The following is a 57671-nucleotide window of genomic DNA, read 5'->3' as shown; positions in this document are numbered from 1 at the left end:
CGACGCAGGATGTCCGCCACGGAGCAGGCGCACTGGAAATATTGCTGCATCAGACGCAGTTTTTTACCCGCCAGGTGGTTGTCGTTCGGGTAAAGCACCTTGGTCAGCTTCTCGGCGTCGATACCCTGCTGCTCGGCACGCAGGAAATCGCCGTCGTTGAATTTGGTCAGGTTGAATGGATGAGCATGCTTGGCCTGCCACAAGCGCAGCGGCTGCGCTACGCCGTTACGGTAGCCCAGCACCGGCAGATCCCAGGCTTCACCGGTGATAGTGAAAGCCGGCTCCCAGAGCCCCTGTTTAGTGACTTTTCCGCCAATGCCCACCTGCACATCGAGCTGCGCATTGTGGCGGAACCACGGATAGGTATTACGGTGCCAGTCATCCGGCGCTTCCATCTGTTGACCATCAGCAAACGACTGGCGGAACAGACCGTACTGATAGTTCAGGCCATAGCCGATAGCCGACTGACCCACGGTGGCCATTGAATCCAGGAAACAGGCTGCCAGACGGCCCAGACCACCGTTCCCCAGCGCCGGATCGGTCTCTTCTTCGAGCAGGTCGGTGAGCGTAACGTCATGCTCTTTCAACACCTCCCCTACGTCCTCATACCAGCCAAGGTTCAGCAGGTTATTGCCGGTCAGACGGCCAATCAGGAACTCCATCGAAATGTAGTTAACGTGACGTTGACCTTTGACAGGCTTCGCCACCGGTTGAGCATCCAGTTGCTCTGCGAGCGCCCCGCTCACCGCTTGCCACCACTGGTGAGGCGTCATTTCTTTTGCAGCATGAAGGCCAAAACGCTGCCACTGACGCGTCAGGGCAGCCTGAAATTGATCTTTGTTGAAGGTCGGCTGTGACATAGGGAATCGGCATCCTGTAGAGAGTAAAAACATGTTGATGCTAGTGTGCCTGGCTCATTCCTCCTCTTCCTCCTCCTGTCGGGGATTAGACAGGGAGGAGCAGCGGGGATGAGCATAAAAGTGTGATCGAGGCCACTCTGTGAGCATAGTTGGAGTGTGCCCTGAAGGAAAAAAGATAACCGGGGAGAGTGTCAAAAAAATGAAATGCAGTTTCGAGGGAAAGTAAACCACTGAGAAATGATTACTTACGTAGAGTAATATATCTGCAACTAAGCAATATCTAATAGGACTATTAACATCGCATAACTTTACCCAAACTTTATTTACCTCGACGTCACTATACCTTTCTGAAACCTGTTACAGCGCAGCAGCAATGAGACCTTACAAGCCAGCAGCCACGCGGCATGTAAGCCTTTTTGGCAAAGTTCCGCCATTATCGGAATGTTTTGTGACAGAGTGCAAATTCAGCACCACAAAACCCAGACATAACTTGCAATAGTTAACTTATTGGCCGAACTTATATCCATTAATTACGAAGCGCAAAAAAAATAAATTTCTCGTTCCCCACAGTGAAGTGAAAACTATGTTGATTCCGTCAAAATTAAGTCGCCCGGTTCGTCTTGACCATACCGTGGTCCGCGAGCGTCTGTTGGCTAAACTTTCCGGCGCGCATAATTTCCGACTGGCGCTGGTTACGAGCCCTGCAGGTTATGGAAAAACAACGCTCATTTCGCAATGGGCCGCAGGTAAAAGCGATCTTGGCTGGTACTCTCTCGACGAGGGCGATAACCAGCAAGAGCGTTTTGCCAGCTATCTGATTGCCGCCATTCAGCAGGCAACCAACGGACACTGCGTCGCCAGTGAGGTGATGGTGCAAAAGCGCCAGTACGCCAGCCTGTCCTCTCTTTTCTCACAGCTGTTTATCGAACTGGCCGAATGGCATCGCCCGCTGTATGTGGTGATTGATGACTATCACCTGATCACCAACCCGGTTATCCACGAGTCGATGCGTTTTTTCCTGCGCCATCAGCCGGAAAACCTGACCCTGGTTGTGCTCTCGCGCAACCTGCCGCAGTTGGGGATTGCCAACCTGCGCGTACGCGATCAGCTTCTGGAAGTGGGTAGCCAGCAGTTGGCCTTTACGCACCAGGAAGCCAAACAGTTCTTTGACTGCCGCCTGAACTCGCCGATTGAGGCCTCTGAAAGCAGCCGCCTGTGTGATGACGTTGCCGGCTGGGCCACCGCCCTACAGCTGATCGCTCTGTCCGCGCGGCAGAATAATAGTCCGGCGCATCAGTCAGCACGTCGTCTGGCCGGGATTAACGCCAGCCATCTCTCCGATTACCTGGTGGATGAGGTGCTGGACAGCGTCGATCCTGCAACCCGTAATTTCCTGCTGAAAAGCTCCCTGCTGCGATCCATGAACGATGCGCTGATTGTTCGCGTCACGGGCTGTGAAAACGGCCAACTCCAGCTCGAAGAAATTGAACGTCAGGGCCTGTTCCTGACGCGAATGGACGATCCCGGCGAGTGGTTCAGCTATCACCCGCTGTTTGGCAGCTTCCTGCGCCAACGCTGTCAGTGGGAACTTGCCGTCGAACTGCCGGAAATTCACCGTGCCGCCGCCGAAAGCTGGATGGCGCAAGGCTTCCCGAGCGAGGCAATTCACCACGCGCTTGCCGCCGGTGATGCCAGCATGCTGCGCGATATCCTGCTTAACCATGCGTGGGGGTTGTTTAACCACAGCGAACTGGCACTGCTCGAAGAGTCGTTAAAAGCCCTGCCGTGGGAAAGCCTCCTTGAGAACCCGCGTCTGGTGCTGCTGCAGGCCTGGCTGATGCAAAGCCAGCATCGCTACAGCGAAGTCAATACCCTGCTGGCGCGCGCCGAGCAGGAGATGGAAAGCGAGATGGATACCATCCTGCACGGCGAGTTTAACGCCCTGCGGGCGCAGGTCGCGATTAACGATGGTGACCCGGATGAGGCTGAACGCCTGGCGATGGTCGCCCTCGACGAGCTGCCGCTGGCTAACTTTTACAGCCGTATTGTGGCCACGTCAGTGCACGGTGAAGTCCTGCACTGCAAAGGTGACCTGACGCGCTCTCTGTCGCTGATGCAGCAAACCGAACAGATGGCGCGTCGCCATGATGTTTGGCACTACGCTCTATGGAGCCTGATTCAGCAAAGCGAGATTTTATTTGCTCAGGGGTTCCTGCAGGCCGCCTGGGAGAATCAGGAAAAAGCGTTCCAGCTCATTCGTGAACAGCATCTGGAACAGCTGCCGATGCATGAGTTCCTGTTGCGTATTCGCGCTCAGCTGATGTGGGCGTGGGCGCGCCTGGACGAGGCAGAAAGCTGTGCCCGCCAGGGCGTGAACGTGCTTTCCAGCTTCCAGCCGCAGCAGCAGCTGCAATGCCTGGCGCTGCTGGTGCAGTGCTCGCTGGCGCGCGGCGATTTGGATAATGCACGTAACCATCTTAACCGCCTGGAGAACCTGCTCGGTAACGGTCAGTACCATAGCGACTGGGTGTCAAACGCCGATAAGGTGCGGGTGATCTACTGGCAAATGACTGGCGACAAGAAATCCGCGGCCAACTGGCTGCGCCATACGCCAAAACCTGAGTTTGCCAACAACCACTTCCTGCAAAGCCAGTGGCGGAACATTGCCCGCGTGCAAATCCTGCTCGGCGATTTTGAGCCTGCCGAGATCGTGCTGGAAGAGCTGAACGAAAACGCCCGCAGCCTGCGTCTGATGAGCGATCTGAACCGCAACCTGCTGCTGCTTAACCAGCTCTACTGGCAGGCAGGGCGTAAGAATGATGCCCAGCGCGTGCTGCTGGAAGCGCTGCAGTTGGCGAACCGCACCGGGTTTATCAGCCACTTTGTGATTGAAGGGGAAGTGATGGCGCAGCAGCTGCGCCAGCTGATTCAGCTCAACACGCTGCCGGAGCTGGATCAGCATCGCGCCCAGCGTATCCTGCGCGAGATTAACCAGCACCATCGCCACAAGTTTGCCCACTTCGACGAGAACTTCGTTGAACGCCTGCTCAACCATCCGGAAGTGCCAGAACTTATCCGCACCAGCCCGCTCACCCAGCGTGAATGGCAGGTTCTGGGGCTGATCTATTCAGGCTACAGCAATGAGCAGATTGCCGGCGAGCTGGCGGTAGCGGCAACCACCATCAAAACGCATATTCGTAATCTGTATCAGAAGCTGGGCGTGGCGCATCGCCAGGATGCGGTACAGCATGCACAGCAATTATTGAAGATGATGGGATACGGGGTTTAGGTGCGTGCAGCCTGATGCCCTCACCCCGGCCTTCTCCCACAGGGAGAGGGAGAAAGGCGTCTCAGCACAGCTCTAACTGCAAATTATTATCTTTAATCACCTGCAACACCCCCGCTGGCGGCATCACGTCGGTGTAAACCGCATTGACCATGCTGATGCTGCCCATGTTCACCATCGCGTTACGCCCAAACTTAGAGTGGTCCACCACCAGCATAACGTGGCGCGAGTTTTCAATGATTGCGCGCTTGGTGCGTACCTCGTGGTAATCAAATTCCAGCAGAGAGCCATCGCTGTCGATGCCGCTGATCCCCAGAATGCCGAAATCGAGGCGGAACTGAGAGATAAAATCGAGTGTCGCTTCACCAATGATTCCCCCGTCGCGGCTGCGCAGCTCGCCACCGGCCAGGATGATGCGGAAGTCATCTTTCTGCATCAGGGTATTGGCCACGTTGAGGTTGTTGGTGACGACGCGCAGGTTTTCGTGATCCAGCAGCGCATGAGCGACCGCTTCTGGCGTGGTGCCGATATCAATGAACAACGTGGCCCCATTCGGGATCTGGCTCGCGACTTTGCGGGCGATACGCTCTTTCTCTGCCGTTTGCGTCGCTTTACGGTCGTGCCACGAGGTGTTGACCGAGCTGGACGGCAGCGCCGCGCCGCCGTGGTGGCGCAATATGCGGTTCTGATCGGCAAGGTCGTTCAGGTCACGACGAATTGTTTGTGGGCTGACGGCAAACTGCTCAACCAGCTCTTCGGTGCTGACGTATCCCTGTTTTTTTACCAGTTCGATAATGGCGTCATGACGTTGTGTTTGTTTCATGAAATATCCCTGGGAATTATGTTCGTTTTCGCGCATGCAGCGTGTCGGCAAAGGCCATCGCCAGCCCAATGGCCAGCCCGGTAACGTGAGCGCCATTCGCGATAGACATACCAAACACATCAAACCATCCGGCAATTAGCCATATTAACGCAAAGGTAATTAATCCGCGCTGCAGAGAGATGCCGCTTTCTGGATCGCGCTCGCCTCTGAGCCAGACGTAGCCCATCAGGGCATACACTACGCCGGATAAACCGCCAAACCACGGCCCGCTGAATTTATGCTGCACATAGCCGCTTAACAGGGCGCTGATCACGGTAATCACAATCAGCTTACCGCTGCCAAGACGCTTCTCTACGGCACCGCCGAGATACCACCACCACAGCAGGTTAAAGAGAATATGCATGACGGAGAAGTGCATCAGCGCATGCGTAAAGTAGCGCCAGACGTCAAATTGCAGAGACGGGTCGTACGGCCACGCCAGCGCGATCATCACGCGCTGGTCACCCACCACGTTCATAATAATGAAGACGAGAATACAGGCTGCCATTAACAGGAGCGTAAACGGGCCTGCGCGTTCGCGGATGGTGGCAAGGAAAGGAAAGCGGCTGTAGTGCAGCCCCGTGTCCGTCTGGCCAGACTGCCAGCTTGCGGCCAGATAGCGTGGGTCTGCGGGATTCTCCAGAAAACGCGCCAGCTCTTCGTTGACTCGCGCGGCCTGGCTCTCGTCGGCCAGCCAGACATCGGTCTGGGTATGTTGCTGAATAGTCAGAATAACGCCCTGCGTCGCCATATAGTCGACAAACGCCTGGGCGACGCGCGGATTGGTAAAGGAGGTGATCATCAACATGGGCGGCGGTCGCTTATTTCCACACAAAAGGGGACAGTATAGCGGTATCAGCGATCAAACGCGTGCTCAACTTCTGCCGGGAAATGACGATGCCAGGCATCAAACCCACCGTCGACGCTGTACACCGCCTCATAGCCCTGCTGAAGCAGATACTGCGCCGCACCTTTACTGCTGTTGCCGTGGTAGCACATCACCATGACCGGCGTTTCAACGTCGTTATCGCGCATAAACGCGCCCAGCGTATCGTTGGTCAGATGAAATGCGCCCGGGGTGTGGCCCATAGCGAAACTTTGCGGATCGCGAATATCCACCAGCACCGCCTTTCCCTGGTGCATTTTCTGGTGGGCTTCTTCTACGTTAATACATTCAAACTGATCCATGGTGTTCTCTTTACAGTGGTCAACGGCACGATTTTACCTCGTAGTGTACGTCCTGGCGGCGGGTAAACGCCATTATGTTATCCATATCACTCTAAATTGTTTTTTTGATGTTACCAAAGGCGCGTTCCTTTGCTATTATGAGCGATATCGAACATTTCTGAGCTTTAACGAAAGTGCATGAGGGTGTTATGGAAACCAAAGATCTGATTGTGATAGGCGGTGGCATCAACGGTGCCGGTATTGCGGTCGATGCCGCAGGACGCGGTTTATCCGTACTGATGCTGGAAGCTAACGATCTCGCCTGCGCGACGTCGTCCGCCAGCTCAAAACTGATTCACGGCGGCCTGCGCTACCTTGAACACTACGAGTTCCGCCTGGTCAGCGAAGCGCTGGCCGAACGTGAAGTGTTGCTGAAAATGGCGCCGCATCTTGCCATCCCGATGCGCTTCCGCCTGCCACACCGCCCGCACCTGCGTCCGGCGTGGATGATCAGAATAGGTCTGTTTATGTACGATCATCTGGGTAAACGTACCAGCCTGCCGGGTTCGAACGGGTTGCGTTTTGGCTCAGAATCGGTGCTTAAGCCTGAAATCGTGCGCGGATTCGAATATTCCGACTGCTGGGTAGACGATGCGCGTCTGGTTCTGGCCAATGCGCAGATGGTTCAGAAGAAAGGCGGCGAGGTGAAAACCCGCACGCGTGCTACCGCAGCACGTCGTGAAAACGGCCTGTGGATTGTTGAAGCAGAAGACATTGATACCGGCGAGAAGTTTACCTGGAAAGCGCGCGGTCTGGTGAACGCGACCGGCCCATGGGTGAAACAGTTCTTTGATGACGGCATGCATCTGCCTTCGCCGTACGGCATTCGTCTGATTAAAGGCAGCCACATTGTGGTGCCACGCGTGCATACCCAGAAGCAGGCCTACATTCTGCAGAACGAAGATAAGCGCATCGTGTTTGTTATCCCCTGGATGGACGAGTTCTCCATCATCGGTACCACCGACGTGGAATACAAAGGCGATCCGAAAAACGTCGAGATCGACGAGAGCGAAGTGAGCTATCTGCTGAAAGTGTATAACGCGCACTTTAAGAAACAGCTGGGCCGCGATGACGTGGTCTGGACATATTCCGGCGTGCGTCCGCTGTGCGATGATGAATCTGACTCGCCGCAGGCCATCACCCGTGATTACACGCTTGATATTCACGACGAAGACGGACAGGCACCGCTGCTGTCGGTATTTGGCGGCAAGCTCACCACCTACCGTAAGCTGGCCGAGCATGCGCTAGAAAAACTGGCGCCGTACTACAAAGGCATTGGCCCGGCGTGGACCAAAGGTGCCGTGCTGCCCGGCGGTGACATCGGCAATAATCGCGACGATTACGCCGCGAAACTGCGCCGTCGCTTCCCGTTCATCACCGAAGGAATGGCTCGTCACTATGCCCGTACCTACGGCAGCAATACCGAATTATTCCTGGGCGACGCAAAAGAGATTGCCGATCTGGGTGAACATTTTGGTCATGAGCTATACGAAGCCGAACTGCGCTATCTGGTTGAGCACGAGTGGGTGCGCCGTCTGGAGGATGCTATCTGGCGTCGTACCAAAGAAGGGATGTGGCTGAACGCAGAACAGCAGTCTCGCGTAGCGCAGTGGCTGGCGCAAAACGCAGGAAAGCGCGAGCTGTCGTTAGCGTCTTGATTGTTAAAAAAAGCCCGGTAGGCACAGCGCCACCGGGCTTCATTTTTTATAACCGTACCGGATCGATATGCCAGATCGTCTCGGCATACTCTTTGATGGTTCTGTCCGACGAGAAATAGCCCATGTTGGCGATGTTATACATCGCGGCGCTGGTCCACTTCTCCTGATGGCGATACAGCTCATCCACCTTATCCTGACAGTCCACGTAGCTGCGATAATCCGCCAGCACCTGATAGTGATCGCCAAAGTTAATCAGCGAATCCACCAGGTCACGATAGCGGCTTGGTTCGTCAGGGTTGAAAAGACCGGTACCGATTTGCGTCAGCACCTGACGTAATTCTTCATCCTCTTCGTAATACTCGCGCGGTTTGTAGCCCTGCCTGCGCAGCGCCTCCACCTCTTCCGTGGTATTACCGAAGATAAAGATATTTTCCGCTCCCACGTGTTCCAGCATCTCGACGTTGGCGCCGTCCAGCGTGCCGATGGTCAGCGCGCCGTTCAGGGCAAACTTCATGTTACTGGTGCCGGACGCTTCCGTCCCCGCGGTAGAAATCTGCTCGGAGAGATCCGCCGCCGGAATGATCAGCTGCGCCAGGCTCACGCTGTAGTTCGGGATAAATACGACCTTCAGCTTATCGCCGATGTCCGGATCGTTGTTCACCACTTTCGCCACATCGTTAATCAGATGAATGATGTGCTTCGCCATGTAATAGGCCGAAGCCGCCTTACCGGCAAAGATTTTCACCCGGGGGACCCAATCCGCCGTGGGATCGGCCTTGATGCGGTTGTAGTGAGTGATTACGTGCAGGACGTTCATCAGCTGGCGTTTGTATTCATGTATACGTTTGATCTGCACATCGAACAGCGCTTTTGGGTTAGCGACCACATTCAGATGCAGTGCAAGCCAGACCGACAGGCGTTTCTTGTTGAGCAGCTTGGCTTCACGCACGGCTTTGTTCACCGTGGGGAAATCAATATGCTGTTCAAGCTCGGTCAATTGGCCTAAATCGGTTCGCCAGGTACGGCCAATATTTTCATCCAGAACGTCTGACAGCGGCTGGTTCGCCAGCGCCAGCCAGCGGCGTGGGGTCACGCCATTGGTCACGTTGCAGAAGCGCGTCGGGAAGATTTTCGCGAAGTCCGCGAACAAAGACTGCACCATCAGGTTTGAGTGCAGCTCAGACACCCCGTTAACCTTATGGCTGATCACCACCGCCAGCCACGCCATACGCACGCGTCGACCGTTGGATTCATCAATGATCGAGGAGCGGCTCAGCAGGCCGGTATCGTTCGGATACTGTTCCTGGAGCGTTTTCAGGAAGTAGTCGTTGATCTCAAAGATGATTTGCAGATGGCGTGGCAGAATTTTGCCGAGCATATCCACCGGCCAGGTCTCCAGCGCTTCGCTCATCAGCGTGTGGTTGGTGTACGAGAACACCTGACAGGTCACTTCAAACGCGTCATCCCAGCTGAACTTATGCTCATCCATCAGCAGGCGCATCAGCTCCGGAATAGAGAGGACTGGATGGGTGTCGTTGAGGTGGATGGCGGTTTTCTCCGCCAGATTGCTGTAGGTTTTGTGCAGCTGGTAGTGACGACTCAGGATATCCTGAATGGTCGCGGAGACGAGAAAATACTCCTGACGCAGCCGCAGCTCACGTCCGGAATAGGTCGAGTCATCCGGATAAAGCACGCGAGATACGTTCTCGGAGTGGTTTTTATCTTCCACCGCCGCAAAGTAGTCGCCCTGGTTAAATTTACCCAGGTTGATCTCGCTACTGGCCTGGGCGCTCCACAGGCGCAGCGTGTTGGTGGCATCGGTGTCGTAGCCGGGAATGATCTGGTCATAGGCTACCGCCAGGATCTCTTCCGTTTCTACCCAGCGGGATTTTTTACCTTCCTGCTGAATACGCCCGCCAAAGCGCACTTTATAACGGGTGTTGTGGCGCTTGAATTCCCACGGGTTACCGTATTCAAGCCAGTAGTCTGGGGACTCTTTCTGACGTCCGTCGACGATGTTCTGCTTGAACATGCCGTAGTCATAGCGGATACCGTAGCCGCGGCCCGGCAGTGCCAGCGTCGCCAGCGAATCCAGGAAACAGGCGGCAAGACGCCCCAGGCCACCGTTTCCAAGGCCGGGATCGTTCTCTTCGTCAATCAGTTCTTCTAAATCCAGCCCCATCTCCTCCAGCGCGTTTTTTACGTCGTCATAAATGCCGAGCGACAACAGCGCGTTAGAAAGGGTACGGCCTATCAAAAACTCCATCGACAGGTAGTAAACCTGACGCGTTTCTTGTGAGAGCTGCGCACGGTTGGAGCGCAGCCAGCGTTCGACTAAACGGTCACGCACGGCAAACAGAGTGGCGTTCAGCCACTCATGCTTATTGGCGATAACCGGATCTTTCCCGATGGTGAACATCAGCTTATAGGCGATGGAGTGCTTTAACGCCTCAACGCTGAGTGTGGGTGAAGAGTAGCTAAAAGGAGCGTTCATATCAGTAACTTCGCCTCGTTACATCAAGCGTTGATAAAGGTCGCGGTATGACTGCGCCGCAACGTGCCAGCTAAAGTCCATGGACATCGCCTGACGCTGAACGTAACGCCACAGGGATGGACGGGACCACAAGACGAATGCACGCCGAATCGCCCGAAGCAGCGACCAGGCATTACTGTCCTCAAAGACAAACCCGCTGGCGATACCGTCCGCCAGGTTTTCAAGGGAGCTATCCGACACCGTATCTGCCAGCCCACCCGTGCGTCGCACCAGCGGCAAGGTGCCGTATTTCAGGCCGTACAGCTGCGTCAGCCCGCAGGGTTCGAAACGGCTCGGCACCAGGATAACGTCCGCGCCGCCCATAATGCGGTGGGAAAACGCCTCGTGATAACCAATCTGTACACCAACCTGCCCAGGATGTTCCGCCGCCGCGGCAAGGAAACCTTCCTGTAGCACCGGGTCACCCGCGCCGAGCAGTGCCAATTGCCCGCCCTGCTCCAGCAGCCCCGGCAGCGCCTCCAGCACCAGATCCAGCCCCTTCTGGCTGGTCAGGCGGCTAACCACCGCAAACAGCGGCACTTTGTCGTTGACCTTCAGCCCCATCGCAATCTGCAGCTGGCGCTTGTTTTCGGCTTTGTCGTCTACCGATTCCCGCCCATAGCGTGCTGCCAGCAGAAGGTCGGTTTCCGGGCTCCAGATTTTTTCATCAACGCCATTCAAAATGCCCGACAGACGCCCTTCACGGTGGCGCTGTTGCAGCAGACCTTCCAGACCGTAGCCGAACTCCGGCTGCGTAATTTCGCGCGCATAGGTTGGGCTGACTGCCGTAATGTGATCGGCGTAGTAGAGTCCGGCTTTGAGGAACGAAATTTGCCCGTTAAATTCCACCCCATGAACGTTATAGAACGACCATGGCAGATCGATGTCATTCATATGATGGGCATAGTACATGCCCTGGTACGCCAGGTTATGTACCGTAAAGACCGATTTCGCCGGATGACCGCGCGCCGCCAGATAGGCCGGTGCCAGCCCGGCGTGCCAGTCATGCGCATGCACAATGTCCGGGCGCCAGAAGGGATCAAGCCCGACGGCCATCTCTGCCCCTACCCAACCGAGCAGCGCAAAGCGCAGCACGTTGTCGGTATAGGCAAACAGGTTAGTATCGTGATACGGGCTCCCCGGTCTGTCGTAGAGATGCGGCGCGTCGATCAGGTAGATACCCACACCGTTGTAATGCCCAAACAGCAGAGTGATGCGCCCGGCGAAGGTGTCACGCCGCGACACGACCTTTGCATCTGGAATACCGCGCCGGATATCCGGAAATGCGGGCAACAGTACGCGAGTATCCACTCCGCTGGCAATTTGCGCCGCGGGTAATGCGCCAAGAACATCCGCCAGACCACCCGTTTTTAACAACGGGAACATCTCTGAACATACATGTAAAACCTGCATTATCGCTCCTGTTTGATCTGCAGCTTCCGCAACATTTCCCGTGTTACTAACACGATCCCCTCTTCTGAGCGGTAGAAACGACGCGCATCTTCTTCCGCGTTTTCGCCAATCACCATTCCTTCAGGAATGACGCAGGCACGGTCGATAACACAGCGACGCAGGCGACATGAACGCCCTACCCAGACATCCGGCAACAAGACTGCCGAGTCAATATTACAAAATGAATTCACGCGCACGCGGGGGAACAGCACCGACTGCACCACCACCGAACCGGAGATAATGCACCCGCCGGAGACCAGCGAGTTCAACGTCATCCCATGGCTGCCAGAGCGGTCCTGTACGAACTTCGCCGGCGGCAACGATTCCATATGGGTGCGAATCGGCCAGTTCTGGTCATACATATCCAGCTCAGGCGTGACGGAGGCCAGGTCGAGGTTTGCCTTCCAGTACGCTTCCAGTGTGCCAACATCGCGCCAGTAAGGCTCAGAATTGGGATCGGACTGCACGCAGGACAACGGGAAAGGATGTGCATACGCCATGCCAGCTTTGGTGATTTTCGGAATGATATCTTTGCCAAAGTCATGGCTGGAGTTTTCGTCTTTGTCGTCGTCTTCCAGCAGTTCATAAAGGTATTCCGCATCAAAGATATAGATCCCCATGCTGGCGAGCGACTTGGTATCGTCTCCTGGCATGGTTGGCGGATTAGACGGTTTTTCAACGAAGTCGATAATCTTATCGTCGGCATCAACATGCATCACGCCAAACGCCGTCGCCTCAGCAACGGGCACAGGCAGACACGCCACGGTGCAACGTGCGCCTTTCTCGACGTGGTCGATGAGCATGTGTGAATAATCTTGCTTGTAAATATGGTCGCCCGCGAGGATCACGATGTATTCCGCGCCGTAGCGGCGAATGATATCGAGGTTTTGCGTTACCGCATCGGCCGTACCGCGATACCAGTTCTCACCGTGAACGCGCTGCTGGGCAGGCAAAAGGTCGACAAACTCGTTCATCTCTTCGCTGAAAAATGACCAGCCGCGTTGGATATGCTGCACCAGCGTATGCGACTGATACTGAGTAATGACGCCAATGCGGCGAATGCCTGAGTTAAGGCAGTTGGACAGAGCAAAGTCGATGATGCGGAATTTACCACCAAAGTGAACAGCAGGTTTAGCACGTTTGATGGTCAAATCTTTCAGACGGGTACCACGCCCGCCCGCGAGTATTAGGGCAACCGTTTTTAAGGGTAGCTGGCGTGCCAACATTAACGGATCGTTCTTCTCTAATCTAACCATGACTAACTCCTTTTTTATCATCTTTGGAATACGCACACTCCGTGCGCAGGCCCGTGCCAGACAGCCATAACTACCGGATTATCCGCTCCGGCAAAGGGGGGAATAGCGCGCCACTCCCCGTCAGGTAAAACAATCTCAGCGACGTCATCCGTCGCATTCAGCGTGACCAGCCACTTATCCGAAAGCAGGATTTGCAGGCGGGGTACGCCGTGTTGCCACTCTTGCGCGCTTAACGGTTGCGCGTCTTTGTTCAGCCAGCGAACGTTGCCATCGCCCTCTTCCCACCATCGATCGGCAGTGAGCGCGGGGATGCGCTGGCGAAGGTGGATCAGCGCAGCGGTAAAATGGATGAGTCCACTGTTCGCTTCACCCCAGTCGAGCCAGGTTAAGGCGTTATCCTGGCAATACGCATTATTGTTACCGTGCTGGCTGTGGCCGTGTTCATCGCCCGCCAGCAGCATCGGCGTTCCCTGTGATAACAGCAGCGTCGTCAGGAGCGCATGCACGCTGGCACGTCGCCGCTCGATAACGTCAAGGCTTCCGCCTAACCCTTCTATACCATGGTTAAAGCTATGGTTATTGTTAGTGCCATCGCGATTCTCCTCACCGTTTGCCTCATTGTGTTTCTGATTGAAACAAACGCAGTCGCGGAGTGTAAAACCGTCATGAGCCGTGACCAGGTTGATGGTGGCAGAGGGTAATTTTCCGTCGCGCTTAAAGAGCTCGCTGGAACCGGCAAAGCGTCCGGCGAACTCTCCCAGAGACAGATTCCGCTCCAGCCAGAATCGACGCATGGCATCGCGGTAGCGATCGTTCCACTCGGCAAACAGGGGGGGGAAATTCCCCACCTGATACCCGCCTTCACCGATATCCCACGGTTCAGCAATCAGCTTCACCTGCGAGAGCACCGGACAGTTTTTTATCGCCTCAAACAGCGGCGCCTGCTGGCTGAATGCCGGTGTACGCCCCATCACGGGGGCCAGGTCAAAACGAAAACCATCAATGTGGTACGTTTCCACCCAGTATTTCAGGCATTCATACGCATAATGCATCACTGCCGGATGGCTAAGATTTAGCGTGTTACCACAACCGGTCCAGTTGTAGTAATCGCCATCCTCCCTGATCCAATAATAGCTACGGTTATCAATTCCGCGCTGTGAGAGGGTCGGTCCGTCGAGATCGCTTTCCGCACTGTGGTTCAAAACCACGTCCAGAATGACCTCGATTCCCGCCGCATGGAGCGCCTTCACCGCATCACGAAACTCATCCCGCGCCTTTTCCGGATGTACGGCATAGCGTGGTTCGAGGGCGAACATCGCCAGCGGGTTGTAGCCCCAATAGTTGCTTAATCCCAGTCTTTGCAGGCGAGGTTCGCTGGCAAAATGCGCGACCGGCAACAGCTCCAGCGCGGTAATCCCCAGATGCGTTAGGTAGGCAATCATCACCGGGTGCGCGAGCGCCTTGTAGGTGCCGCGAATCGCCTTAGGGATTGACGGGTGCAGATAGGTCAGCCCTTTAACGTGAGCTTCGTAAAGGACGGTATTGCCCCACGGCGTGCGCGGTGGGGCATCGTCTTCCCAGTCGTACAGATCGTGTACCACCACGCTTTTCGGCGCGATGGGTGCGCTATCGCGCCGATCGGGTTCACCGTAGCCGACGTGGAATATCGGGTCGTCTTTGAACTCCCCCTCCACGCGGTGCGCGCAGGGATCGATCAACAGCTTCGCCGGGTTATACCAGTGCCCCTGCGAAGGTTCCCACGGGCCGTGCACGCGAAATCCGTAGTGCATCCCTGGCCGTCCTCCGGCCAGGTAGCCGTGCCACATATCCCCCGTGCGTGACGGAAGATCGTAACGATGCTCATGACCTTCACCGTCAAACACGCAGAGTTCTACCCGCTCCGCATGGGCGGAAAAGAGGGTGAAGTTCACCCCCTTTCCGTCAAAATGTGCCCCGAGCGGTTCGGGGTTACCCGCGGCGAGCTGGGTCATTCTCCCTCCCGCACCAGCCAGATGGTGCTTAGCGGCGGCAGCGTCAGGCTCAGGGAGTTTGGCCGCCCGTGGCTTTCGATTGCATCGCTTTGAACCAGACCGCCGTTACCCGCGTTGCTGCCGTGGTAGTGCATAGAGTCGGTATTGAGGATTTCCCGCCATTTGCCCGGCTGGTTAATCCCGAATCGATACTGCGGGCGTGGAACCGGCGTAAAGTTGCTGGCAACGATGACTTCATTGCCTGCTTTGTCGCGGCGCACAAAAATAAACACCGAGCGTTCGCGATCGTCCACCACCAGCCACTCAAATCCGTACGGGTCGAAGTCCAGCTCGTGCAGGGCTTTATGATGGCGATAGGTCAGGTTCAGATCGCGTACCAGGCGCTGCACGCCGTGGTGCCAGTTATCGCCGCCTTCCAGCAGATGCCAGTCGAGACTGGTGTCGTGGTTCCACTCGCGGCCTTGGGCAAACTCATTGCCCATAAACATCAGTTTCTTGCCGGGGAAGGCAAACATCCAGCCGTAGTAGGCGCGCAGGTTGGCAAACTTTTGCCATGCATCGCCCGGCATACGGTCAAGGATGGATTTTTTGCCATGCACCACTTCATCATGCGACAGCGGTAGCATGAAGTTCTCGGTGTAATTGTAGAGCAGGCCGAAAGTTAGCTTGTCGTGGTGATACTGGCGATGAACCGGGTCCAGCTTCATGTAGTCGAGCGTGTCATGCATCCAGCCCAGGTTCCATTTGTACCAGAACCCCAGGCCGCCCATTGACGGCGGGCGAGAAACGCCAGGAAAGTCGGTCGACTCTTCCGCCATCGTCACCGCGCCCTCTACCTGTTCGCCAAGAATGCGGTTGGTATTACGCAGGAACTCAATGGCTTCGAGATTTTCACGACCGCCATATTCGTTGGGGATCCACTCCCCGTCTTTACGGCTGTAGTCGCGGTAGATCATCGAGGCCACCGCGTCGACGCGCAGAGCATCAATCCCGAAGCGTTCGATCCAGTACAGCGCGTTCCCCACCAGGAAGTTCGTCACTTCACGTCGACCGTAGTTATAAATAAGCGTGTTCCAGTCCTGGTGATAACCTTCGCGCGGGTCGCTGTGTTCATACAGCTTCGTGCCGTCAAACTCTGCCAGCGCAAAATCATCCGACGGGAAGTGGCCTGGCACCCAGTCCAGGATCACGTTCAGCCCGGCGGCGTGCGCGGCATTAATGAAATAGCGGAAGTCATCGCGCGTGCCGAAGCGACGCGTCGGCGCATATAGCCCAGTTGGCTGATAGCCCCAGCTCCCGTCGAACGGGTGTTCGTTAATCGGCAGCAGCTCAAGATGGGTAAAGCCCATCCACTTGGCGTACGGCACCAGCTGATCGGCGAGTTCTCGATAGCTCAGCCAGAAGTTGTTATCCGTATGCCGACGCCAGGAGCCGAGGTGGACTTCATAGACTGAGATTGGCGCATCAAAGCGGTTGGCCTGCTTGCGCTCCTCGCTCTGAACAACCTTTTCAGGCAACCCGCAAATCAACGAGGCGGTATCCGGGCGCATCTGCGCTTCAAAGGCATACGGGTCGGATTTCATACGCAGATTGCCGTTGGCATCGATCATCTCGAATTTGTAGAGCTGACCGTTGTGCGCGCCGGGGATAAACAGTTCCCAGATACCAGTTTCCCGGCGCAGGCGCATCGGGTGACGGCGACCATCCCAGTAGTTGAACTGCCCGACAACGGAGACGCGCTGGGCATTCGGCGCCCACACGGCAAACCGCGTCCCGGTGATACCATCCATGGTATCCGCATGGGCACCCAGCGTTTCGTAGGGGCGTAAATGGGTTCCTTCGGACAGTAGCCAGGCATCCATCTCTTTTAAGAGCGGGCCAAAGCTATAGGGATCGTCAATCAAGTTTTGCTGACCATGCCAGATGACGGCGAGCTGATAACGAAAAGGGTTTTTACGGCGAGGCATTACGCCCGAGAAGAATCCACGTGAGTCGAGGCATTCCAGATTGCCCACCTTGCGGCCAGTTTTGGGTTCGATAACCCACACTTCTGTGGCATCCGGTAACAAGGCGCGGACTTCAAGCCCAGCCTCTGTACGGTGCATCCCTAGCACAGAAAAGGGGTCGGCAAAATGACCCGCAATAAGCGCATTAATCACGTCTCTCGAAATACGATCGGACATGGTATTCATCCTGTTTTTTTATGTCGCCCTTTGTAATCGCTCCGGGACGACTTTTAATGTGACCTAAACGGTGCAGTTAATCCTCTCTGCGCCGTCTTACCCTCAGGTGAGAAATGAATCTTCCTTAAAGCATAGCCAACGACGTGGTTCCTCCTGATAAAAAATAAGACATCTGCGTTTTACTCCATGTAGTACGCAAAAAAAGGGGGTGAAAATCACCCCCTGTCGTTAACAAATTATTACGCCAGCTGGCGCAGCATGCGGCGCAGCGGCTCTGCGGCACCCCATAGCAGCTGGTCACCCACGGTGAACGCGGAGAGGTATTCCGGCCCCATGTTCAGCTTACGCAGGCGGCCAACTGGCGTGGTCAGCGTGCCGGTGACGGCTGCCGGGGTCAGTTCGCGCATGGTGATATCGCGATCGTTTGGCACCACTTTCGCCCACGGGTTATGCGCGGCCAGCAGTTCTTCCACGGTCGGAATTGACACATCTTTTTTCAGTTTAATGGTGAAGGCCTGGCTATGGCAGCGCAGCGCACCGATACGTACGCAGAGACCGTCAACCGGGATCGCTGACGCGGTGTTGAGGATTTTATTGGTCTCAGCCTGGCCTTTCCACTCTTCGCGGGTCTGGCCGTTATCCAGCTGTTTGTCGATCCACGGGATCAGGCCACCGGCCAGCGGTACACCAAAGTTATCCACCGGGAGTTCGCCGCTGCGGGTCAGCTGCGTGACGCTACGCTCGATATCGAGAATCGCGGACGCCGGGTTTGCCAGCTCGGTCGCAACGCTATGGTGCAACTGACCCATCTGCGTCAACAGTTCACGCATATGACGCGCACCGCCGCCGGACGCCGCCTGGTACGTTGCCACGGACACCCACTCCACCAGATCCTGCGCGAACAGGCCACCCAGGGACATCAGCATCAGGCTAACGGTACAGTTACCGCCGACAAAGGTTTTCACGCCGTTGTTCAGGCCGTCAGTGATGACGTCCTGGTTCACCGGGTCGAGAATAATGATGGCATCGTCTTTCATGCGCAGCGAAGAGGCCGCGTCAATCCAGTAGCCCTGCCAGCCGCTTTCACGCAGCTTTGGGTAGATTTCGTTGGTATAATCGCCGCCCTGGCACGTCACAATAATGTCGAGTGCCTTCAGCGCTTCCAGATCGTAAGCATCCTGCAACGTGCCTGTGGTACTACCAAAGGACGGTGCAGCCTGGCCGAGCTGGGAAGTGGAGAAGAAGACCGGGCGGATAGCGTCGAAATCGCGCTCTTCAACCATGCGTTGCATGAGTACAGAGCCGACCATACCGCGCCAGCCGATAAAACCAACGTTTTTCATAGCATTTTTTTCCTGCTGAGGGTGTGTGCTGATTGTGCAAGCCAGTATTGAACTGGGATATGCTTCACATTACAAAATGCTGCCAAAGTCGCAAGCGAAATTAATCGATGATTGCCCGGCAATCAGAAAAAGCGCTAATCATCGGAATAACACTACTAAGTATCAGGGATAATTTAAAGATGAGTGAAATCATTTCCGCCGCGGTTTTATTGATCCTGATTATGGATCCGCTCGGGAACCTGCCGATCTTCATGTCGGTACTGAAGCACACCGAGCCGAAGCGCCGGCGGGCGATCATGATCCGCGAGCTGCTCATCGCCCTGCTGGTGATGTTTATCTTCCTGTTTGCGGGCGAAAAAATTCTCGCGTTCCTGAACCTGCGCGCCGAAACGGTTTCTATCTCGGGCGGGATTATCCTGTTCCTGATTGCCATTAAGATGATTTTCCCCAGCGCGGAGGGCAGCAGCAGCGGCCTGCCTGCGGGTGAAGAACCGTTTATTGTGCCGCTGGCGATTCCGCTGGTTGCCGGGCCGACGATTCTGGCGACGCTGATGCTGCTGTCGCATCAGTATCCGAATCAGATGAGCCATCTGGTGATTGCGCTGCTGATTGCCTGGGGCGGGACGTTTATCATCCTGCTGCAATCGTCGCTATTCCTGCGCCTGCTGGGTGAGAAAGGGGTGAATGCGCTGGAGCGCCTGATGGGGCTGATCCTGGTGATGATGGCGACGCAGATGTTCCTGGATGGAATACGGGCGTGGATGAAAGGTTAGGAAAAGCAAAACGACAACAAAAGTTGTCGTTTTTGGTGTTTGCACCCTTCCCTGTTGGAGAGGGTGCAAACCGGCGTTAGCTCAGCAGCGTAAACGCAATCATCCCGACAATCGCCCCTGTCGTGCCGAGGATAGTTTCCATCAGCGTCCAGGTTTTCAGGGTTTGCGCTTCGGTCGCACCGGTAAATTTACCAAACAGCCAGAAGCCTGCATCGTTCACGTGAGAGACAACGATAGAGCCACCCGCGATGCAGATAGACAGCGCGGCCATCTGCGCACCGGAATAGTTCAGCTGTTCAATCACCGGCATCACCAGACCGACGGCCGTTAAGCACGCCACGGTCGCGGAGCCCTGGATGATACGCACCGCCGCAGCCAGCACAAAGCAGGTTACTGCAATTGGCAGGCCCATCCCGGTCAGCGCTTCGCCCAGAGCCGGACCCACGCCAGAATCCACCAGTACCTGTTTGAACACGCCGCCCGCACCGATCACCAGCAGGATAATCCCCGCAGGCTGCAGCGCTGCACCGCAAATCTCCATTACTCTGTCTTTCGGCATGCCCTGACGCATCGCCAGGCCGTAAATCGCCACCAGACACGCCACCAGGATCGCGGTGAACGGATGGCCGATAAACTCAAACCACTCGTAGGCTGAAGACCCCACCGGAACAAAGCGCGCGGCGATAGTTTTCAGGCCAACCAACACCAGCGGCAGCAGGATCAGAGAAAGGCTGAAGCCGAAGGACGGCATTTTGCCTTCACCCAGATGCGGCTCGGTGACGTCATCCGGAATATGCAGCTCAACGTAACGGCTAATGAAATTGCCCCACAGCGGACCGGCAATAATCATTCCCGGGATCGCAGCACACAGGCCAATCAGGATCATCCAGCCAAAGTCGGCGTGCATTTGAGACGCCAGCAGCATCGGTGCAGGCCCAGGCAGCAGAAACGCCGCCGCGGCCGCCACGCCCGCAAACAGCGGAATGACCAGCTTAACGAGGTTAGTGCCGGTATGGCGCGCCATGGAGAACGCCACGCTAATCAGCAGCACAACGGCCACTTCAAAGAACAGCGGCAGCGCGCAGATCAGGCCAGCCAGGCCAATCGCGTAGTGCGCGCGGCTGTGCCCAAAGGATTTCAGCATCTTGACGGCAATCTGGTCGACCGCGCCCGTCTCATGCAAAATCTTGCCAAACATCGCGCCCAGCGCGACCACTATGGCCAGGAAGCCCAGCGTGCCGCCCATCCCTTTTTCCATCGTCGCCGCGATTTTATCGAGCGGCATACCGGAAAAAAGACCTGCACCAATAGAAACCACCATCAAAGCCACGAAAGCGTGCATACGCGCTTTCATCACTAAAAACAGCAGCAGCAATACGGAACCCACTGCTGTCAAAACAAGCGTTAATGTACTCAAAACTTACAGCCTTTTGTTAATAACCTCGATGGTGCTGGCGACAACACCTTCCAGCGGCTGATCGATATCAACCACCAATACATCCTGCTCGTCCGCACCCGGCTCCTGCAACGCTTCAAACTGCGTGACAAGCATCTGGGTTTTGAAGAAGTGGCCTTTACGCGCCTTCAGACGGCTTTCAATGACCTCGAAGTCCCCTTTCAAATAGATGAAAGAGAGGTTCGGATTGCCGTCACGCAGCAGGTCGCGGTAGGTTTTTTTCAGCGCAGAGCAGACGATCAGAGAGACTTTGTTGGTACGCTGCATCGCGAACGCGGCGTCATTCAGCGCCCGTAACCACGGCTTGCGGTCATCGTCGTTCAGCGGCTCGCCTGCGGCCATTTTGGTGATGTTGCTGCGAGGATGGAGGAAGTCGCCATCAAGAAACGCAGCATGCAGTTGATGCGCCACTTCGCTGGCCACGGCTGATTTACCGCTACCGGAAACGCCCATCAGGACGTAAACGTGGTGATCATGATTAGTCGTGCTCAAAGGGTGTCCCTCAGTCAATTGTTACGGGTAACAGTTATCGGTAACATTGTCCTGCTGGGGCAAAAGAGAAGCAATATCCAAACGTGCGCGAAGTGAATAAGTGTGAGCTACTTCAAATTTGTCAGCTTAAATAGATCCACCCGGTGACAAGGTGAAACCTAAATCTAACATTTTAGGGGTAACCACCTCGCCACGAATGCGCGCCAGCAGGCGTTCCGCACCAATGCGGCCCATGCGCTCACGCGGGGTCAGGACGCTGGCCAGACGCGGCTCCATCACTTGACCAATATCGTGGCCGTGGAAACCGGCAATCGCGATATCATCGGGGATCTTCAACCCCAGACGCTGGCATTCAAACGCTGCACCGACCGCAAGGTCATCGTTGGTACAGAAAATACCGTCCAGTTGCGGATATTCGCGACGCGCCTGACGCATCAGTTCAATACCGGACGTGTAGGAAGAGGATTGCTCCACCATCACGCTGTACGGCGTTAAACCGGCATCAAGCATCGCCTGCTCGTATCCCTTCTGTTTGATGATAGTACGCTCATCAAGACGCGCCCCCAGGTAGGCCACGTGGCGATGACCACGCGCGATGATGGCAGCCGTCATCTGACGCGCCGCTTCGAAGTTATCGAATCCGACGGCAATATCGAGGCAGGGAGACTGACTGTCCATCAGCTCTACCACCGGAATACCGGCAACTTCGATCATCTTGAGCGTGCGAGGGGTGTGAGTACGTTCGGTTAAAATCAAGCCGTCGATGTTCCAGGAAAGCATCGATTCAAGACGTTCCTCTTCCAGTTCCGGCTTGTACCCGTAGTGCGCGAGCATGGTCTGGTAACCAAAAGCATCGGTTACGCTTTCAATACCGCGAAGCACTTCGGCGAAAACCTGGTTGGTTAAGGAAGGAAGCAGAACGCCCACCGCACGGCTGGTCGCATTAGAGAGAATATCGGGTGCGCGGTTGGGGATATAACCCAGTTCATCGAGGGCAGCGGCAATCTTGCCACGCAACGCCACGGAAACCTGTTCCGGGTTACGTAAAAAACGGCTGACCGTCATTTTGGTCACACCGACGCGATCGGCGACATCCTGAAGTACGGGGCGTTTCTTTTTCATCGTCCTGATAAATCTTGAAGTGAGAGATTTTCTCAGTTTATCACGGACAAAGCTCAACCTTCCCCGTTTAAAGGGAAGGTTGAGTAATTATTTATACCGGCGGCAGGTCGAACAGCAGGATTTCACTTTCGCTGTCGGCGTGGACGGACAGAGCCTGCTCGTCCCAGATTGCCAGACCATCAGCCGTTGTCGCTTTCGTACCGTTAATGGTGACTTCACCTTTCACCACCTGGATCCACACGCGGCGGTTAGCGGCAATCTGATGCACAGACTGTTCATCTTTCGCCAGCGCCCAGCGGTACAGCTCCATATCCTGATGCACTTTAAGGGAACCTTCACGCGCGTCCGGGGACAGCACCAGCTGTTTGCCCTGCTTAGCGTCGAAGCGGCGCTGTTCGTAGCGCGGCGTGATGCCGGTTTCTTCTGGAATGATCCAGATTTGATACAGGTGCAGTTTTTCCGTTTTGCTCGGGTTGTATTCCGAGTGACGCACGCCGGTACCCGCACTCATAATCTGGAACTCACCTGCCGGAACCTGCTCTTTATTGCCCATGCTGTCCTGGTGCTCCACCGCCCCTTCCAGCACATAGGTCAGGATTTCCATGTCTTTGTGCGGGTGGGTACCGAAGCCCTGGCCTGCATCAATCACGTCATCGTTAATAACGCGCAGTGCGGAGAAGCCCATGAAGTTCGGGTCGTAGTAGTCAGCAAACGAGAATGAATGCCATGAGTCCAGCCAGCCATGATTTGCGTGACCACGTTCGTTTGCTTTGCGTAAGTAGATCATTGTTTTCACCCTCAGTTCGTTTCGATGAAGTAAGTGTGGACGCAAACCGCCTGGGATCATAGAGGGTGAAAATTGACTCCTCTGTTCAAAAATTATGAACAAGCCAAGAGGAGCCTAAATATCTTATTTGGCGAGGGTTATCGTGGCAGGAGAAGCCTGTTCGAAGGCCCGCTCAAGGAGTTCGAGGTTTGTGAGAACGTCAGATTCCTTGACGTAATTCGGTGCCCCCGCGGTGAAAGTGTCAAACAGTGCATCATACACGCGGCCGTAGTCGCCCGTTTCTGGCGGCAACGTTTCTCTGACCGTAACGCCCTCCTGATTCACATACTCCAGCACGCCCACGGACTCATCCGCCGCAAAGCCGGGTTCGCCTGGCATAATATTGGCCTTCAGGCTGGTCTCCTGCTGGTCGATACCGTACTTGATAAACGATCCTTTAGTGCCGTGAACGATAAATTTCGGGTAGTCGATTTTCACCAGATGGCTGGTCTTGACGATGGCTTTGAGGTCGCCGTAGAACAGCTGCGCTTCAAAGGTATCGTCCGGGTTGGCTTTGTTACGCAGGCTGCGGATGTCATAAGCGACATGATCCGGGCGGCCAAACAGGGAGATAATCTGGTCCATGGTGTGCACGCCCAACCCGAAGAATGAGCCATCCTGCGGCAGCCCGGGCTGGGTTTCAACCACCGGGCGGTAGTAGTCGAAGTGACTTTCAATTTCCACAATGTCGCCCAGCTTGCCGCTTTCAATCGCTTTTTTCGCCGTCAGGAAGCAGCTGTCAAAGCGACGGTTCTGATACGGCGTAACGGTCAGTCCTTTGCTTTTCGCCAGCGCGAACAGCGCTTTCGCTTCCGCGATAGTCGGGGTGAAGGGCTTTTCTACCAGCACGTTTTTGCCCGCTTCGAGCGCGCGTTTCGCATAGTCAAAATGGCTGTCCACATGAGTGCAGACGATAACCAGTTTAACCTGCGGGTCGCCCAGTACCTCATCGAGATCGCTGGTGAAATGAATATGGGAATACTGCGGGTATTGCTCTTCCGGCTTCGCGCGGCGGCGGTAGATATGGGCCACATGCCAGGTATCTTTACGGTGAAGAACGTACGGAAGGTGGTAACGCGTGGTGCTTTTGCCAAATCCAATAAATGCGCAATGTAGTGTCATGGCTCAGTCCTTTTTAAGGTTACTGAGTCTAACCATAACAAAAAAAAAGCCAGCGAGAAGCTGGCTAAAGTAATACTGGAAGCAATGTGAGCAATGTCGTGCTTTCAGGTTCCCGTAGCGGTCTTCCTGAATGCAGAGCAATAATAATCATTCTCATTCGCACTTGTCCAATACTTTTTGCAAAAAATAGCGGTTGACTCAAATTTTAAAGTCATTGATGTTGGAAGGGACCTTTAACTGACTGAGGAATAAGGAATGAGTGAGATAGTGATACGCCACATCGAACCCAGCGATGCAGAAGCTTTGCGTGACATCATGTCGCATCCTGATGTGTATCACGACACGCTACAGCTCCCTCATCCCTCAATGGAAATGTGGCACGAACGCGTTGCGACAAAACCAGGCCGACGCCATCTTGTTGCCTGTCTGGAACAGCGCGTCATTGGGCATATGGCGCTGGACGTAATGGAAAACCCGCGTCGCAGCCACGTTGCCACATTCGGCATAAGCGTGGCTGCGGATATGCAGGGTCGCGGCGTAGGCCGCAGGCTCATGAGCGAAATGATTAACCTGTGCGACAACTGGTTACGCATTGAACGTATCGAACTGACGGTCTTTGACGATAACCCAGCGGCAGTTACACTCTATAAAAATTTTGGGTTTGAAATCGAAGGGACCGGCAGGAAATTTGCACTGCGCAACGGCGAGTATGTGGACGCGTATTATATGGCGAGAATGAAGTAGTTCAGTCCCCTCTCCCCTGCGGGGAGAGGGGTAACTCATCAATACCCCGCCGTCAAATCATCCACCGATCGCGGGTCCGACGCCCCAAACAACGCACCGTCCGGCCCGACCATAATGCTCTGGGTACTGCCCATCGCCTCTTTCACCGCGACTTTCTGCCCGCGCTGCTCCAGCAGCTTGATGGTATCCGGGCTAAAACCTTTCTCGACGCGCAGTTCGTCCGGCAGCCACTGATGGTGGAAGCGCGGGGCATTGGTCGCTTCGGCGACGTTCATCCCAAAGTCAATACTGTTCACCACCATCTGTAGCACGGTAGTGATAATACGGCTACCGCCCGGGCTACCGGTCACCAGCCAGGTTTTACCGTCTTTCACCACGATAGTGGGCGACATGGATGACAGCGGGCGTTTCTTCGGCCCTACTGCATTTGCATCGCCCCCCACCAGACCGTAGACGTTCGGCACGCCCGGCTTGGCCGAAAAATCATCCATCTCGTTGTTCAGCAAAATGCCGCTATTGCCCGCCACAATGCCGGTGCCGAACGTGGTATTGAGCGTGTAGGTCACCGCCACTGCGTTACCCTCTTTATCCACCACGGAGAAATGGGTCGTCTGGTTGCTTTCATACGGTGCCAGCTTGCCGGGGCGGATTTCGCTCGAGGGCTTGGCCTTATTGATATCAATCTGATCCGCAAGGGATTTGGCATAGGCTTTGTTGGTCAACGCCTGCCACGGCACCTTCACGAAGTCCGGGTCGCCGAGGTATTCCGAGCGGTCGGCGTAGGCGCGTTTTTCGGCCTCAGCCATAACCTGCATGGCATCGGCACTGCCAAAACCGAACGCGTGCATATCGAAGTTTTCAAGAATGTTGAGGATCTGCACGATGTGTATGCCGCCGGACGACGGCGGTGGCATAGAAAATACCGCGTAGCCGCGATAGGTTCCGCTAATTGGCTCCCGCTCCACCGCGTTGTATTCCGCCAGATCGGCTTTGGTGATGAGCCCCCCGTTCTTTTGCATCTCTTCAGCAATCTGGTCAGCAATTGCGCCTTTGTAGAAGGCGTCCGGGCCGTGCTCCGCAATCAGCTCCAGGCTTTTGGCAAGGTTCTTCTGCACCAGCCTGTCGCCCTTCTTCAGCGGTTCGCCGTCTTTCCAGAAGATGGCTTTACTGTTTTCATGATTAGGAATGACCTCGCTGCCGTAGGTCTTAAGATCGTCCGCCAGCGCATCGTTCACCACAAAGCCGTCGCGCGCCAGCTTGATGGCAGGCTGCACGACCTTGTTCAGCGGCATCGTGCCGTATTTTTCCAGCGCCAGCGAGAAGCCCGCGACGGTGCCCGGCGTACCGGACGCGAGATGCGAAGTTAGGGATTTTTTACTGTCAGGGTTACCCTGGTCGTCGAGGAACATATCGCGGGACGCCTGAGCAGGCGCCATTTCCCGGAAATCGATCGCGGTGGTTTTGCCGTCTTTGGTGCGCAGCATCATAAAACCGCCACCGCCCAGGTTACCCGCCTGTGGATGCGTGACTGCCAGTGCATACCCCACTGCGACCGCCGCATCCACCGCGTTCCCGCCCTGCTTGAGAATATCGACGCCCACTTTCGTGGCCAGCGCATCCACCGATGCCACCATGCCATGCGTTGCCCGCACGGGATGAAAAACATCTTCCTCCACGCCATAGGACACGGGTGGAGCCGCTGGCGGGTTAGCCGCCACGCTAAATGTGCCGCCGGCCATCAGCGCAGCGATCGCTATCCAGCGCAAAAACGTTGGTTTCATCATTATTGCTCTCCAGGTGATGGGGTCCATACTCCCCGGTTAAGCCTGGTTCACAACTCCTAAAAAATCATCGTTATGGTGGAATCAGGGTAAACTTAAGAGAGGCCTCAAAGGAGGAAATGACAATGAAACGCTTACTGATTATGACCGCGCTGCTCCCATTTGCCGCGCTCGCACAGCCACTGAACACCATGAACAACCCTAACCAGCCGGGTTACGTCATTCCGAGCCAGCAGCGTATGCAAACGGAAATGATGAGCCAACAGCAGCAGCAAAAGGGGATGCTGAATCAACAGCTGCGAACCCAGACGCAAGTACAGCAGCAGAGCCTGCAAAATCAGATGAATACCAACACCCAGCGTATTCAGCAGGGTCAGGTACGGGAACAGCCGCTGCAGAACAAAAACGGCGGCATGTTAGGTGGGGGGGCCACGCTGAACAGCGGCCAGCAGCATATGCTGCTGCCGCAATCAAATGGCAGTATGCTTAATAATCCGCAAAACTAAAGTTCGGGCCGATCCGATCGATGGCATCGGTACAGATGCTGTCCACCCCCCAGCGCAGCAGCTCGGCCGCGCGCTGGGGTCTGTTAACGGTATAAACCAGAATATGCAGGCCCGCCGCTTTCAACATCTTCACCCGCGCCTCATCCAGCAGCCTGTGATTGAGATGAATAGAAACGCACGCTAAGCGTGTTGTCAGCTCGCGCCAGTCTTCACGCCATTCATCCAGCAATAGCCCGCGCGGCAGCGCCGGCACGGCCGCCTGTGCCGCCTCCAAGGCGTCAATTTCAAACGAGGAGAGCAGCGGCGGCGTCATGCCTTCCCACAGCTCACGCGCGGCCAGCGCGATAACCTTGCCCGTTAATGGCCCGGTGCCGGTGGTCGGTTTGATTTCGATATTGGCCATCATCCCATGTTGGCGACAGCGGTCCGCCACCTCTGCGAGCAGCGGCAGCGGTTCGCCTTTAAATTCGCCGCTGTACCAGCTTCCGGCATCCACGTTCAGCAGATCGCGCCACGGCAGTTCGCCCGCCACGCCCCAGCCGTTGCTGGTGCGTTCGAGGTTGTCGTCATGAAGCAAAAAAATCTCACCGTCTTTCGACAGCTTGGCGTCAAACTCAATCATCGTGTGACCAAAACGCGCCCCCGTGTCGATGGCCGCCAGGGTATTTTCCGGCGCCAGTTTACCGCCGCCACGGTGGGCAACAATGTGGGGATAAGGCCAGTTACTCATATGCGTTGTCCTGTTTCACCATCAAATACGTGCAGGTGATTTTCCGGCAGATGCAGCCACATCGTGCTGCCTGCTTTCGGGCGTTCCTGATGCGCCAGGCGCACCACCAGCTTTTGCTCGCCCCAGCGTCCGTGCGCCAGGTTGTCTGCGCCCAGCATCTCCAGCGTGTCCATCACCAACGGCACGCCGCCGTCCGCCTGAGAGGTTAATCCAATATGCTCGGGGCGGATACCGAGCGTCATTTTACGCCCGGCGTAGCCACGATAGTACCAGTTGATCGGTAACGCCATCCCGCTTTCCAGTTCAAAGTGCGTTCCCGCGCTGCTGATCCGTCCTTCCAGCAGGTTCATTGCCGGGCTGCCGATAAAGCTCGCCACAAAGCGGGTGGCCGGTTTCTCGTAGACCTCCACCGGGGTGCCAATCTGCTCGGCGATGCCTTTGTTCATGACCATCACGCGCTGGGCGAGCGTCATCGCTTCGACCTGATCGTGGGTCACGTACAGGGACGTGGTTTTCAAACGGCGATGCAGCTGCTGCAGTTCAAGGCGCATCTGCACGCGCAGTTTGGCATCGAGGTTAGAGAGCGGCTCGTCGAACAGGAACACCGCCGGATCGCGCACGATGGCGCGGCCCATCGCCACGCGCTGGCGCTGTCCGCCGGAGAGTTCGCGCGGGCGGCGCTTGAGCAGGCCGTCCAGCTCCAGAATGCGCGCCGCTTCTTTCACGCGCTCGTCGATGTGGCTTTTGCCCATTCCGCGAATTTTCAGCCCCCAGGCCATGTTCTCTTCCACGCTCATGTGCGGGTAAAGCGCATAGTTCTGAAACACCATCGCGATGCCTCTGTCTTTTGGCTCCATCTCGGTGACGCGCTGGCGGTCAATCCAGATATCCCCGGACGTCACGCGCTCCAGCCCCGCCACCATGCGCAGCAGGGTGGATTTGCCACAGCCGGACGGACCGACCATGACGATGAATTCCCCGTCCGCTACGTCGAGCGTCAGCGGCTGAATAATCTGGGTTTTACCGTCCCAGCTTTTGGTTACTGCCTGAAGTTTTAAACCTGCCATCTTATTTCTCGCTATCGACCAGGCCACGGACAAACGCACGCTGCATGGCTAAAACAATGACTACGGGTGGGATAAGGGTGAGCAGCATTGCCGCCATCACCTGGTTCCAGAGAGTGGTGCCTTCGCCGGTAGCGATCATGCCTTTGATGCCCGCCACGGCGGTGCCGAGGTTGACGTCCTGGATAATCAACAGCGGCCACAGGTACTGGTTCCAACCGTAGATAAAGGTGATCACAAACAGCGCCGCGAGGTTGGTTTTTGACAGCGGCAGCACGATGTCGCGGAAAAAGCGCATCGGCGACGCGCCGTCGATTCGCGCCGCCTCGATCAGCTCATCCGGCAATGTCATAAAGAACTGCCGGAACAGGAAGGTAGCGGTCGCTGAGGCCATCAGCGGCAGAGTTAAGCCCGCGTAGCTGTCCAGCATTCCGAGGTTGGCGATCACTTCCACCGTCGGGAAGATGCGCACTTCCACTGGCAGCATCAGGGTGATGAAGATCATCCAGAAGAAGAGGTTGCGCAGCGGAAAGCAGAACCAGACGATGGCGAAGGCCGAGAGCATCGACACCGTGATTTTGCCGACGGTTATGCCAAATGCCATGATGAAGCTGTTGAGCATCATCAGCCAGAACGGTGCGCTGTTGGCCCCCACGCCCTGCGTCCAGATGGTCTTCATGTTCTCAAACAGATGCCCGCCGGGGATCAGCGTCATCGGCGTATCGAACACGGCTTTGGTGTCCAGCGTGGCGGCAACAAAGGCCACGTACAGCGGGAACAGGATGACGATGATCCCTAAAATCAGCATGGTATGGCTGAAAATCGTCAGCCCGCGACGGTTCTCAATCATTGGTAGCGCACCTTACTTTCGACATAGCGGAACTGCACCACCGTCAGGATGATAACGAGGAACATCAGCACCACCGACTGGGCAGCGGAAGCCGAGAGATCCAGCCCGGCAAACCCTTCGCGGTAGATCTTGTAGATAAGCGTAGTGGTGGCTTGTACCGGGCCGCCTGCCGTGGCCGCGTCGATCACCGGGAAGGTGTCGAAGAAGGCATACACCAGATTGACCACCAGCAGGAAGAAACTCACCGGGGCGATCAGCGGCAATGCCAGCCTGAAGAAGCGACGAACCGGGCCAGCCCCGTCTATCGCCGCGGCTTCGACCAGCGAGCGCGGGATGGACTGCAGCGCGGCAAAGAAGAACAGGAAGTTGTAGCTAATCTGCTTCCACACCGAGGCGAACACCACCAGAAACATCGCCTGGCCGCTGTTCTGGGCATGGTTCCAGTCGTAGCCTAGCTCTGCCAGGAAATGGGTGATCAAACCGCGGCCAGGGTTAAACAGGAAGATCCACAGCACGGCAGCGACGGCAGGGGCAACGGCGTAAGGCAGCAGCATCAGCGTTTGATATAAACGGCTGCCGCGCACCACGTAATCCACCAGCGCGGCGAAGAACAGCGAGGCGATAAGGCCACTTGCGGTAACCAGGGTGCTGAATGTGATCGTCGTCCAGAAGGCGTCGAGGTAGTAGCTGTCGTGCCACAGGGCCGTGAAGTTATCCAGGCCCACAAACTGGCTGGACAGCCCGAAAGGATCGACGCTTTGTACCGAGTACCATAGCGCTTCGCCCGCAGGCCAGATAAAGAAGATAACGGTGATGACCAGCTGTGGCGCGACCAGAAGATAGGGCAGCCAGCGGGAACGGAACACCGGACGGGATGATGACATAGGTTAGCTCTGTAGGTTACCCCTAACCCTCTCTCCTTTGGGGAGAAGGCCGGGGTGAGGGGTAAGGTTTGAATTACGACTTCGTCGACTGCTCAAAGCGACGCAGCAGCTGGTTACCGCGTTCTACTGCAGAATCCAGCGCCTGCTGTGGGGTTTTCTTCCCGGTCCAGACGCTTTCCAGCTCTTCATCAACGATGGTTCGGATCTGCGGCATGTTGCCCAGACGCAGGCCTTTGGTGAACGGCAACGGTGGCTTATTCAGCATCTGACGCGTGGCAATATCTGCACCGGGATTTTTGCTGTAGAAGCCCTGCTCGCGGGTCAGGTCATACGCGGCTTTGGTGATCGGCAGATAGCCGGTCTTCTGGTGCCATTCGGCAGCGTTTTCCGGCTTCGCCAGGAAGTCGAGGAACTCGGCTACGCCTTTGTAGGTGCCCTTGTCTTTGCCCTGCATCACCCACAGGCTCGCCCCGCCGATAATCGCGTTCTGCGGCGCGCCCTTCATGTCAGCATCGTAAGGCATCATGCCCACGCCGTAGTTGAATTTGGCGTAGTGACGGATATCGGCCAGCGAGCCGGAAGAGGCGGTGGTAATGGCGCAGTCACCGTTGTAGAACTTCTCGGTAGATTCGTCTTTACGCCCGAAGTAGCTGAAGTCGCCCTTCTTGTTGAGTTCTTCCAGCAGGGCGATATGCTTCACCTGCTCAGGCTTGTTGAACTCCAACACCGCATCGGTGCCGTCGAAACCGTTGTTTTTGGTCGCAACCGGCAGGCCGTGCCAGGCGCTAAAGTTTTCAATCTGGATCCAGCCCTGCCAGCCGCTGGCGTAACCGCATTTCATGCCTGCGGCCTTCAGCTTCGCCGTGTACTCGGCAAGATCCTGCCAGGTTTTGGGCGGCTGCTCCGGATCTAAACCGGCTTTCTTGAAGGCATCTTTGTTGTAGTACAGCACCGGCGTAGAGCTGTTGAACGGCTGAGACAGCAGGTGTCCGGTTTTGGAATCGGTGTAGTAGCCGGACACGGTCGGCACGAACTGGGATTCGTCAAAGTTGATGCCCGCGTCTTTGAACACTTCGTACACCGGCTTGATGGCTTTAGAGGCCATCATAGTGGCGGTTCCCACTTCATAAACCTGTAACAGCGCAGGCGCATTGCCGGTACGGAAAGCGGCAATACCCGCGCTCAGGCTCTGCTCGTAGTTACCTTTGTACACCGGCACAATTTTGTAATCCGGGTGGGTGTCGTTGAAACGCTGCGCCAGGGAGTCAACCTCTTTCCCCAACTCCCCTTCCATGGAGTGCCAGAATGGAATGGTCGTCACAGCCATTGCGTTTGCCGCAAAAGCCAGACTCAGTGCCAGACCTAAAGCTGTGTGTCGTAACAATGTCATTGTCATCTCTCTTGTTGTGCCGGATGCGCGATATCACGCGTTTTGTGCTCGCGAGGTAACATGACATGCTCGAATGACAGAAAAATAACTGTTTGCTTACAGATAGATGACAGCAAGGCGTCAGAGGGATGATGGAAATGTGAAAGAAAACATTAAAAAGGCAACGTGCGTTGCCTTTTTGCTTTTACTATCCGCCCAGGTAAGCGCTGCGCACCGCTTCGTTCGCCAGCAGCGCGTCACCGGTATCCTCAAGCACCACGCGGCCGTTTTCCAGCACGTAGCCACGGTCAGCGAGCTTCAGCGCCTGGTTGGCGTTCTGCTCAACGAGGAAGATGGTCATCCCCTCTTTACGCAGCTGTTCAATGATGTCGAAGATCTGCTGGATGATGATCGGTGCAAGCCCGAGCGACGGTTCATCCAGTAGCAGCAGACGTGGCTGACTCATCAGCGCTCGGCCAATCGCCAGCATCTGTTGCTCACCGCCGGACATCGTGCCCGCACGCTGGATACGACGCTCCCACAGGCGCGGGAAGAGTTCATATACCCATTTGATGCGGGTCTGAAACTGGTCACGGTGCGCAAAGAAGCCGCCCATCGCCAGGTTCTCTTCCACCGTCATTCGGGAGAAGACGCGGCGCCCTTCCGGAACAATCGCCACCGCTTCGCGCATGATTTTGGCAGTCTGCCAGTCGGTAATATCTTTATCATCAAACACAATCCGCCCGCTGGTGGCGCGCGGGTCGCCGCACAAGGTTCCGAGCAGCGTGGTTTTACCTGCCCCGTTGGCCCCAATCAGGGTGACAATTTCGCCCTGATTGATATACAGGCTGACATCGTGCAGCGCCTGAATCTTCCCGTAGTGAGCATTGACCTTGTCGAACGTTAACATCGCTTTATCCATCTTATGGCTCGCCCCCATTATGCTTCACCTAAATAGGCGCGGATCACGTCCGGGTTGTTGCGGATCTCTTCCGGCGTGCCGTTTGCCAACGGCGTCCCTTGGTTCACCACGTAGATACGATCAGAAATGCCCATGACCAGCTTCATGTCATGCTCAATCAGTAGAATGGTGGTGTCATGATGATCGCGAAGCTCGGCGATAAGCTCGTCCAGCTCTTTGGTCTCTTTCGGGTTGAGGCCCGCAGCCGGTTCGTCGAGCATCAGGATTTCCGGCTGGGTGACCATACACCGGATGATTTCAAGACGACGCTGATCGCCATACGCGAGGTTGCTCGCCTGGCGGTTAGCGTGCTGCAGCAAACCAATACGATCGAGCCAGATGGCGGCGCGATCCAGAGCGTCTTCCTGCGCGCGGCGGAAGGCCGGCGTTTTCAACAGGCCGGAGAAGAGGCCGGTTTTGAGCTGCTGGTGCTGTGCCACCAGCAGGTTCTCAATCACCGTCATTTCACGGAACAGACGCACGTGCTGGAACGTACGCACGACGCCCATCCGGGCAATCTTCTGACCAGGCAAGCCCTCAAGATGCTGGTCGCGCAGCGTAATGGTGCCGCCCGTCGGCTTGTAGAAACCGGTCAGGCAGTTAAAGACTGTGGTTTTCCCCGCGCCGTTCGGGCCAATCAGGGAGACAATTTCTTTCTTGTGCAGATCCAGATTCACGTTGTTGACCGCCAGCAGGCCGCCAAAACGCATCATCAGGCCGTTAACGGATAATAATGGCTGACTCATGCCTGCTCTCCTTTTGCCTGGGTGCGTTTCAGCTTCAGCTGTGGACGGGTCATCGGCAGCAGGCCCTGTGGACGCCAGATCATCATCAGCACCATCAGCCCACCCAGCATCAGCATGCTGTACTCGTTAAAGTCTCGCATCAGCTCGCGGGAGACCACCAGCAGAATGGCCGCCAGGATAACGGCAAACTGCGAGCCCATCCCACCGAGTACCACAATTGCCAGCACAAAGGCGGATTCGGCAAAGGTGAAGGATTCCGGGCTAACGAAGCCCTGGCGCGCGGCAAACAGCGTCCCGGCGAAACCGGCAAACGCGGCGCTGATGGTAAACGCGGTCAGCTTGATGCGGGTCGGGTTCAGACCCAGCGAGCGGCAGGCGATTTCATCCTCACGCAGCGCTTCCCACGCGCGGCCCAGCGGCATACGCAGGAGGCGGTTAATCACAAACAGCGTCACGACTACCAGCAGCAACGCGACCAGGTAGAGCCAGATAACGCGATCGGACGGATCGTACTTGATGCCGAAGAAATTGCTGAAGGTATCCCAGCCGCCTTCACGGGCGGTACGGCTGAACTCCAGGCCGAAGAAGGTGGGTTTCGGGATCTGGCTGATACCGTTCGGGCCGCCGGTCACTTCGGTGTTGTTAAGCAGCAGGATACGGACGATTTCGCCGAAGCCTAAGGTCACAATCGCCAGGTAATCACCGCGCAGGCGCAGCACCGGGAAGCCGAGCAGGAAGCCCGCCGCCGCAGAGACCAGCCCCGCCAGCGGGAGGCACGTCCAGAAGCCGAGACCGTAATAATGGTTCAGCAGCGCAAAGGTGTAGGCACCGATAGCGTAGAAGCCACCGTAGCCCAGCACCAGCAGGCCAGATAATCCCACCACCACGTTCAGACCCAGCCCTAGAATCACGTAGATCATGGTCAGGGTGGCGATATCTACCGTACCGCGCGAGACCACAAACGGCCACGCCACGGCAGCCACCAGCAGCGCCACGAGGAACAGCTTTTGCTTAACGGTAGAGCCGTCGATCGCCGGCAAAACGAATTTTGGCCCAGAGACGTTTTTCAGCGTCTTCTGGAATACCGGGCGCAGCAGCTGGAACAGGAACACCACCGCGGTACCGACGAACACCCACTGCCAGCGGATATCCGCCGCGGTATCGACGACCAGCTTAGTGCCGTCCAGCTCTAACTGGACGCCCATAAAGACGCCCGCCAGCACAAAGAACATGGCGGCAGAGAGCAACGCCATTGCAACATGCATCGGTTTCATACTTTCTCTACCTCCGGACGACCCAGAATACCGGTAGGCATCACCAGCAGAACCAGAATCAGCAGGGCAAACGACACCACATCTTTATATTCAGTGCTCAGGTACGCCGAGGAGAGGGCTTCGGCCACGCCCAGAATCAGGCCGCCAATCATGGCGCCAGGAATGCTGCCGATACCGCCCAGTACCGCTGCGGTGAAGGCCTTCATCCCGGCCATAAAGCCAATATACGGGTTAATCACGCCGTAGAACTGGCCGAGCAGCACACCCGCCACCGCCGCCATCGCGGCGCCGATCACGAAGGTCAGGGCAATCACGCGGTCAGTGTTGATGCCCAGCAGGCTCGCCATTTTCAGGTCTTCCGCACAGGCGCGGCAGGCGCGTCCCATACGGGAGTAGCGGATGAAAATGGTCAGGGCCAGCATCGCCAGGAAGGTCACAACCCAGATAACCAGCTGCATGGTGGTGATAGACGCAGAGAAGTTTTCGCTGGCCCCCACAATCCACTGGCCGTTAAACAGGCTTGGCAGCGCCACATCGCGTGAGCCTTCGGTCAGGCTGACGTAGTTTTGCAGGAAGATAGACATACCGATGGCGGAGATCAGCGCAATCAGGCGCTTGGAGCTACGTACCGGCCGGTAGGCCACGCGCTCTATGCTCCAGCCGTAGGCGCTGGCAATCACAATCGCGCCAACAAACCCGGCGGCAACCAGCAGCCAGCTGCTGTCAATGCCCATCATCATCAGGGCAGCAATGATCATAAAGGAGACATAGCTACCGATCATGTACACCTCGCCGTGGGCGAAGTTGATCATACCGATAATGCCATAAACCATCGTGTAGCCGATGGCGATCAGTGCATAGGTGCTTCCCAGCGTGACGCCGTTAAACATCTGCTGCAAGAAATAGAGAAACTGCTCAGACATATACAAACCTTTTTATACCCGCCCGGTGGTCCGGGCGGTGGGATAATTATTTGGCGGCCGAGGACGAACCGTCGGCGTGCCACTTAAAGACACCAAACTCAAATCCCTTCAGATCGCCTTTCTCATCCCAGTTCAGCGGCCCAATCACGGTGTTCGCCCCGTGTGCTTTTAAATCTTTCACCAGATCCAGCGGCTCTTTGCTGCCGGTACGCTCCAGGGCAGTTGCCAGAGACTGTACGGCGGCATAGGTGATCCACACGTACGGACCGCTAGGATCTTTCTTCTGCGCCTTGAGCGCCTCTACGATAGCGTTGTTCGCCGGATCCTGGTCATAGCGTTTTGGCATCGTCACCAGCATGCCTTCAGCAGAATCACCCGCAATGTTAGACAGGGACGCATTGCCTACCCCTTCTGGCCCCATAAACTGGGTTTTGAGACCGGTCGCGCGCGCCTGACGCAGCATCTGGCCCATTTCCGGGTAGTAGCCACCGTAGTAAACGAAGTCGATGTTCTCTTTCTGCAGACGCGCAATCAGCGCGGAGAAGTCTTTCTCGCCTGCGGTAATCCCGTCAAAGAAGACGATATTCGCGCCGCCTTTTTTCAGGCCGTCCTGCACGGATCGCGCCAGGCCTTCACCGTACTGCTGCTTGTCATGAATAATGGCAATGCGCTGCGGTTTCACCGTTTCGAGGATGTATTTCGCGGCGGTTGGGCCCTGGGAGGAGTCCAGTCCGGCGGTGCGCATAATATGCTGGTAACCGCGCTGGGTGAGTTCCGGGTTGGTTGCGCCCGGGGTGATCATCAGGATGCCTTCATCTTCATAAATATCCGACGCAGGCTGCGTGGAGGATGAACACAGGTGGCCAATCACGTACTGGATACCATCGTTCACGATTTTGTTGGCGACCGCGACGGCCTGTTTGGGATCGCAGGCATCGTCATATTCCACGCCCACCAGCTTGTCGCCTTTGATGCCGCCTTTGGCGTTGATATCTTTGATGGCCTGACGTGCGCCGTTGAACTCCATGTCACCCCACTGGGCAACAGGGCCGGACATCGCACCGACAACCGCAACTTTAATATCTTCCGCCATCGCTGCCTGTGAAATCGACAGTGCAACCATTCCCGCGATTAATGCTTTCGCGTTCCTTTTCATCTCTGAATCCCCATTCGTGACGTGATGTTTATATTTTGTTTTATTATGGTTAAAAAGCATTCTGAACTTTTAATGAACAACGCTATTTTTACCAGTGCCTTTAATGGTTTAGCGCAGTTTTTTTACAAAAACCAGACTAATATCTCTATTTTTCAGGCGATTAAGCAAAGATAATATTCTGAAACAAGACAGAGATAAACAAATAAAAGTGCAGTTTGCAGCATAATATAACGGTACAAAGCGCCGAATAAATCACTACCCTTCAGGTTAAAATCCTGCTTATTTTTCGATCCATGTGTTTTCGAACTGCACATTGCGATGCCAAAAAACTAATCACCTGGTAAATGGGAATAAAAAGAGAAAGCCTCCAGGCGACTAAATTGAGTACACTGCCCCTACTCTATTTGATTTGGACAAGCAGCTAATGAAACTGACAATCGTTCGTCTGGTGACCTTTAGCGACCAGGATCATATCGACCTGGGCAAAATCTGGCCGGAATATTCCCCTTCCTCGCTGACCGTCGACGAGACTCACCGTATTTATGCCGCGCGCTTCAACGAGCGACTGCTGGCTGCAGTACGCGTTACGCTGAGCGGTACGCAGGGTGCGCTAGACTCATTGCGCGTGCGTGATGTGACCCGCCGTCGCGGCGTGGGGCAGTATTTAATTGAAGAAGTGATCCGCGAAAACCCGAGCGTTAGCGCGTGGTGGATGGCCGACGTCGGCGTGGAAGACCGCAGCGTAATGGCGGCGTTTATGCAGGCGTTGGGGTTTACGGCGCAAGCGAATGGGTGGGAGAAACGCCAGGGTTGAATAGTGCGGCCTGATGCCCTCACCCCGGCCCTCTCCCGCGGGGAGAGGGGGAAAACATTAAAAAAGGCAACTTACGTTGCCTTTTTGCGTTTATTTGGCGTCGGTCGCCGTACCGTTAGCGTGCCAGTCAAACACGCCGAACTCGAAGCCCTTCAGGTCGCCTTTCGCATCCCAGGACAGCGGCCCCATCACGGTATCAACTGAATTTGCTTTCAGCCAGGTGGCAATTTCAGCCGGATCGGCTGACTGATTCAGGCCCGCCTGCAAAGACTGCAGCGCAGCGTAGGTGGTCCAGACGAACGCGCCGCTTGGATCCTGTTTCTTCGCCTTGATAGCGTCTACGATCGGTTTGTTCGCAGGCACCTGGTCGTAGTTCTTCGGCTTGGTCACCAGCAGGCCTTCAGCAGATTCGCCCGCAATGTTAGACAGGGAAACGTTCGCGACACCTTCCGGGCCCATGAATTGGGTTTTCAGACCAGCAGCACGTGCCTGGCGCAGGATCTGGCCCATTTCCGGGTGATAGCCGCCGTAGTAAACGAAGTCGATATTTTCTTTCTTCAGACGCGCCACCAGCGTAGAGAAGTCTTTTTCACCGGCAGTGATACCGTCAAAGAACACCACGTCCGCTTTCGCTTTCTTAAGGTTATCCTGCACGGAGCGTGCCAGGCCTTCACCGTACTGCTGCTTGTCGTGAACGATGGCAATGCGCTTCGGCTTCACTTTTTCAACAATGTACTTCGCAGCGGTTGGGCCCTGATCGGAGTCCAGACCCGTGGTACGCAGAATCAGCTTATAGCCTCGTGCGGTCAGCTCTGGTGCAGTCGCTGCCGGGGTGATCATCAGAATGCCTTCGTCTTCATAGATGTCTGACGCAGGCTGTGTAGAAGAAGAACACAGGTGACCGATAACGTATTTGATCCCGTCGTTCACCACTTTGTTCGCTACGGCTACCGCTTGTTTCGGATCGCAGGCATCATCATATTTTACGATCTGCAGTTTTTCGCCTTTGATACCGCCCTTAGCATTAATGTCAGCAACGGCCTGTTCTGCGCCAGTAAATTCCTGATCTCCATACTGAGCGACCGGACCGGACATCGCGCCGACAACAGCAACTTTAATATCGGCCTGCGCCATGGCGCTGAATGCCAACGCCATACATCCTGCCAGTAACGCTTTACCCTTCATGTTCATCCTGAGAATCCCCATTGTTATGGTTATAACGATTGTTGTGATGTTGTTGTGTAGCGCTTTATTTCATTTATAGGTGTGCCGGTCGCGCTTTTTCAGCACACTCTGCTAAAACATACCCCATTTTTATGATTTTGGAATAGCTAATTTGAAATGTATATATGCTAAGCCCGGCGAGGTTTCGACGCCGGGCAGCGGCGTTATCGTGTCAGCGAGGCGGAAATGATATCCAGCGCCTTGCGGAACTGAACTTCAGGAATGGTGAGCGGGTACAGGAAGCGAATGACGTTACCGTACACGCCGCAGCTCAGAAGGAGCAGCCCTTCCTGTAACGCACGCTCCTGCACCTGACGGGTAAATTCAGGCGACGGCTGCCCGGTTTGCGGGTCGCAAAACTCCACCGCGACCATCGAGCCCTGCGCGCGAATATCCGCGATATACGGACAACCTTCTTTTGCTTTATTCAGCACCTCGACGAGGTGATGACCCAGGTGTGCCGCCCGCGTGCAGAGATCCTCTTCGTCAATAACGTCCAGCACCGCATGGGCTGCCGCAATCGCCAGCGGGTTACCGGCATAGGTTCCGCCCAGCCCACCGGGTGCTGGCGCATCCATGACCTCCGCCCTGCCCGATACCGCGGAGAGCGGCATTCCGCCCGCCAGGCTTTTCGCCATAGTGATCAGATCGGGCTTAACGCAGTGATGTTCCATTGAGAAGAGCTTGCCCGTTCGCGCAAAGCCAGACTGGACCTCGTCAGCAATCAGCAAAATACCGTGGGTATCGCACAGGGCGCGCAGAGCCTGCATAAAATCAGCGGGGGCAACGTTGAAGCCACCCTCACCCTGAACCGGCTCAAGGATAATGGCCGCCACCTGATCCGGGGCAATGTCCGCTTTGAAGATACGATCCAGGCTTTTTAAGGCGTCAGCCGTACTCACGCCGTGCAGGTCGTTGGGGAACTGCGCGTGATAGACCGATCCTGGAAAGGGACCAAAACCCAGCTTGTACGGTGCAACTTTGCCGGTCAGCGCCATGGTCATAAAGGTGCGGCCATGGAAGGCGCCGCCGAAAGTGATGAGGCCGGGGCGTTTGGTGTACGCACGGGCAATTTTGACCGCGTTCTCAACCGCTTCTGCGCCCGTGGAGAAGAAGGCCGTTTTGGCTGGACCATCAATCGGCACGCGGTCGTTGATGCGCTCAGCAAGCGCCACATAGCTTTCGTACGGCACAATCTGGTAGGCCGTGTGGGTAAAGGCGTTGAGCTGCTTTTCGATGGCGCCGATCACTTTCGGATGGCGATGCCCGGTATTCAGCACCGCAATCCCCGCCGCGAAGTCGATATATTCGTTACCTTCAACGTCCCACACTGTGGCATTTTCGGCTTTATCGGCATAGAAGTTACACATGACGCCGATACCGCGCGGCGTTGCCTGCAAACGCCGGTCATTCAGTTCGTTATTTTTCACCCTGTCCCCCTGAGAAATTCGCCTGCTTAGCGCATCTGTAAGTGTTTGCCAGGGGGGAGGAATTCGCCAGAGCGGGTGCTAAAAAAACAAAACCCCCGAATTTGCATTCGAGGGTTATCGGGTACTTCGCAGAAATTACGCTTCGATAGCGGCGCGAAGTTTCTTCATGGCGTTCTTTTCAAGCTGACGGACACGTTCAGCGGAAACGCCGTAGCGGTCGGCCAGTTCCTGAAGGGTGGACTTGTTATCTTCGTCCAACCAGCGGGCACGGATAATATCCTGGCTACGTTCGTCAAGGCCTTCCATCGCAAAGGTCAGCTTGTTCGCCGCCTGGTCTTCCCAGTTATCCTCTTCAATGCCGTCGGCAAAGTTAGAGGTTTTATCCTGCAGATACAGGACCGGGGCCATCGGCTGGCTGTCCGAGGCGTCGTCGTCGGAAGACATGTCAAACGTCATGTCCTGCGCGGCCATACGGGATTCCATCTCACGGACGTCTTTGCTGGTTACGCCCAGCTCACGCGCCACCATTTCAACTTCATCCTGATTGAACCAGCCCAGACGCTGCTTAGTTTTGCGCAGGTTGAAGAACAGTTTGCGTTGCGCTTTTGTCGTGGCGACTTTCACGATACGCCAGTTACGCAGCACATATTCGTGAATTTCAGCTTTGATCCAGTGCACGGCGAAGGAGACCAGTCGCACACCCACTTCTGGGTTAAAGCGACGAACAGCCTTCATCAGGCCGATGTTACCTTCCTGAATCAAGTCCGCCTGCGGCAGGCCGTAGCCCGAGTAATTACGAGCAACGTGAACAACAAAGCGCAGGTGAGACAGGATCAGCGTCTTAGCTGCTTCCAGATCGCCCTGGTAATGCAGCTTTTCAGCAAGCTCCTTTTCTTCCTCGGCCGTTAACATCGGCCAGGTGTTCGCAGCCCGGATGTATGACTCCAGGTTACCAACAGGGGCTAAAGCTAAAGTTTGCATTTCTTTGGTCATTCATTCCTCTCAATATTTCTCTTCTGGTCCAGGTTATCCCCATCAGGCAACAACCATGCCAAAGCGTTTGAGCAGCGAGATTACCATTCACTCTTGTATCAGACAGTGATTTTATCCACAAGTTCCAGGTGCAACGGTGAATAAATTACGCACAAAATGTGACATGGAGATGAAAACAGGGAAAGAGACAACAGGGACACTTTCCCTGCAGAGCAAACATCTCGGTGCAGGGAAAGATTATATCACGCTTTTATTAGTCGGGAGTAAAATGGCGTAAATGTTGAACCGTTGCCAGCCATGCTGCCACCCAGCCGATCATGGAGCAAACCAGCAACAACAACAGGCACTCATCGAAGCCTAACCCACTGATATCAAACTTGGTTCCGAATACTTGCGCGACGTCGGTCACGGCGGACGAGAGCCGCATCACCAAAATTTCTGACAATATCAGTGAAAGAAATGCGCCGGAAAAACCGAGCAATGCGCCGCCGTAAAGGAACGGGCGGAGGATGAAACCATCCGTGGCACCAATCAGTTTCTGCACGTTGATGCTATCGCGACGGGCGAAGATGCTCAGACGCACGCTGTTACCGATGACGAGGAACACCGCCGCAATCATCAGAACCCCAATCATCGCCGCAACACGCCCCACCAGACCGGTCAGCGCAGACAGTCGCGCAAACCAGCTGTCGTCCATGCGCACTTCATCAATACCCTGGATACGGGTGATGCGGTCACGCAAGGTATTGAGCGAATCGGTTCCCTGGAAATCGAGCTTCGGAATCACCACCGCCACGGCGGGCAGCGGGTTTTCTTCGAGCATATCCAGCGCGCCGCCAAATCCTGACCAGTTGCGGAACTCGCCCAGCGCTTCATCGCGCGAGAGATAGTTCACCTTCTCCACGCCCTGCTCGGCCTGAATTTGCCCAACCACTTGCGCGGCCGCATTATCGTCGAGCGCTTTATCCAGATAGACGGTGATCTGCGGCGACGGATAATACTGCGACGCCGCCTGGTTGACGTTCTTATAGACCATGTAGCAAACGCTTGGCAGCGTCAGGGAGATGGCAATCACCATCACCGTCAGAAACGTCGCCAGCGGTTTACTTTTCAGATCCTGCAGCGCGCCGTGGAAGGCATAGCGCACCTGCTCATTGAACACATTGGTTTTGCGGGAGTTAGGCTTCGGCGCCGCTTTTGCGCGCTTAGGCGCATGACGATTGCCATCACCACCGCCCTGTGGCTTGCGGAAACGGTCAAACCGGTTTCCGAATTGCCGAATCTGGTTCATTGCATCACGCTTGTTCACCGTGGCCTCCGTGCAAATGCCCGTCGCTTAGGGTCAGCATACGGTACGAACGACGGGAAATGAGCCCGATGTCGTGCGTCGCCATCAATACCGTCACCCCTACGCGGTTGAATTCCTCAAACAGACGCAAAATCCCTTCTGACAGGGCATCGTCCAGGTTACCGGTAGGTTCATCCGCCAGCAATACCGCCGGCTTGTTCACCACCGCACGGGCAATGCCCACACGCTGCTGCTCACCGCCGGAAAGCTGGATCGGGAAGTTCTTCGCTTTGTCCAGCAGCCCGACTTTATCCAGCGCCGCAGAGACGCGACGGCGGATATCATCATAGCTGGCACCGGCAATAATCAGCGGAATAGCCACGTTATCAAAAACGGTGCGATCCATCAGCAGGTGGTGATCCTGGAAAATCATGCCGATCTGCCGACGCAGGAACGGCACTTCACGGTTTTTCAGACGGCTAATGTCATGACCGCTGAAAAAGATTTTCCCGGCGCTTGGCCGCTCGATCCCACAGATAAGCTTGAGCAGGGTACTTTTCCCCGCGCCGGAATGGCCGGTCAGGAATGCCATCTCGCCCGGCTGCAGGTGAAATGTCACCCCCTGCAGCGCTTGTCTCCCACCGAGATAGGCCTTGCTGACGTGTTCAAAGCGAATCATTGTTAGTCCTCTCGGGCAAATAATGCCTCAATAAAGTCGTCCGCTTTAAACGGACGCAAATCCTCAATACGCTCGCCCACACCGATGTAACGGATAGGAATGCCGAACTGATCGGCCACGGAGAAGATCACCCCGCCTTTCGCGGTACCGTCCAGCTTGGTCAGCGCGATCCCCGTCAATCCTACCGCTTCATGGAACAGCTTCGCCTGGCTAATGGCGTTCTGTCCGGTGCTGGCATCGATAGTCAGCATAATTTCATGCGGTGCTTCTTCGTCCAGCTTCTTCATGACGCGGACGATTTTCTTCAGCTCTTCCATCAGGTGCGATTTGTTCTGCAAACGCCCTGCGGTATCGGCAATCAGCACATCCACGTTACGCGCCTTCGCCGCCTGAATGGCATCGAAGATAACGGAGGCGGAATCGGCACCGGTATGCTGGGCAATTACCGGAATATTGTTGCGCTGGCCCCAAACCTGAAGCTGCTCAACCGCTGCCGCACGGAAGGTATCACCCGCCGCCAGCATCACCGATTTGCCCTGCTGCTCGAACTGACGCGCCAGCTTGCCGATGGTGGTGGTTTTACCCACGCCGTTCACGCCAACCATCAGAATAACAAATGGCGTTTTGCCTTCAATATTAAGCGGTTCGTCAACTTTTGCGAGAATTTCACCCATCTCATCTTTCAGCAGGCCGTACAGGGCTTCGGCGTCGCGCAGCTGCTTGCGGCTTGCCCCTTCCGTCAGGTTGGCGATGATCTTACGGGTGGTTTCCACGCCCACGTCAGCGATAAGCAGTTGCTCTTCCAGCTCTTCAAACAGATCGTCGTCGATCTTTTTGCCGCGGAACAGACTGATAAATCCGGAACCTAAATTTTCTTTGGTTTTTAAGAGACTGCGTTTCAGGCGGGCGAAGAAACCTTCTTTGGTCGGTTTTTCCTGTTCCTGAACGATCTCTTCTTCTGCCTGTTCTTCAACCGGCACCACGATAACGGCTTCTTCTGCCGCATCTGCCGCCAGCGCCTGGGCTTCCAGCTCTTCGTCGCTCAGCGCTGGCTCAATTTCTGCTTCTTCTTCCACCGCCTCAACAATTTCAACGGTTTCCGCTTCGGCCTGCCACTCTTCGGCTGCAACCTCTTCCGGCAGCGGCAGCTCTTCGTGTTCGATAACAGCCTGCGGCGTTTCGGTAATGTCTTCAATCACAACGGGTTCGGGCTTTTCGCTCTCCTGAACCTGTTCAGTGACCTCAACGACCTCTTCGGCAAAGGCTTCAGTCTCTTCTTTGCTGTGCGCGTGCTCTTCCGCTTCGACAACCGCTGCGGTTTCTACAGGTGTTTCAGGCTGCGACTGCTCTTCAACGGCTTGTTGTTCTTCGGGTTTCTGTTCTGTTTCTTGCTCTTTTTCACCGAAGCCCAGCCAGGAAAAGAAGCCACGTTTTTTTTGTTTTGCCATCTGCGACTACACTCCTCGCGGCGCTATATACATGGAAGCTAAAAAAATGATGAAATAGTCTAACACTTTACTTAATTGACATCACCGCCCGCAATCGTAGGCCAATTGTTAACAGAGCTTTCCTGAGATGAAGAAACCCAACCGCGCCCCGGCCGGTCAAATTCGTATTATCGGCGGCCAGTGGCGAGGCCGGAAATTACCGGTGCCGGACAGCCCCGGTTTACGTCCCACCACCGACCGCGTTCGTGAAACGCTGTTTAACTGGCTGGCGCCGTCAATGGTGGATGCCCGCTGCCTGGACTGCTTCGCCGGAAGCGGTGCGCTCGGGCTGGAAGCGCTGTCGCGCTACGCCGCCAGCGCCACGCTGCTGGAGATGGAGCGCAACGTTGCGCAAACGCTGCAGCAAAATCTGGCGACGCTGAAAGCCACCAACGCGAAAGTGGTGAATACCAACACGCTCAGTTTCCTCGCACAGGCCGGAACGCCGCACAACGTCGTGTTTGTCGATCCACCGTTCCGCAAAGGGCTACTGGAAGAGACGCTTACCCTGCTGGAGAAACATGGCTGGCTGGCGGATGACGCGCTAATTTATGTAGAAAGCGAAGTGGAAAATGGTTTACCACCGGTGCCCGCGCACTGGGATCTGCACCGCGAGAAGGTTGCCGGTCAGGTTGCTTATCGTCTTTATCACCGCCAGGCACAAGGAGGCTCCAATGCCGGTACTGATTAATCTTGGGCGTTTACTGATGCTGGGCGTCTGGGCGTTCCTGATCCTGAATCTGGTGCATCCCTTTCCGCGCCCGATGAATATCTTCGTCAACGTGGCGCTGATTTTCACGTCGTTCATGCACGCCCTGCAGATGGTGATGCTGAAAAACGGCCTGCCGAAAGATGGACCACCGATGACCGGCTGGCAGCAGCTGCGGGTGTTTATTTTTGGCGTATTTGAACTGCTGGTGTGGATGAAGAAGTTCAAGGCGCAGGTGAAGAAGTAAGCAGCCTGATGCCCTCACCCTACCCCTCTCCCACACAGAGAGGGGCTCGATCGCGCATTATTCCACCCGGAACCCTTCAAACCGCGACCCTTTGTAGCTCAACGTTCCTTTCTCCCCCACCGTCAGCTGATGGTACTGCTGCGCCTCCAGGCGGAAGGTCATCTCCAGCCCGCCGTTTTCGGGTTTAAAGCTCGCCTCATAGCGCATGGTCGTTCCCGCTGGCGTAACCTGCTGCTGACGCGAACGCCGGTCATTGAGGGCTTTCTCGCGTTTATTACTCACCACCACGCGCTTTTGCATCAGCGGTGCCGCGTCGTTATCGGTCCTCTCGCGGCGCTGCTGGACAAAGCGGAACGAGGCAGCAATAACGATTATCGCCACCACGATAATAAAAAATAGCGGCATCTTACTCATTGAAAAATCCCATCAGATTATGCGGAATTCAGGATACCCTGCCTTTCCCGGCATTGCCAAACGCCTGTCAGCGTCACTACACTGAATTAGAAACTGAATATTCAGCATTAACAGATACAGGGAGTTAATATGCTTTGGTCATTTATCGCTGTCTGTTTGTCCGCATGGCTTTTTGTCGATGCGTCGTATCGTGGTCCTACCTGGCAGCGCTGGCTGTTTAAACCCGTCACGCTGTTGCTGCTCCTGCTGCTTGCCTGGCAAGCCCCGATGTTTAACGCCGTCAGCTATCTGGTACTCGCCGGGCTGTGCGCGTCCCTCATTGGGGATGCGTTAACCCTGCTACCGCGCCAGCGTTTGCTGTACGCCATCGGCGCTTTCTTCCTGTCGCATCTGCTCTATACCATCTACTTCGCCAGCCAGATGACGCTCTCCTTCTTCTGGCCGCTGCCGTTGGCGCTGCTGGTGATTGGCGCGCTGTTGCTGGCCGTGATCTGGACGCGCCTGGAAGAGATGCGTTTACCTGTCTGCACGTTTATCGCCATGACGCTGGTGATGGTATGGCTGGCCGGTGAATTGTGGTTCTTCCGTCCGACATCCCCGGCGATGTCCGCGTTCTTTGGTGCAGCGCTGCTGTTGATCGGAAATATTGTCTGGCTGGGCAGCCATTATCGTCGCCGATTCCGTGCCGATAACGCGATTGCCGCCGCCTGCTACTTCGCCGGGCACTTCCTGATTGTGCGTTCGTTGTATATCTAAATAACGCTTGACTCTGGAGTCGACTCCAGAGTGTATGCTGCGGTTAATGAGAAAATTATCATTTACCGGAGACTGCCATGTCGACTCCAGAAACACCTAAAAAAGTCCCACAATTTTCGGCACTTAAGCTCAGCCCGGTTCCGTCGAAAGACTTCTGCTGCAGCGAAGGTGTCTGCGAAACGCCTGTCGAAACGCCGCCTGAAAGCGGCAATCGCTACAGCTGGATCGTTAACGGCATGGACTGTGCCGCCTGCGCGCGCAAAGTTGAAAATGCGGTTAAGCAGGTGCCGGGCGTGAGCCACGTCCAGGTCGTCTTCGCCACCGAAAAGCTGCTGGTCAGCGCTGAGGGCAACGTGAGTAAGCAGGTTGAAGCTGCCGTCAGCCAGGCGGGTTATTCCCTGCGTGACGAAACGGCCCCCGTCGAGAAAACCTCCCCTCTAAAAGAAAACCTGCCGCTCGTCGCGCTCGTTGTGATGATGGCCCTCAGCGGGGGTCTGGAGCAGATTAACCATCCGCTCGGCAACCTGGCCTTTATCGCCACCACGCTGGTCGGCCTGTTCCCGATTGCCCGCCAGGCGCTGCGTCTGATGAAAAGCGGGAGCTGGTTTGCCATCGAAACGCTGATGAGCGTGGCGGCCATCGGCGCGCTGTTCATTGGCGCGACGGCAGAAGCGGCGATGGTGTTGCTGCTGTTTTTAATTGGCGAACGCCTTGAGGGCTGGGCCGCAAGCCGGGCACGTAAAGGTGTTAGCGCGCTAATGGCCCTCAAACCAGAAACCGCAACGCGCGTGGTGAACGCCACGCGCGAAACGGTAGCCATCAGCACCCTGCGCCCGGGGGACGTGATTGAAGTCGCCGCGGGCGGACGTTTGCCTGCAGACGGTGAACTCATTACCCCGACGGCAAGTTTCGACGAAAGCGCGCTGACCGGGGAGTCTATTCCCGTGGAACGCGCGGTGGGTGAAAAAGTGCCTGCCGGTGCCACCAGCGTCGATCGTCTGGTGCAGCTAAAGGTGCTTTCCGAACCGGGCGATAGCGCCATCGACCGTATCCTTAAGCTAATTGAAGAAGCCGAAGAGCGCCGCGCGCCGGTCGAACGTTTTATCGACCGCTTCAGCCGGATTTACACCCCCGCCATCATGCTGGTCGCCCTGCTGGTTACCCTCGTCCCACCGCTGCTGTTTGGCGCGCCGTGGGAAGCCTGGATTTATAAAGGGCTGACCCTGCTGCTGATTGGCTGCCCGTGTGCGCTGGTGATATCCACCCCGGCAGCCATTACCTCCGGTCTCGCGGCGGCAGCACGTCGCGGCGCGCTGATTAAAGGCGGTGCCGCGCTGGAACAGCTGAGCCAGGTTCAGCAGATCGCGTTTGATAAAACCGGCACGCTGACCGTGGGCAAACCGCAGGTCACCGGGGTTTATCCGCAGGAAGTGAGTGAAAACGAACTGCTTGTGCTGGCCGCCGCCGTTGAGCAGGGCTCAACCCACCCGCTGGCGCAGGCGATTGTGCGTGAGGCGCAGTCGCGGGGGCTGAACATCCCTGTAGCAACCGCGCAGCGGGCGCTGGTCGGGTCCGGTATTGAAGCGGACGTTGAGGGCCAGAAGGTGCTAATCGTGGCGGCGGATAAATTCCCGGCAGCCGGGTTAATTCAGCAGGTCCAGACGCTGGAGCAGGCCGGGCAAACCGTGGTGGTGGTTGCGCAAAACGGCGTGGCAAAAGGGATGCTGGCGCTGCGCGATACCCTGCGTGACGATGCGAAAGAGGCCGTCGCGGCGCTGCATCAGTTGGGGATTCAGGGGGTGATTCTGACCGGTGATAACCCGCGTGCGGCTGCCGCGATTGCCCACGAGCTGGGGCTGGAATTTAAAGCCGGATTACTGCCTGCAGATAAAGTGAGCGCCGTAACCGAACTGAACGGTCATGCTCCGCTGGCGATGGTCGGTGACGGAATCAACGATGCGCCGGCGATGAAAGCCTCAACCATCGGCATTGCGATGGGCAGCGGTACCGACGTGGCGCTGGAAACTGCCGACGCGGCGCTCACCCATAACCGCCTGACCGGCCTGGCGCAGATGATTGGTCTGGCGCGCGCCACGCGGGCCAACATTCGTCAGAACATCGGCATCGCGCTCGGTCTGAAGGGGATATTCCTCGTCACCACCCTGCTGGGCATGACCGGTCTGTGGCTCGCGGTGCTGGCCGATACCGGTGCGACGGTGCTGGTAACGGCGAACGCGCTGAGGCTGCTGCGCCAAAGGTAAAAATGAAACGGCAACCGGGTTGCCGTTTCTGGTGTTTGCACCCTCTCCCACGGGAGAGGGCATCAGGCCGCACAACTCACTGCATTCCTAATAATCCCGGCAGCCACAGCGAAATTGCCGGGATATAGGTCACCATTCCCAGCACCACCAGCAGCATGCCGTAAAATGGCAGCATGGCGCGCACCACGGTTTCAATCTTCTGTTTGCTCACCGCGCTCGCCACGAACAGCACCGATCCTACCGGCGGCGTGATAAGCCCAATCCCCAGGTTTACCATCATGATCATCCCGAAATGCACCGGGTCGATCCCCAGCGAATTGGTGACGGGCAACAGTACCGGCGTCAGGATCAAAATGATCGGTGCCATGTCCATCAACGTACCGATCAGCAGCAGCATGACGTTGAGATACATCAGGATCACGTACTTGTTATCTGACAGCGAGGTGAAGAACTCGGTGATGCGGGTCGGCAGCTGCATGTAGGTCATCACCGCGCCAAACGCCGCTGCAAAGCCGATCAAAATCATGACGATAGTGACCGTTTTGACCGTCCTGCACATCAGCTTTGGCAGCTCGCTCCACTTGTAATCGCGGTAGATAAACATGGTGACGAAGAACGCCCACAGACAGGCCACCGCCGCGGATTCCGTCGCGGTGAATATCCCGGACAAGATCCCGCCGAGGATAATCACCACCGTCATCAGCCCCCACAGCGCATCAAACAGAATCTTCAGCGCCTGCTTAAACGGGATTTTTTCGCCCTTGGGGTAACCGCGCTTATGGGCAAAGCCGAGGCACATGATCATCAGGCAAAGCCCCAGCAGCAGTCCCGGCAGCACGCCTGCAATAAACAGCGTCGCGATAGAGACCGTGCCCCCCGCCGCCAGCGAATAAATCACCGAGTTGTGGCTGGGCGGGATCAAAATCGCCTGCACCGACCCGCTGGCCGTGACCGCCGCCGCGTATTCTCGCGGATAGCCCTTCTTCTCCATCTCCGGGATCATCACGCTGCCAATGGAGGCCGTGTCCGCCACCGACGAGCCGGAAATTGCGCCGAAGAATGTCGATGCCACAATGTTGACCAGTGAGAGTCCGCCGCGAATAAAGCCGACAAACACGTAGGCAAAATTCACCAGCCGACGGGCGATGCCCCCTTCCGCCATGATTGCCCCGGCAAGGATGAAGAACGGGATCGCCAGCAGGGTAAATTTGTTCACCCCGCTGGTTATCTGGATCATCAGCGCCTCCAGCGGCAGATCAATCCACAGCGCCCCCGCGACGGCGCTTAAACCCACGGCAAAGGCCACCGGCATCCCCAGCGCCAGCAAAATGGCGAGGGTGAATAACAAAACAAAAGCATCCATCGTTCACCCCTTAACTGTGGTTACCGATCAGCACGACCGGACGGTTTTCCTGCGAGCCAAACAGCAGGCGTTCAACAACAAACAGGATCAAAATGGCCGACCCGAGCGGCAGCGGCAGATAGCTCTCGCCGGACGTCAGGAGCGGGAACTCCGCCACCGGCTGCTCCCAGAGGTCGACACACAGCCAGAGGCTGTACCAGAACATCAGCGCGGAGATCAGCAGCATCAGCAGATCGACCACACGGGCGCACAGGTTTTTCAGCATCTCAGGCAGCCTGTCGGTTAGCATGTTTACCGCGATATGTGACCCGGCACGGTAGCCCACTGCCGCGCCGATAAAGGTAAAGGTCACCATGCAGATAATGGCGATCGGCTCCGGCCAGGACTCGCCGCGATTGAGGACGTAGCGCGAGAAGATGCCAATCGGGATCACAATCGTCATCACCAGCAGCGAGATACCCGCCACGGTCATGGCGAGCAGGTACAGGCGGTCCATCCACTTCAGGTAGAGTTCGGACATACATACTCCGGTTTACTGGACGTCAGCGATGGCTTTCATCAGCGCCTGATGCTTGTCGCCAAACTGCGCGCGCACCGGCTCTGTGGCTTTGATAAACACCGTTTTATCGATGTCGTGGAATTGCACTCCACCGGCTTTCATCTTTGCCAGCGCCTGGTCGTTATAGGCTTGCCAGAGCTTGCGCTGTTCGAACTGTGCCTCGCGGGCCAGTGTCAGAACCTTTTGCTGCTCGTCGGCGCTGAGCTTGTCCCATTTCACTTTCGAATACAGCAGCATTTCCGGAGTGATGAAGTGGCCGCTCAGGGTGTAGTTTTTGGCAACCGGCATGTAGTTGTGGGCGACAAAGGTCGGCGGATTATTCTCGGCCCCGTCAATAACGCCGGTCTGCATCCCGCTGTACACTTCGCTGACGCCCATTGCCACCGAGTTCGCCCCCATGTCTTTCAGCGTCGCCAGCGCCACCGGGCTACCCTGCACGCGGATCTTTTTGCCTTTCAGATCTTCCGGTTTGACGATCGGCTCTTTCGTGATCAGATTGCGGGTGCCGGAGTCCATCCACCCCAGGAACACCAGCCGCGATTTTGGGTTGGCGGTCAGTTTGTCACCGATTTGCTTGCCGATGTCCCCGTCGATCACGTTGTGCATGTGGTCTTCATCGCGGAATACGTAGGGCAGCGTAAAGACTTCAATATCGGGCAAGATGGCGGCAACCGGTGCCATGGAGACGCGAATCATGTCGATAGCCCCCATCTGCGCTTGTTCAATCATCTGCTTTTCATCCCCCAGCACGCCGCCGGGAAAAACCTTAATTTCCAGCTTGCCGTCAGTTTGTTGTTTGAGTTTTTCACCCATATGCTGCACCGCCACCACGTTCGGATAGCCTTCAGGGTGAACATCAGCGGCTTTAATGGTTTGGGCAGCGACGGAGCAGGTAAAAGCAGACAGACACAGAGCGGCCAGTAACGGCGTTAGGGTCGTTTTCATCGAGTCAACTCCAGGGTAGTGAGATAAGCGTTAAAACGGTGTTTTATTTTTATACGCTTAAAAATTAGACTACGGCTGGAAAAGCGGAGGTGAAGCGCCTCACAAAAGCGCAAATTTCTGAAACGATGGTTTAGAAAGATTTATTCCCTCTCCCAAAAGGAGAGGGCAAAGATAAAGGTTAGAGGCCGATACGCTATTAACCCTTACGAATCACATACCGATACGGCAACGTTTCTGTCTCTTGCGCTACCAGCTCATGCTCCATGAAGGTACAAAAACCGGGGATGTCACGGGTGGTAGCCGGATCGTCAGCAATAATCAGCAGCGTTTCGCCGGTTTGCATGTTGCGCACGGTTTTGCGCACCATCATTACCGGCTCCGGGCAGCGGAGGCCCTGGGCATCAAGAGTGTGGTCTGGGCTGGAAAACAGGTCGGTCATGGTCTTCTCGGTCATGTTAAAACGGCTGTAGTTTACGCCCGGTTGCCGCCAATGCAAACCAGGTTAACGATTGCGTGAAAATTAGCCATTGCAAAGTCCCGTTAAAGCAGTATGATGCGGCGGTTTTTATTGGGTTCCCTCACCCCAACGTTCAAAAAGGTCACAATATGACGCAGTTTTCTCAATCGCAGCGCGTAAAAGCGTTGTTCTGGCTATCGCTTTTTCATCTGCTGGTGATCACCTCCAGCAACTATCTGGTGCAACTCCCGATCTCCATTTTCGGTTTTCACACCACCTGGGGCGCGTTCAGTTTTCCGTTTATTTTCCTCGCCACCGATCTGACCGTGCGTATTTTTGGCGCGCCGCTGGCCCGTCGCATTATTTTCGCCGTGATGCTCCCGGCGCTGTTCGTGTCGTACGTGATTTCGTCCCTGTTTTATATGGGAAGCTGGCAGGGCTTTGAGGCACTCACGCACTTCAACCTGTTTGTCGCCCGTATCGCCGCCGCCAGCTTTATGGCCTACGCGCTGGGACAAATCCTCGACGTGCACGTGTTCAACCGCCTGCGTCAGAATCACCGCTGGTGGATGGCACCGACGGCGTCCACGCTGTTCGGTAACGTGAGCGACACGCTGGCGTTCTTCTTCATCGCTTTCTGGCGCAGCCCGGACGCTTTTATGGCCGAACACTGGATGGAAATCGCCCTGGTAGACTACTGCTTCAAGGTGCTTATCAGCATTGTGTTCTTCCTGCCGATGTACGGCGTGCTGCTGAATATGCTGCTGAAAAGGCTGGCAGATAAATCTGAAATCACGGCATTACAGGCAGGTTAAAGGTTCGCTTTATCAGTTGTGATAAGATGGGTGAATGAGCCGCTATGGCCGTTTATCGAAAGGAAGAAGTCAATGCGCAATCTGGTTAAATATGTCGGGATTGGCCTGCTGGTTGTGGGCCTTGCAGCCTGTGATAACAGCGACACGAAAACGCCTGCTCAGGGTGCATCTGCAGAAAGCAATGCAACCGGTCAGCCGGTAAATCTGATGGAAGGGAAGCTTACGTTCTCCCTGCCAGCGGATATGACTGACCAGAGCGGCAAGCTGGGCACTCAGGCGAACAATATGCACGTGTATTCCGACGCCACCGGTCAGAAAGCAGTGATTGTGATTGTTGGCGACGACACCAGTGAAGATCTGGGCGTGCTGGCAAAACGACTGGAAGATCAGCAGCGTAGCCGCGACCCGCAGCTGCAGGTCGTGACCAACAAGTCCATCGAACTGAAAGGCCACACGCTGCAGCAGCTGGACAGCATTATCTCTGCAAAAGGCCAGACCGCTTACTCTTCCGTGGTGCTGGGCAAGATCGACAACAAACTGCTGACCCTGCAGATTACCCTGCCAGCCGAAAATCAGCAGAAAGCGCAGACCACTGCGGAAAACATCATTAACACCATCGTGATTCAGTAATTCTTCACGATGATGACGTGGCCTCCGGTGTCTGCACCGGGGGCCATTTTTTTAACCGCCACGTCAGCAACAAGGCAATCGCCACCAGCCCGGCCGCTGCAAGATAGATAACCGGCACGCCTGCCCAGGCCATCACCAGCCCCGCCAGCGGCCCGGTAATGCCTAACGACATATCCATAAACACCGTATAGGTTGCCAGGGCAGATCCCTGATTCTGCTGCGGTACGGCTTTCACCGCCACCACACCCAGCGAGGGGAAGACCAGCGAGAAACCGGCTCCCGCCAGGAACACGCCCACTTTCGCCATCCAGGGTTCGCTGGCGATACCGGTTAGCAGCAGCCCCACAATCTCTATCGCAAAGCAGATCATCGCCACGTTCAAGCCACCGAGACGGTTAATCCCATTCGGGAAGAGTAAACGTGCCCCCACAAACGCGCAGCTAAACAGGGTGAGCGCAAAAGCCGCCCCGTCCCAGCCTTTGGCGTCGTAGAACAGGGTGATGAAGGTGGCGATCACGCCGAAGCCCGCCGATGCCAGCGCCAGCGCCATGCCGTAGGGCCAGACGCGCCCTAGCACCGCACGAAACGGCAGCGGCTTGCCCTTGCTGGCCTTCACTTTAGGGCGCGGCAGGGCAAACAAAATCGCCAGCAGCGCAACGACCATAATGGTTATTGCCAGACCGTACAGGCCGCCATACGCGAAGCAGACCACGCCAAGCGGTGCGCCAATAGCCATGGCACCGTACGTGACAATGCCGTTCCATGAGATCACCCGCCCGATATGCGACGCCCCCACAACGCCCACGCCCCACAGCGTTGAACCGGTTCCCGCCAGGCTTTGCCCAATACCTAAAATGACGCGCCCCAGGCACAGCAGTGCCAGACTAACCCACGGCCACTGGCTGGTCGTTGCGGCCAGGAAGTAGCTCAGGCCACTCAGGAAACAGCCGCACAATCCCACAATGACAATGCTTTTCGGCCCAAAGAGGTCGGCATAGCGTCCCGAATGCGGGCGACTCATCAGCGTGGCAAAGTACTGAAGGCTTATCACCAGCCCCGCCCAGAAGGCGCTAAAGCCCATTACGTCATGGACATAGCCGGGCAAGACCGCCAGTGGCAGGCCAATCGTGAGATAGCTGGCGAAGTTAAAAATAACAACGGAAACAATGCGCATATTGAGGCGCAATCCGCTAAGAACGGGTTCGGCGGAAGGTTCGGGCATGGATTCAACCTGGATTTTTACAACAGTGTTTCACTATTACCATGACGGGATGAGAAAATCAGCAATCACTTTCAGATTACAGGCTCCAGACGAAGCGGGGCCCGCGCACTACACTTAACGGGCAACCACATTAAGGAAAACGCATGATACCCAACCAGTCTGACAAAGCAGGTCTCCACATCTTACTCAAACTCGCCTGCCTGGTCGTTATTCTCGCCGGTATCCATGCGGCCGCAGACATCATTGTCCAGCTCCTGCTGGCGCTCTTTTTCGCGATTGTGCTTAACCCGCTGGTGACCTGGTTTTTACGCCGGGGCGTCAGCAGGCCGGTGGCCATCACTATCGTGGTCATCGTCATGCTGTTTGTCCTGACGGGGCTGTTTGGCGTGCTGGCGGCATCGCTGAGTGAGTTTTCCACCATGCTGCCGCAATACAATAAAGAGCTGACCCGCAAGCTGGTGGATCTGCAGCAGATGATGCCCTTTCTTAACCTGCATATCTCGCCAGAACGAATGTTGCGCCGAATGGATTCAGAAAAAATTATGACCTACGCCACCACCCTGATGACCGGCCTTTCAGGCGCCATGGCCAGCATCCTGCTGCTCGTAATGACGGTGGTGTTTATGCTGTTCGAAGTTCGCCATGTTCCCTATAAGCTGCGCTTCGCGTTAAACAATCCGCAAATTCACATTGCCGGTCTGCACCGCGCATTAAAGGGCGTCTCCAAATATCTGGCGCTGAAAACTTTGTTAAGCCTGTGGACCGGTGTGATTGTCTGGCTGGGTCTGATGCTCATGGACGTGCAGTTTGCCTTGATGTGGGGCGTGCTGGCGTTTCTGCTGAACTACGTCCCCAACATTGGCGCGGTGCTTTCCGCCGTACCGCCAATGATTCAGGCGTTCCTGTTTAACGGGTTTTACGAATGTATGCTGGTGGGCGCGCTTTTCCTCGTGGTGCATATGGTGCTCGGGAATATTCTCGAACCACGCATGATGGGCCACCGCCTGGGGATGTCGACGTTGGTGGTATTCCTGTCCTTGCTGATTTGGGGATGGCTGCTGGGCCCGGTAGGAATGTTGCTGTCGGTGCCGCTCACCAGCGTTTGCAAGATCTGGATGGAAACCACCAAAGGCGGCAGCAAGCTGGCGATCCTGCTTGGGCCGGGACGGCCTAAGAGTCGATTGCCGGGGTAATTTCCTCACCCGGTTAGCTATTAGTAAGGGCAATGGATTATAGTAATGGTTTCGTCGCGTGACTTTGCGGCTATCTCTGTTTTGACTGAAGGCCAGACGTTATATGTACCAGGTTTTTCTGGGAAAGATCTCTTCACTGAGCACTGACCATTGGGCTGAAGCCCTCTCCCGACACGCTCCGGAAGGCGCACAGCGCGCCCGTTGGCTGGCGGGACGCGGGCTACTTTCGCGTCTGCTGGCACCTAAGCCGCTCCCGGAGATTATCTACAGCGAACAAGGAAAACCCGCCTTTGTCGGTGACTATCCGCTGTGGTTCAGCATGAGCCAGTGTGAAGATGATATTGCGTTAATTATCAGTGATGAAGGTAATGTCGGCTGTTCGCTGGAGCTTATTCGCCCCCAGGATAACTGGCGCACGCTCGCCAATGCTGTCTTTAGCAACGGCGAGCATATTGAGCTGGAAAATGAAACGTCTGAGCGTCAGCTTGACGCATTCTGGCGCATCTGGACGCGAAAAGAGGCCATTGTTAAGCAGCGCGGAGCGCACTCCTGGCAAATAGTCAGCGTTGACAGCTCAGCGAGCGCCGCGCACGCGGTGAGCCAATGCCAGGTAGGTTCACTGAGCCTTGCCGTATGTACCGCAACGCCCTTCGCGCTTACGACGGATCTGATTCACGCGGCTGATGACGCGCTGGCCGGAAAATCACCAACACGCCCAGAATAATGAACCCAACGCCCGCCAGACCCTGCCAGGA

At 56.0% G+C, this 57671-nt stretch carries 53 protein-coding genes (2 of these 53 cut by a window edge); 14 read left to right on the top strand and 39 right to left on the bottom strand.

Translation table 11 applies throughout. The annotated features are described in order from the left end of the window. Window positions 1–860, bottom strand: partial view of a maltodextrin phosphorylase gene (gene malP, locus V5P19_RS17580; protein ID WP_334405572.1) — the 5' portion only. It extends 1534 nt beyond the left edge of the window; only the first 860 of its 2394 coding nucleotides appear in the window; its start codon is at window positions 858–860; its stop codon lies off the left edge, out of view. A gap of 583 nt (window positions 861–1443) precedes the next feature. Here malP and malT point away from each other — a divergent pair. Continuing rightward, window positions 1444–4149 carry an HTH-type transcriptional regulator MalT gene (gene malT, locus V5P19_RS17575; protein WP_334405570.1) on the top strand — a complete coding sequence of 902 codons (2706 nt, stop codon included), beginning with the start codon at window positions 1444–1446 and terminating at the stop codon, window positions 4147–4149. Between the two features lie 61 nt (window positions 4150–4210). Here malT and V5P19_RS17570 read toward each other — a convergent pair whose 3' ends face one another. The 3 genes from V5P19_RS17570 to glpE are packed head-to-tail and all read right to left on the bottom strand — an operon-like array spanning window position 4211 to window position 6196. Beyond that, entirely contained in the window at window positions 4211–4969 is a 759-nt protein-coding gene (locus tag V5P19_RS17570) for a DeoR/GlpR family transcriptional regulator (protein ID WP_334405568.1), read from the bottom strand. Between the two features lie 16 nt (window positions 4970–4985). Further along, window positions 4986–5816, bottom strand: coding sequence for a rhomboid family intramembrane serine protease GlpG (glpG, locus tag V5P19_RS17565; RefSeq protein ID WP_334405566.1), 831 nt, complete (start codon window positions 5814–5816; stop codon window positions 4986–4988). A gap of 47 nt (window positions 5817–5863) precedes the next feature. Beyond that, window positions 5864–6196, bottom strand: a complete 333-nt coding sequence (gene glpE / locus V5P19_RS17560; RefSeq protein ID WP_334405564.1) for a thiosulfate sulfurtransferase GlpE — start codon at window positions 6194–6196, stop codon at window positions 5864–5866. A 188-nt stretch (window positions 6197–6384) separates the two neighbouring features. On the opposite strand from glpE, the gene glpD reads away from it, so the two are divergent. Beyond that, window positions 6385–7893 (top strand): glycerol-3-phosphate dehydrogenase, encoded by a 1509-nt coding sequence (glpD, locus tag V5P19_RS17555; RefSeq protein WP_334405561.1) that lies wholly within the window; start codon window positions 6385–6387, stop codon window positions 7891–7893. Window positions 7894–7939: 46 nt separating this feature from the next. Here glpD and glgP read toward each other — a convergent pair whose 3' ends face one another. The 6 genes from glgP to asd form a co-directional block, all read right to left on the bottom strand. After that, window positions 7940–10387, bottom strand: coding sequence for a glycogen phosphorylase (gene glgP / locus V5P19_RS17550; protein WP_334405559.1), 2448 nt, complete (start codon window positions 10385–10387; stop codon window positions 7940–7942). Between the two features lie 18 nt (window positions 10388–10405). Beyond that, window positions 10406–11839 (bottom strand): glycogen synthase GlgA, encoded by a 1434-nt coding sequence (glgA, locus tag V5P19_RS17545; protein ID WP_334405557.1) that lies wholly within the window; start codon window positions 11837–11839, stop codon window positions 10406–10408. Then, window positions 11839–13134, bottom strand: a complete 1296-nt coding sequence (glgC, locus tag V5P19_RS17540; RefSeq protein ID WP_334405555.1) for a glucose-1-phosphate adenylyltransferase — start codon at window positions 13132–13134, stop codon at window positions 11839–11841. The genes glgA and glgC overlap by 1 nt, the downstream gene beginning before the upstream one ends. A 17-nt stretch (window positions 13135–13151) precedes the next feature. Next, complete coding sequence (gene glgX / locus V5P19_RS17535) at window positions 13152–15125, bottom strand: glycogen debranching protein GlgX (RefSeq protein WP_334405553.1); 1974 nt, start codon at window positions 15123–15125, stop codon at window positions 13152–13154. Then, on the bottom strand, window positions 15122–17308 hold the full coding sequence (glgB, locus tag V5P19_RS17530; RefSeq protein WP_334405551.1) for a 1,4-alpha-glucan branching enzyme: 2187 nt from the start codon (window positions 17306–17308) through the stop codon (window positions 15122–15124). The genes glgX and glgB overlap by 4 nt, the downstream gene beginning before the upstream one ends. Window positions 17309–17547: 239 nt before the next feature. Continuing rightward, the gene (gene asd, locus V5P19_RS17525) at window positions 17548–18651 is read right to left on the bottom strand and encodes an aspartate-semialdehyde dehydrogenase (RefSeq protein ID WP_334405549.1); all 1104 of its coding nucleotides are present in this window, start codon (window positions 18649–18651) and stop codon (window positions 17548–17550) included. A 179-nt stretch (window positions 18652–18830) separates the two neighbouring features. Here asd and yhgN point away from each other — a divergent pair, with 179 nt between their 5' ends. Beyond that, complete coding sequence (gene yhgN, locus V5P19_RS17520; RefSeq protein WP_003861574.1) at window positions 18831–19424, top strand: NAAT family transporter YhgN; 594 nt, start codon at window positions 18831–18833, stop codon at window positions 19422–19424. A gap of 76 nt (window positions 19425–19500) precedes the next feature. On the opposite strand, the gene gntU is transcribed toward yhgN, so the two are convergent. From gntU to V5P19_RS17495, 5 genes are all read right to left on the bottom strand, one after another. Then, complete coding sequence (gntU, locus tag V5P19_RS17515) at window positions 19501–20841, bottom strand: gluconate transporter (protein ID WP_023310036.1); 1341 nt, start codon at window positions 20839–20841, stop codon at window positions 19501–19503. A gap of 3 nt (window positions 20842–20844) precedes the next feature. After that, window positions 20845–21372, bottom strand: coding sequence for a gluconokinase (gene gntK / locus V5P19_RS17510; protein WP_334405547.1), 528 nt, complete (start codon window positions 21370–21372; stop codon window positions 20845–20847). Between the two features lie 126 nt (window positions 21373–21498). Continuing rightward, the gene (gene gntR / locus V5P19_RS17505; RefSeq protein ID WP_334405545.1) at window positions 21499–22494 is read right to left on the bottom strand and encodes a gluconate operon transcriptional repressor GntR; all 996 of its coding nucleotides are present in this window, start codon (window positions 22492–22494) and stop codon (window positions 21499–21501) included. Between the two features lie 91 nt (window positions 22495–22585). After that, entirely contained in the window at window positions 22586–23281 is a 696-nt protein-coding gene (locus V5P19_RS17500) for a pirin family protein (RefSeq protein ID WP_242174001.1), read from the bottom strand. 123 nt (window positions 23282–23404) lie between these two features. Further along, entirely contained in the window at window positions 23405–24442 is a 1038-nt protein-coding gene (locus V5P19_RS17495; RefSeq protein WP_334405538.1) for an oxidoreductase, read from the bottom strand. 255 nt (window positions 24443–24697) lie between these two features. Here V5P19_RS17495 and yhhY point away from each other — a divergent pair, with 255 nt between their 5' ends. Then, on the top strand, window positions 24698–25186 hold the full coding sequence (gene yhhY / locus V5P19_RS17490; RefSeq protein ID WP_334405536.1) for an N-acetyltransferase: 489 nt from the start codon (window positions 24698–24700) through the stop codon (window positions 25184–25186). Between the two features lie 38 nt (window positions 25187–25224). Here the strand turns inward: yhhY and ggt are convergent, their stop codons facing one another. After that, on the bottom strand, window positions 25225–26970 hold the full coding sequence (gene ggt, locus V5P19_RS17485) for a gamma-glutamyltransferase (RefSeq protein ID WP_334405534.1): 1746 nt from the start codon (window positions 26968–26970) through the stop codon (window positions 25225–25227). 122 nt (window positions 26971–27092) lie between these two features. Between ggt and V5P19_RS17480 the strand changes: the two genes are divergently transcribed. Further along, window positions 27093–27473, top strand: coding sequence for a DUF2756 family protein (locus tag V5P19_RS17480; RefSeq protein WP_334405532.1), 381 nt, complete (start codon window positions 27093–27095; stop codon window positions 27471–27473). Here V5P19_RS17480 and ugpQ read toward each other — a convergent pair. The 10 genes from ugpQ to livK form a co-directional block, all read right to left on the bottom strand. Then, the gene (ugpQ, locus tag V5P19_RS17475; RefSeq protein WP_334405530.1) at window positions 27454–28203 is read right to left on the bottom strand and encodes a glycerophosphodiester phosphodiesterase; all 750 of its coding nucleotides are present in this window, start codon (window positions 28201–28203) and stop codon (window positions 27454–27456) included. The genes V5P19_RS17480 and ugpQ overlap by 20 nt on opposite strands. After that, window positions 28200–29270 (bottom strand): sn-glycerol-3-phosphate import ATP-binding protein UgpC, encoded by a 1071-nt coding sequence (locus tag V5P19_RS17470; RefSeq protein ID WP_334405528.1) that lies wholly within the window; start codon window positions 29268–29270, stop codon window positions 28200–28202. The genes ugpQ and V5P19_RS17470 overlap by 4 nt, the downstream gene beginning before the upstream one ends. Window position 29271: 1 nt before the next feature. Further along, window positions 29272–30117, bottom strand: coding sequence for a sn-glycerol-3-phosphate ABC transporter permease UgpE (gene ugpE, locus V5P19_RS17465; RefSeq protein ID WP_334405526.1), 846 nt, complete (start codon window positions 30115–30117; stop codon window positions 29272–29274). Continuing rightward, window positions 30114–31001, bottom strand: a complete 888-nt coding sequence (ugpA, locus tag V5P19_RS17460; RefSeq protein ID WP_334405524.1) for a sn-glycerol-3-phosphate ABC transporter permease UgpA — start codon at window positions 30999–31001, stop codon at window positions 30114–30116. The genes ugpE and ugpA overlap by 4 nt, the downstream gene beginning before the upstream one ends. A gap of 73 nt (window positions 31002–31074) precedes the next feature. After that, a complete protein-coding gene (gene ugpB, locus V5P19_RS17455; protein ID WP_334405522.1) occupies window positions 31075–32391 on the bottom strand; it encodes a sn-glycerol-3-phosphate ABC transporter substrate-binding protein UgpB in 1317 nt (438 codons plus the stop codon). A gap of 187 nt (window positions 32392–32578) precedes the next feature. Further along, a complete protein-coding gene (livF, locus tag V5P19_RS17450; protein WP_334405519.1) occupies window positions 32579–33292 on the bottom strand; it encodes a high-affinity branched-chain amino acid ABC transporter ATP-binding protein LivF in 714 nt (237 codons plus the stop codon). Between the two features lie 17 nt (window positions 33293–33309). Continuing rightward, on the bottom strand, window positions 33310–34077 hold the full coding sequence (gene livG, locus V5P19_RS17445; protein ID WP_334405517.1) for a high-affinity branched-chain amino acid ABC transporter ATP-binding protein LivG: 768 nt from the start codon (window positions 34075–34077) through the stop codon (window positions 33310–33312). Next, window positions 34074–35351, bottom strand: a complete 1278-nt coding sequence (locus V5P19_RS17440) for a high-affinity branched-chain amino acid ABC transporter permease LivM (protein WP_334405515.1) — start codon at window positions 35349–35351, stop codon at window positions 34074–34076. Before V5P19_RS17440 ends, livG begins: the two co-directional genes overlap by 4 nt. Beyond that, window positions 35348–36274 carry a high-affinity branched-chain amino acid ABC transporter permease LivH gene (gene livH / locus V5P19_RS17435; protein WP_010436488.1) on the bottom strand — a complete coding sequence of 309 codons (927 nt, stop codon included), beginning with the start codon at window positions 36272–36274 and terminating at the stop codon, window positions 35348–35350. Before livH ends, V5P19_RS17440 begins: the two co-directional genes overlap by 4 nt. A gap of 46 nt (window positions 36275–36320) precedes the next feature. Beyond that, window positions 36321–37430 (bottom strand): high-affinity branched-chain amino acid ABC transporter substrate-binding protein LivK, encoded by a 1110-nt coding sequence (gene livK / locus V5P19_RS17430; protein WP_334405512.1) that lies wholly within the window; start codon window positions 37428–37430, stop codon window positions 36321–36323. A gap of 424 nt (window positions 37431–37854) precedes the next feature. Between livK and panM the strand changes: the two genes are divergently transcribed. Continuing rightward, entirely contained in the window at window positions 37855–38244 is a 390-nt protein-coding gene (panM, locus tag V5P19_RS17425; RefSeq protein ID WP_334405510.1) for an aspartate 1-decarboxylase autocleavage activator PanM, read from the top strand. A gap of 90 nt (window positions 38245–38334) precedes the next feature. Here the strand turns inward: panM and livJ are convergent, their stop codons facing one another. The 6 genes from livJ to ftsY all read right to left on the bottom strand — a co-directional run bounded on the left by livJ (window position 38335) and on the right by ftsY (window position 45306). Beyond that, window positions 38335–39435 carry a branched chain amino acid ABC transporter substrate-binding protein LivJ gene (gene livJ, locus V5P19_RS17420; protein ID WP_334405507.1) on the bottom strand — a complete coding sequence of 367 codons (1101 nt, stop codon included), beginning with the start codon at window positions 39433–39435 and terminating at the stop codon, window positions 38335–38337. 197 nt (window positions 39436–39632) lie between these two features. Beyond that, window positions 39633–40898 carry a 4-aminobutyrate--2-oxoglutarate transaminase gene (locus V5P19_RS17415; RefSeq protein ID WP_334405505.1) on the bottom strand — a complete coding sequence of 422 codons (1266 nt, stop codon included), beginning with the start codon at window positions 40896–40898 and terminating at the stop codon, window positions 39633–39635. A gap of 135 nt (window positions 40899–41033) precedes the next feature. Further along, window positions 41034–41891: an RNA polymerase sigma factor RpoH gene (rpoH, locus tag V5P19_RS17410; RefSeq protein ID WP_334405503.1), complete on the bottom strand. Its 858-nt coding sequence runs from the start codon at window positions 41889–41891 to the stop codon at window positions 41034–41036. Window positions 41892–42144: 253 nt separating this feature from the next. Beyond that, the gene (gene ftsX, locus V5P19_RS17405) at window positions 42145–43200 is read right to left on the bottom strand and encodes a permease-like cell division protein FtsX (protein WP_334405501.1); all 1056 of its coding nucleotides are present in this window, start codon (window positions 43198–43200) and stop codon (window positions 42145–42147) included. Continuing rightward, a complete protein-coding gene (gene ftsE, locus V5P19_RS17400; protein ID WP_119937559.1) occupies window positions 43187–43858 on the bottom strand; it encodes a cell division ATP-binding protein FtsE in 672 nt (223 codons plus the stop codon). The genes ftsX and ftsE overlap by 14 nt, the downstream gene beginning before the upstream one ends. A gap of 2 nt (window positions 43859–43860) precedes the next feature. Further along, window positions 43861–45306 carry a signal recognition particle-docking protein FtsY gene (gene ftsY / locus V5P19_RS17395; protein ID WP_334405497.1) on the bottom strand — a complete coding sequence of 482 codons (1446 nt, stop codon included), beginning with the start codon at window positions 45304–45306 and terminating at the stop codon, window positions 43861–43863. A 127-nt stretch (window positions 45307–45433) separates the two neighbouring features. Between ftsY and rsmD the strand changes: the two genes are divergently transcribed. Next, window positions 45434–46036, top strand: a complete 603-nt coding sequence (gene rsmD, locus V5P19_RS17390) for a 16S rRNA (guanine(966)-N(2))-methyltransferase (protein ID WP_334405495.1) — start codon at window positions 45434–45436, stop codon at window positions 46034–46036. Beyond that, on the top strand, window positions 46020–46301 hold the full coding sequence (locus V5P19_RS17385) for a DUF1145 family protein (protein WP_334405493.1): 282 nt from the start codon (window positions 46020–46022) through the stop codon (window positions 46299–46301). The genes rsmD and V5P19_RS17385 overlap by 17 nt, the downstream gene beginning before the upstream one ends. Window positions 46302–46358: 57 nt before the next feature. On the opposite strand, the gene V5P19_RS17380 is transcribed toward V5P19_RS17385, so the two are convergent. After that, the gene (locus V5P19_RS17380; RefSeq protein ID WP_334405491.1) at window positions 46359–46715 is read right to left on the bottom strand and encodes a DUF2500 domain-containing protein; all 357 of its coding nucleotides are present in this window, start codon (window positions 46713–46715) and stop codon (window positions 46359–46361) included. A gap of 129 nt (window positions 46716–46844) precedes the next feature. Between V5P19_RS17380 and V5P19_RS17375 the strand changes: the two genes are divergently transcribed. Both V5P19_RS17375 and zntA read left to right on the top strand, forming a co-directional pair. Continuing rightward, the gene (locus V5P19_RS17375) at window positions 46845–47471 is read left to right on the top strand and encodes a lysoplasmalogenase (RefSeq protein WP_334405489.1); all 627 of its coding nucleotides are present in this window, start codon (window positions 46845–46847) and stop codon (window positions 47469–47471) included. A 77-nt stretch (window positions 47472–47548) separates the two neighbouring features. Then, window positions 47549–49732 (top strand): Zn(II)/Cd(II)/Pb(II) translocating P-type ATPase ZntA, encoded by a 2184-nt coding sequence (zntA, locus tag V5P19_RS17370; RefSeq protein WP_334405487.1) that lies wholly within the window; start codon window positions 47549–47551, stop codon window positions 49730–49732. Between the two features lie 76 nt (window positions 49733–49808). On the opposite strand, the gene V5P19_RS17365 is transcribed toward zntA, so the two are convergent. The 4 genes from V5P19_RS17365 to tusA all read right to left on the bottom strand — a co-directional run bounded on the left by V5P19_RS17365 (window position 49809) and on the right by tusA (window position 53038). Then, entirely contained in the window at window positions 49809–51095 is a 1287-nt protein-coding gene (locus V5P19_RS17365; protein WP_334405485.1) for a TRAP transporter large permease, read from the bottom strand. Between the two features lie 10 nt (window positions 51096–51105). Continuing rightward, the gene (locus V5P19_RS17360; RefSeq protein WP_334405483.1) at window positions 51106–51615 is read right to left on the bottom strand and encodes a TRAP transporter small permease; all 510 of its coding nucleotides are present in this window, start codon (window positions 51613–51615) and stop codon (window positions 51106–51108) included. 12 nt (window positions 51616–51627) lie between these two features. Then, window positions 51628–52599, bottom strand: a complete 972-nt coding sequence (locus V5P19_RS17355; protein ID WP_334405481.1) for a TRAP transporter substrate-binding protein — start codon at window positions 52597–52599, stop codon at window positions 51628–51630. Between the two features lie 196 nt (window positions 52600–52795). Further along, a complete protein-coding gene (gene tusA / locus V5P19_RS17350) occupies window positions 52796–53038 on the bottom strand; it encodes a sulfurtransferase TusA (protein ID WP_334405690.1) in 243 nt (80 codons plus the stop codon). 167 nt (window positions 53039–53205) lie between these two features. Between tusA and V5P19_RS17345 the strand changes: the two genes are divergently transcribed. Both V5P19_RS17345 and V5P19_RS17340 read left to right on the top strand, forming a co-directional pair. Then, entirely contained in the window at window positions 53206–53871 is a 666-nt protein-coding gene (locus V5P19_RS17345; RefSeq protein ID WP_010436525.1) for a 7-cyano-7-deazaguanine/7-aminomethyl-7-deazaguanine transporter, read from the top strand. A gap of 72 nt (window positions 53872–53943) precedes the next feature. After that, window positions 53944–54501 (top strand): DcrB family lipoprotein, encoded by a 558-nt coding sequence (locus V5P19_RS17340; protein WP_334405478.1) that lies wholly within the window; start codon window positions 53944–53946, stop codon window positions 54499–54501. A gap of 4 nt (window positions 54502–54505) precedes the next feature. On the opposite strand, the gene V5P19_RS17335 is transcribed toward V5P19_RS17340, so the two are convergent. Then, the gene (locus V5P19_RS17335; protein ID WP_334405476.1) at window positions 54506–55723 is read right to left on the bottom strand and encodes an MFS transporter; all 1218 of its coding nucleotides are present in this window, start codon (window positions 55721–55723) and stop codon (window positions 54506–54508) included. A 143-nt stretch (window positions 55724–55866) separates the two neighbouring features. Here V5P19_RS17335 and V5P19_RS17330 point away from each other — a divergent pair, with 143 nt between their 5' ends. Then, window positions 55867–56916 carry an AI-2E family transporter gene (locus V5P19_RS17330; RefSeq protein ID WP_334405474.1) on the top strand — a complete coding sequence of 350 codons (1050 nt, stop codon included), beginning with the start codon at window positions 55867–55869 and terminating at the stop codon, window positions 56914–56916. A 103-nt stretch (window positions 56917–57019) separates the two neighbouring features. Continuing rightward, window positions 57020–57640 carry a 4'-phosphopantetheinyl transferase AcpT gene (gene acpT / locus V5P19_RS17325; protein ID WP_334405471.1) on the top strand — a complete coding sequence of 207 codons (621 nt, stop codon included), beginning with the start codon at window positions 57020–57022 and terminating at the stop codon, window positions 57638–57640. On the opposite strand, the gene arnF is transcribed toward acpT, so the two are convergent. After that, on the bottom strand, window positions 57573–57671 hold the 3' end of the coding sequence (gene arnF / locus V5P19_RS17320) for a 4-amino-4-deoxy-L-arabinose-phosphoundecaprenol flippase subunit ArnF (protein ID WP_334405469.1). Its footprint extends 273 nt past the window's final position; only the last 99 of its 372 coding nucleotides appear in the window; the start codon falls outside the window, past its right edge — the gene reads right to left on this strand; the stop codon is at window positions 57573–57575. The two genes, acpT and arnF, sit on opposite strands and share 68 nt — an antisense overlap.

The sequence above is a fragment of the Enterobacter sp. UNJFSC 003 genome, from assembly GCF_036903355.1.
Classification (GTDB): domain Bacteria; phylum Pseudomonadota; class Gammaproteobacteria; order Enterobacterales; family Enterobacteriaceae; genus Enterobacter.
Note: the sequence above shows the minus strand (reverse complement) of the source record. Positions and strands in the feature narration are given on the sequence as shown.

Excerpts from the sequence above, each read along its gene's own strand:
- malT (WP_334405570.1), top strand. The coding sequence starts at position 1,444 with ATGTTGATTCCGTCAAAATTAAGTCGCCCGGTTCGTCTTGACCATACC.
- V5P19_RS17570 (WP_334405568.1), bottom strand. The coding sequence starts at position 4,969 with ATGAAACAAACACAACGTCATGACGCCATTATCGAACTGGTAAAAAAA.
- glpG (WP_334405566.1), bottom strand. The coding sequence starts at position 5,816 with ATGTTGATGATCACCTCCTTTACCAATCCGCGCGTCGCCCAGGCGTTT.
- glpE (WP_334405564.1), bottom strand. The coding sequence starts at position 6,196 with ATGGATCAGTTTGAATGTATTAACGTAGAAGAAGCCCACCAGAAAATG.
- glpD (WP_334405561.1), top strand. The coding sequence starts at position 6,385 with ATGGAAACCAAAGATCTGATTGTGATAGGCGGTGGCATCAACGGTGCC.
- glgP (WP_334405559.1), bottom strand. The coding sequence starts at position 10,387 with ATGAACGCTCCTTTTAGCTACTCTTCACCCACACTCAGCGTTGAGGCG.
- glgA (WP_334405557.1), bottom strand. The coding sequence starts at position 11,839 with ATGCAGGTTTTACATGTATGTTCAGAGATGTTCCCGTTGTTAAAAACG.
- glgC (WP_334405555.1), bottom strand. The coding sequence starts at position 13,134 with ATGGTTAGATTAGAGAAGAACGATCCGTTAATGTTGGCACGCCAGCTA.
- glgX (WP_334405553.1), bottom strand. The coding sequence starts at position 15,125 with ATGACCCAGCTCGCCGCGGGTAACCCCGAACCGCTCGGGGCACATTTT.
- glgB (WP_334405551.1), bottom strand. The coding sequence starts at position 17,308 with ATGTCCGATCGTATTTCGAGAGACGTGATTAATGCGCTTATTGCGGGT.
- asd (WP_334405549.1), bottom strand. The coding sequence starts at position 18,651 with ATGAAAAACGTTGGTTTTATCGGCTGGCGCGGTATGGTCGGCTCTGTA.
- yhgN (WP_003861574.1), top strand. The coding sequence starts at position 18,831 with ATGAGTGAAATCATTTCCGCCGCGGTTTTATTGATCCTGATTATGGAT.
- gntR (WP_334405545.1), bottom strand. The coding sequence starts at position 22,494 with ATGAAAAAGAAACGCCCCGTACTTCAGGATGTCGCCGATCGCGTCGGT.
- V5P19_RS17500 (WP_242174001.1), bottom strand. The coding sequence starts at position 23,281 with ATGATCTACTTACGCAAAGCAAACGAACGTGGTCACGCAAATCATGGC.
- V5P19_RS17495 (WP_334405538.1), bottom strand. The coding sequence starts at position 24,442 with ATGACACTACATTGCGCATTTATTGGATTTGGCAAAAGCACCACGCGT.
- yhhY (WP_334405536.1), top strand. The coding sequence starts at position 24,698 with ATGAGTGAGATAGTGATACGCCACATCGAACCCAGCGATGCAGAAGCT.
- ggt (WP_334405534.1), bottom strand. The coding sequence starts at position 26,970 with ATGATGAAACCAACGTTTTTGCGCTGGATAGCGATCGCTGCGCTGATG.
- V5P19_RS17480 (WP_334405532.1), top strand. The coding sequence starts at position 27,093 with ATGAAACGCTTACTGATTATGACCGCGCTGCTCCCATTTGCCGCGCTC.
- ugpQ (WP_334405530.1), bottom strand. The coding sequence starts at position 28,203 with ATGAGTAACTGGCCTTATCCCCACATTGTTGCCCACCGTGGCGGCGGT.
- V5P19_RS17470 (WP_334405528.1), bottom strand. The coding sequence starts at position 29,270 with ATGGCAGGTTTAAAACTTCAGGCAGTAACCAAAAGCTGGGACGGTAAA.
- ugpE (WP_334405526.1), bottom strand. The coding sequence starts at position 30,117 with ATGATTGAGAACCGTCGCGGGCTGACGATTTTCAGCCATACCATGCTG.
- ugpA (WP_334405524.1), bottom strand. The coding sequence starts at position 31,001 with ATGTCATCATCCCGTCCGGTGTTCCGTTCCCGCTGGCTGCCCTATCTT.
- ugpB (WP_334405522.1), bottom strand. The coding sequence starts at position 32,391 with ATGACATTGTTACGACACACAGCTTTAGGTCTGGCACTGAGTCTGGCT.
- livF (WP_334405519.1), bottom strand. The coding sequence starts at position 33,292 with ATGGATAAAGCGATGTTAACGTTCGACAAGGTCAATGCTCACTACGGG.
- livG (WP_334405517.1), bottom strand. The coding sequence starts at position 34,077 with ATGAGTCAGCCATTATTATCCGTTAACGGCCTGATGATGCGTTTTGGC.
- V5P19_RS17440 (WP_334405515.1), bottom strand. The coding sequence starts at position 35,351 with ATGAAACCGATGCATGTTGCAATGGCGTTGCTCTCTGCCGCCATGTTC.
- livH (WP_010436488.1), bottom strand. The coding sequence starts at position 36,274 with ATGTCTGAGCAGTTTCTCTATTTCTTGCAGCAGATGTTTAACGGCGTC.
- livK (WP_334405512.1), bottom strand. The coding sequence starts at position 37,430 with ATGAAAAGGAACGCGAAAGCATTAATCGCGGGAATGGTTGCACTGTCG.
- panM (WP_334405510.1), top strand. The coding sequence starts at position 37,855 with ATGAAACTGACAATCGTTCGTCTGGTGACCTTTAGCGACCAGGATCAT.
- livJ (WP_334405507.1), bottom strand. The coding sequence starts at position 39,435 with ATGAACATGAAGGGTAAAGCGTTACTGGCAGGATGTATGGCGTTGGCA.
- rpoH (WP_334405503.1), bottom strand. The coding sequence starts at position 41,891 with ATGACCAAAGAAATGCAAACTTTAGCTTTAGCCCCTGTTGGTAACCTG.
- ftsE (WP_119937559.1), bottom strand. The coding sequence starts at position 43,858 with ATGATTCGCTTTGAACACGTCAGCAAGGCCTATCTCGGTGGGAGACAA.
- ftsY (WP_334405497.1), bottom strand. The coding sequence starts at position 45,306 with ATGGCAAAACAAAAAAAACGTGGCTTCTTTTCCTGGCTGGGCTTCGGT.
- rsmD (WP_334405495.1), top strand. The coding sequence starts at position 45,434 with ATGAAGAAACCCAACCGCGCCCCGGCCGGTCAAATTCGTATTATCGGC.
- V5P19_RS17385 (WP_334405493.1), top strand. The coding sequence starts at position 46,020 with ATGCCGGTACTGATTAATCTTGGGCGTTTACTGATGCTGGGCGTCTGG.
- V5P19_RS17380 (WP_334405491.1), bottom strand. The coding sequence starts at position 46,715 with ATGAGTAAGATGCCGCTATTTTTTATTATCGTGGTGGCGATAATCGTT.
- V5P19_RS17375 (WP_334405489.1), top strand. The coding sequence starts at position 46,845 with ATGCTTTGGTCATTTATCGCTGTCTGTTTGTCCGCATGGCTTTTTGTC.
- zntA (WP_334405487.1), top strand. The coding sequence starts at position 47,549 with ATGTCGACTCCAGAAACACCTAAAAAAGTCCCACAATTTTCGGCACTT.
- V5P19_RS17365 (WP_334405485.1), bottom strand. The coding sequence starts at position 51,095 with ATGGATGCTTTTGTTTTGTTATTCACCCTCGCCATTTTGCTGGCGCTG.
- V5P19_RS17360 (WP_334405483.1), bottom strand. The coding sequence starts at position 51,615 with ATGTCCGAACTCTACCTGAAGTGGATGGACCGCCTGTACCTGCTCGCC.
- V5P19_RS17355 (WP_334405481.1), bottom strand. The coding sequence starts at position 52,599 with ATGAAAACGACCCTAACGCCGTTACTGGCCGCTCTGTGTCTGTCTGCT.
- tusA (WP_334405690.1), bottom strand. The coding sequence starts at position 53,038 with ATGACCGACCTGTTTTCCAGCCCAGACCACACTCTTGATGCCCAGGGC.
- V5P19_RS17345 (WP_010436525.1), top strand. The coding sequence starts at position 53,206 with ATGACGCAGTTTTCTCAATCGCAGCGCGTAAAAGCGTTGTTCTGGCTA.
- V5P19_RS17340 (WP_334405478.1), top strand. The coding sequence starts at position 53,944 with ATGCGCAATCTGGTTAAATATGTCGGGATTGGCCTGCTGGTTGTGGGC.
- V5P19_RS17335 (WP_334405476.1), bottom strand. The coding sequence starts at position 55,723 with ATGCCCGAACCTTCCGCCGAACCCGTTCTTAGCGGATTGCGCCTCAAT.
- V5P19_RS17330 (WP_334405474.1), top strand. The coding sequence starts at position 55,867 with ATGATACCCAACCAGTCTGACAAAGCAGGTCTCCACATCTTACTCAAA.
- acpT (WP_334405471.1), top strand. The coding sequence starts at position 57,020 with ATGTACCAGGTTTTTCTGGGAAAGATCTCTTCACTGAGCACTGACCAT.